The 54,149-nt window shown below is 43.2% G+C and carries 46 protein-coding genes, 1 tRNA gene and 3 pseudogenes; 43 read left to right on the forward strand and 7 right to left on the reverse strand.

The genetic code is table 11. The features are described from left to right. Window positions 1-228: 228 nt before the first annotated feature. Together glpK and DW904_RS16030 are read left to right on the forward strand one after the other, a co-directional pair. Entirely contained in the window at window positions 229-1,731 is a 1,503-nt protein-coding gene (glpK, locus tag DW904_RS16025) for a glycerol kinase GlpK (RefSeq protein WP_118582619.1), read from the forward strand. A 142-nt stretch (window positions 1,732-1,873) separates the two neighbouring features. Continuing rightward, window positions 1,874-2,311, forward strand: a complete 438-nt coding sequence (locus DW904_RS16030; RefSeq protein WP_202187749.1) for an aldo/keto reductase — start codon at window positions 1,874-1,876, stop codon at window positions 2,309-2,311. 41 nt (window positions 2,312-2,352) lie between these two features. Here the strand turns inward: DW904_RS16030 and DW904_RS25815 are convergent, their stop codons facing one another. After that, window positions 2,353-2,496, reverse strand: a complete 144-nt coding sequence (locus DW904_RS25815; RefSeq protein WP_347562173.1) for a DUF6783 domain-containing protein — start codon at window positions 2,494-2,496, stop codon at window positions 2,353-2,355. Between DW904_RS25815 and DW904_RS25820 the strand changes: the two are divergent. Then, window positions 2,446-2,559: pseudogene (locus DW904_RS25820) on the forward strand (DUF6783 domain-containing protein); the annotation flags it as partial. The gene DW904_RS25815 and the pseudogene DW904_RS25820 sit on opposite strands and share 51 nt — an antisense overlap. A gap of 15 nt (window positions 2,560-2,574) precedes the next feature. On the opposite strand, the gene DW904_RS16040 reads toward DW904_RS25820, so the two are convergent. From DW904_RS16040 to DW904_RS16050, 3 genes are all read right to left on the reverse strand, one after another. Next, a complete protein-coding gene (locus DW904_RS16040; protein WP_118582624.1) occupies window positions 2,575-3,657 on the reverse strand; it encodes a helix-turn-helix domain-containing protein in 1,083 nt (360 codons plus the stop codon). A 224-nt stretch (window positions 3,658-3,881) separates the two neighbouring features. Beyond that, complete coding sequence (gene ugpC / locus DW904_RS16045) at window positions 3,882-4,994, reverse strand: sn-glycerol-3-phosphate ABC transporter ATP-binding protein UgpC (protein ID WP_118582627.1); 1,113 nt, start codon at window positions 4,992-4,994, stop codon at window positions 3,882-3,884. Between the two features lie 135 nt (window positions 4,995-5,129). Beyond that, window positions 5,130-6,029: an ARMT1-like domain-containing protein gene (locus tag DW904_RS16050; protein WP_118582630.1), complete on the reverse strand. Its 900-nt coding sequence runs from the start codon at window positions 6,027-6,029 to the stop codon at window positions 5,130-5,132. An 847-nt stretch (window positions 6,030-6,876) separates the two neighbouring features. Here DW904_RS16050 and DW904_RS16055 point away from each other — a divergent pair. The 6 genes from DW904_RS16055 to DW904_RS16080 all read left to right on the forward strand — a co-directional run bounded on the left by DW904_RS16055 (window position 6,877) and on the right by DW904_RS16080 (window position 14,241). Next, window positions 6,877-8,820, forward strand: a complete 1,944-nt coding sequence (locus DW904_RS16055) for a beta-L-arabinofuranosidase domain-containing protein (RefSeq protein WP_118582633.1) — start codon at window positions 6,877-6,879, stop codon at window positions 8,818-8,820. 182 nt (window positions 8,821-9,002) lie between these two features. Next, window positions 9,003-10,262, forward strand: a complete 1,260-nt coding sequence (locus DW904_RS16060; protein WP_243110454.1) for a sugar ABC transporter substrate-binding protein — start codon at window positions 9,003-9,005, stop codon at window positions 10,260-10,262. Window positions 10,263-10,466: 204 nt separating this feature from the next. Beyond that, complete coding sequence (locus tag DW904_RS16065; RefSeq protein WP_118582639.1) at window positions 10,467-11,384, forward strand: sugar ABC transporter permease; 918 nt, start codon at window positions 10,467-10,469, stop codon at window positions 11,382-11,384. 3 nt (window positions 11,385-11,387) lie between these two features. After that, window positions 11,388-12,245: a carbohydrate ABC transporter permease gene (locus DW904_RS16070; protein ID WP_226815327.1), complete on the forward strand. Its 858-nt coding sequence runs from the start codon at window positions 11,388-11,390 to the stop codon at window positions 12,243-12,245. A 160-nt stretch (window positions 12,246-12,405) separates the two neighbouring features. Continuing rightward, window positions 12,406-13,119: a hypothetical protein gene (locus tag DW904_RS16075; RefSeq protein ID WP_118582642.1), complete on the forward strand. Its 714-nt coding sequence runs from the start codon at window positions 12,406-12,408 to the stop codon at window positions 13,117-13,119. 81 nt (window positions 13,120-13,200) lie between these two features. Continuing rightward, the gene (locus DW904_RS16080; RefSeq protein WP_118582645.1) at window positions 13,201-14,241 is read left to right on the forward strand and encodes a LacI family DNA-binding transcriptional regulator; all 1,041 of its coding nucleotides are present in this window, start codon (window positions 13,201-13,203) and stop codon (window positions 14,239-14,241) included. Between the two features lie 101 nt (window positions 14,242-14,342). Here DW904_RS16080 and DW904_RS16085 read toward each other — a convergent pair whose 3' ends face one another. Further along, window positions 14,343-15,362 (reverse strand): ABC transporter substrate-binding protein, encoded by a 1,020-nt coding sequence (locus tag DW904_RS16085; RefSeq protein ID WP_118582648.1) that lies wholly within the window; start codon window positions 15,360-15,362, stop codon window positions 14,343-14,345. Window positions 15,363-15,694: 332 nt separating this feature from the next. Here DW904_RS16085 and DW904_RS16090 point away from each other — a divergent pair, with 332 nt between their 5' ends. From DW904_RS16090 to DW904_RS16100, 3 genes are all read left to right on the forward strand, one after another. Then, window positions 15,695-16,735, forward strand: coding sequence for a helix-turn-helix transcriptional regulator (locus DW904_RS16090; RefSeq protein ID WP_243110452.1), 1,041 nt, complete (start codon window positions 15,695-15,697; stop codon window positions 16,733-16,735). Between the two features lie 215 nt (window positions 16,736-16,950). Next, window positions 16,951-17,292 (forward strand): molecular chaperone Hsp90, encoded by a 342-nt coding sequence (locus tag DW904_RS16095; protein ID WP_118582651.1) that lies wholly within the window; start codon window positions 16,951-16,953, stop codon window positions 17,290-17,292. Window positions 17,293-17,471: 179 nt separating this feature from the next. Continuing rightward, complete coding sequence (locus tag DW904_RS16100; protein ID WP_118582654.1) at window positions 17,472-18,071, forward strand: HDIG domain-containing metalloprotein; 600 nt, start codon at window positions 17,472-17,474, stop codon at window positions 18,069-18,071. A 38-nt stretch (window positions 18,072-18,109) separates the two neighbouring features. On the opposite strand, the gene DW904_RS16105 is transcribed toward DW904_RS16100, so the two are convergent. Then, window positions 18,110-18,283: a chorismate--pyruvate lyase gene (locus DW904_RS16105; RefSeq protein ID WP_118582657.1), complete on the reverse strand. Its 174-nt coding sequence runs from the start codon at window positions 18,281-18,283 to the stop codon at window positions 18,110-18,112. A gap of 147 nt (window positions 18,284-18,430) precedes the next feature. Between DW904_RS16105 and DW904_RS16110 the strand changes: the two genes are divergently transcribed. The 8 genes from DW904_RS16110 to DW904_RS16140 all read left to right on the forward strand — a co-directional run bounded on the left by DW904_RS16110 (window position 18,431) and on the right by DW904_RS16140 (window position 27,604). Continuing rightward, the gene (locus tag DW904_RS16110; RefSeq protein WP_347562172.1) at window positions 18,431-19,123 is read left to right on the forward strand and encodes a hypothetical protein; all 693 of its coding nucleotides are present in this window, start codon (window positions 18,431-18,433) and stop codon (window positions 19,121-19,123) included. Then, window positions 19,120-19,320 (forward strand): hypothetical protein, encoded by a 201-nt coding sequence (locus tag DW904_RS25825; protein ID WP_347562174.1) that lies wholly within the window; start codon window positions 19,120-19,122, stop codon window positions 19,318-19,320. Before DW904_RS16110 ends, DW904_RS25825 begins: the two co-directional genes overlap by 4 nt. 83 nt (window positions 19,321-19,403) lie before the next feature. Continuing rightward, on the forward strand, window positions 19,404-20,762 hold the full coding sequence (locus tag DW904_RS16115; protein WP_118582740.1) for a M20 family metallopeptidase: 1,359 nt from the start codon (window positions 19,404-19,406) through the stop codon (window positions 20,760-20,762). Between the two features lie 431 nt (window positions 20,763-21,193). Further along, window positions 21,194-21,919 (forward strand): nitroreductase family protein, encoded by a 726-nt coding sequence (locus DW904_RS16120; protein ID WP_118582660.1) that lies wholly within the window; start codon window positions 21,194-21,196, stop codon window positions 21,917-21,919. A gap of 50 nt (window positions 21,920-21,969) precedes the next feature. Beyond that, the gene (locus DW904_RS16125) at window positions 21,970-22,683 is read left to right on the forward strand and encodes a LytTR family DNA-binding domain-containing protein (protein WP_118582663.1); all 714 of its coding nucleotides are present in this window, start codon (window positions 21,970-21,972) and stop codon (window positions 22,681-22,683) included. 257 nt (window positions 22,684-22,940) lie between these two features. Beyond that, window positions 22,941-23,960, forward strand: coding sequence for an ATP-binding protein (locus tag DW904_RS16130; protein WP_173773116.1), 1,020 nt, complete (start codon window positions 22,941-22,943; stop codon window positions 23,958-23,960). A 144-nt stretch (window positions 23,961-24,104) separates the two neighbouring features. Then, window positions 24,105-27,161, forward strand: coding sequence for a glycoside hydrolase family 3 protein (locus DW904_RS16135; protein WP_118582669.1), 3,057 nt, complete (start codon window positions 24,105-24,107; stop codon window positions 27,159-27,161). Then, a complete protein-coding gene (locus tag DW904_RS16140; protein WP_118582672.1) occupies window positions 27,161-27,604 on the forward strand; it encodes a hypothetical protein in 444 nt (147 codons plus the stop codon). The genes DW904_RS16135 and DW904_RS16140 overlap by 1 nt, the downstream gene beginning before the upstream one ends. A gap of 74 nt (window positions 27,605-27,678) precedes the next feature. Here DW904_RS16140 and DW904_RS16145 read toward each other — a convergent pair whose 3' ends face one another. Next, window positions 27,679-29,049, reverse strand: coding sequence for an MATE family efflux transporter (locus DW904_RS16145; RefSeq protein WP_118582675.1), 1,371 nt, complete (start codon window positions 29,047-29,049; stop codon window positions 27,679-27,681). A 536-nt stretch (window positions 29,050-29,585) separates the two neighbouring features. Between DW904_RS16145 and DW904_RS16150 the strand changes: the two genes are divergently transcribed. From DW904_RS16150 to truA, 23 genes and pseudogenes are all read left to right on the forward strand, one after another. After that, the gene (locus DW904_RS16150) at window positions 29,586-30,770 is read left to right on the forward strand and encodes a DnaJ C-terminal domain-containing protein (protein ID WP_118582743.1); all 1,185 of its coding nucleotides are present in this window, start codon (window positions 29,586-29,588) and stop codon (window positions 30,768-30,770) included. Window positions 30,771-31,206: 436 nt separating this feature from the next. Beyond that, window positions 31,207-32,741, forward strand: a pseudogene (gene malQ, locus DW904_RS16155) (4-alpha-glucanotransferase). 138 nt (window positions 32,742-32,879) lie between these two features. Further along, a pseudogene (locus DW904_RS16160) lies at window positions 32,880-33,337 on the forward strand (CYTH domain-containing protein). A gap of 66 nt (window positions 33,338-33,403) precedes the next feature. Next, window positions 33,404-33,472 (forward strand) — tRNA-Gly (locus tag DW904_RS16165). Window positions 33,473-33,842: 370 nt separating this feature from the next. After that, window positions 33,843-34,913 (forward strand): LacI family DNA-binding transcriptional regulator, encoded by a 1,071-nt coding sequence (locus DW904_RS16170; RefSeq protein ID WP_118582678.1) that lies wholly within the window; start codon window positions 33,843-33,845, stop codon window positions 34,911-34,913. Window positions 34,914-34,928: 15 nt separating this feature from the next. After that, complete coding sequence (locus DW904_RS16175) at window positions 34,929-36,194, forward strand: sugar ABC transporter substrate-binding protein (RefSeq protein WP_118582681.1); 1,266 nt, start codon at window positions 34,929-34,931, stop codon at window positions 36,192-36,194. Window positions 36,195-36,267: 73 nt separating this feature from the next. Continuing rightward, window positions 36,268-37,203 carry a sugar ABC transporter permease gene (locus DW904_RS16180; protein ID WP_243110453.1) on the forward strand — a complete coding sequence of 312 codons (936 nt, stop codon included), beginning with the start codon at window positions 36,268-36,270 and terminating at the stop codon, window positions 37,201-37,203. 14 nt (window positions 37,204-37,217) lie between these two features. Then, window positions 37,218-38,057, forward strand: a complete 840-nt coding sequence (locus DW904_RS16185) for a carbohydrate ABC transporter permease (protein WP_118582684.1) — start codon at window positions 37,218-37,220, stop codon at window positions 38,055-38,057. A 104-nt stretch (window positions 38,058-38,161) separates the two neighbouring features. Continuing rightward, window positions 38,162-39,529 carry a mandelate racemase/muconate lactonizing enzyme family protein gene (locus DW904_RS16190; RefSeq protein WP_118582687.1) on the forward strand — a complete coding sequence of 456 codons (1,368 nt, stop codon included), beginning with the start codon at window positions 38,162-38,164 and terminating at the stop codon, window positions 39,527-39,529. Between the two features lie 121 nt (window positions 39,530-39,650). Further along, window positions 39,651-40,532 carry an RraA family protein gene (locus DW904_RS16195; protein WP_118582690.1) on the forward strand — a complete coding sequence of 294 codons (882 nt, stop codon included), beginning with the start codon at window positions 39,651-39,653 and terminating at the stop codon, window positions 40,530-40,532. A 5-nt stretch (window positions 40,533-40,537) separates the two neighbouring features. Further along, window positions 40,538-41,176 carry a bifunctional 4-hydroxy-2-oxoglutarate aldolase/2-dehydro-3-deoxy-phosphogluconate aldolase gene (gene eda / locus DW904_RS16200; RefSeq protein WP_118582693.1) on the forward strand — a complete coding sequence of 213 codons (639 nt, stop codon included), beginning with the start codon at window positions 40,538-40,540 and terminating at the stop codon, window positions 41,174-41,176. Further along, on the forward strand, window positions 41,173-42,120 hold the full coding sequence (locus tag DW904_RS16205; RefSeq protein ID WP_118582696.1) for a sugar kinase: 948 nt from the start codon (window positions 41,173-41,175) through the stop codon (window positions 42,118-42,120). Before eda ends, DW904_RS16205 begins: the two co-directional genes overlap by 4 nt. 165 nt (window positions 42,121-42,285) lie before the next feature. After that, a complete protein-coding gene (gene proC, locus DW904_RS16210) occupies window positions 42,286-43,080 on the forward strand; it encodes a pyrroline-5-carboxylate reductase (RefSeq protein ID WP_118582699.1) in 795 nt (264 codons plus the stop codon). A 90-nt stretch (window positions 43,081-43,170) separates the two neighbouring features. Further along, window positions 43,171-43,722, forward strand: coding sequence for a DJ-1 family glyoxalase III (locus DW904_RS16215; RefSeq protein WP_118582702.1), 552 nt, complete (start codon window positions 43,171-43,173; stop codon window positions 43,720-43,722). 202 nt (window positions 43,723-43,924) lie between these two features. Next, complete coding sequence (gene tig / locus DW904_RS16220) at window positions 43,925-45,232, forward strand: trigger factor (protein WP_118582705.1); 1,308 nt, start codon at window positions 43,925-43,927, stop codon at window positions 45,230-45,232. 118 nt (window positions 45,233-45,350) lie between these two features. Beyond that, complete coding sequence (clpP, locus tag DW904_RS16225) at window positions 45,351-45,932, forward strand: ATP-dependent Clp endopeptidase proteolytic subunit ClpP (RefSeq protein ID WP_118582708.1); 582 nt, start codon at window positions 45,351-45,353, stop codon at window positions 45,930-45,932. Between the two features lie 328 nt (window positions 45,933-46,260). After that, on the forward strand, window positions 46,261-47,583 hold the full coding sequence (clpX, locus tag DW904_RS16230; protein ID WP_118582711.1) for an ATP-dependent Clp protease ATP-binding subunit ClpX: 1,323 nt from the start codon (window positions 46,261-46,263) through the stop codon (window positions 47,581-47,583). 19 nt (window positions 47,584-47,602) lie between these two features. After that, the gene (lon, locus tag DW904_RS16235; RefSeq protein ID WP_118582714.1) at window positions 47,603-49,915 is read left to right on the forward strand and encodes an endopeptidase La; all 2,313 of its coding nucleotides are present in this window, start codon (window positions 47,603-47,605) and stop codon (window positions 49,913-49,915) included. Between the two features lie 17 nt (window positions 49,916-49,932). Then, complete coding sequence (yihA, locus tag DW904_RS16240) at window positions 49,933-50,550, forward strand: ribosome biogenesis GTP-binding protein YihA/YsxC (RefSeq protein ID WP_118582717.1); 618 nt, start codon at window positions 49,933-49,935, stop codon at window positions 50,548-50,550. A gap of 18 nt (window positions 50,551-50,568) precedes the next feature. Next, window positions 50,569-51,414, forward strand: a complete 846-nt coding sequence (locus DW904_RS16245; RefSeq protein ID WP_118582720.1) for an energy-coupling factor transporter ATPase — start codon at window positions 50,569-50,571, stop codon at window positions 51,412-51,414. Then, window positions 51,405-52,292 carry an energy-coupling factor transporter ATPase gene (locus DW904_RS16250; protein WP_118582723.1) on the forward strand — a complete coding sequence of 296 codons (888 nt, stop codon included), beginning with the start codon at window positions 51,405-51,407 and terminating at the stop codon, window positions 52,290-52,292. The genes DW904_RS16245 and DW904_RS16250 overlap by 10 nt, the downstream gene beginning before the upstream one ends. Further along, window positions 52,289-53,092, forward strand: coding sequence for an energy-coupling factor transporter transmembrane component T (locus DW904_RS16255; RefSeq protein WP_118582725.1), 804 nt, complete (start codon window positions 52,289-52,291; stop codon window positions 53,090-53,092). The genes DW904_RS16250 and DW904_RS16255 overlap by 4 nt, the downstream gene beginning before the upstream one ends. A 102-nt stretch (window positions 53,093-53,194) precedes the next feature. Next, window positions 53,195-53,938, forward strand: coding sequence for a tRNA pseudouridine(38-40) synthase TruA (truA, locus tag DW904_RS16260; protein ID WP_330382759.1), 744 nt, complete (start codon window positions 53,195-53,197; stop codon window positions 53,936-53,938). Window positions 53,939-54,149: the final 211 nt, after the last annotated feature.

Here is a 54,149-nt window from a genome sequence, read left to right on the forward strand (position 1 = left end):
AATCCAGCGCTTACGAAGACTTATGCGTGAGGGCTCTCCCGAACGCATTAGTCGCAGTTAGCGATTAGTTCGCTGGAGCGTTGCGCCGGCGAGTGAGTAATACACATTGTCCAAATGCGTCCCTACTGAAGAACTTTTCAACACATTAAATAGCAAGTTAAGGTATTTTCTTGTATGTGAAAATAGGCTATAATATAAATAATTCAAGCAAAGTAAACGAGGTGTACTATGGGAAAATATATAATGGCATTGGACCAGGGAACTACCAGTTCCAGATGTATTTTATTTGATAAAAAGGGAAATATGTGCAGCGTAGCACAGAAAGAGTACAAACAGTATTACCCGAAGCCAGGCTGGGTGGAACATGATCCGAAGGAAATCTGGTCCTCCCAGATTTCAGTGGCTACAGAAGCCATGAGTAAGATCAGTGTAGATGCAGAGGATATTCACGCTATCGGAATCACGAATCAGCGAGAGACTACGATTGTGTGGGATAAGAAGACAGGAGAGCCGGTTTATCCGGCAATTGTATGGCAGTGTCGCAGAACAGCTGATATGATTGAGAAGATGGAAAAAGACGGCATGTCAGAGTTGGTTCGAAAGAAAACCGGTCTGATTCCGGACGCCTATTTTTCCGGAACAAAACTGAAATGGATCCTGGATCATGTAGAAGGTGCCAGAGAGCGTGCGAAGAATGGGGAACTTCTCTTTGGAACAGTAGATACCTGGCTGATCTGGAAATTGACAAAAGGGAAAGTTCATGTGACGGATTACACCAACGCTTCCAGAACCATGCTTTTTGACATCCATGAGAGAAAATGGGATAAAGAGATTCTGGAATACCTGGATATCCCAGAGTGCATGCTGCCGGAAGTGAAGCCAAGCAGTTGTATTTATGGTTATACCAATGAGAACCTGATCGGGGGCAGAATCCCAATTGCCGGGGCGGCAGGAGACCAGCAGGCAGCTCTTTTCGGACAGTGTTGCTTTGAGTCAGGTGATGTAAAGAATACATATGGTACCGGCTGCTTTATGCTTATGCATACAGGAGATAAGGCAGTAGAGTCAAAGAACGGACTTCTTACCACCATTGCAGTGAAAGCAGACGGAACACCGGGATATGCCCTGGAGGGAAGTGTTTTCGTGGCAGGTGCTGCTATTCAGTGGCTGAGAGACGAAGTGGGAATTCTGGAGAGTTCCCCGGATTCTGAGAAATATTGTCTTTCTGTGCCGGATACAAACGGTGTTTACGTAGTACCGGCTTTCACAGGTCTCGGGGCACCATATTGGGATCAGTATGCAAGAGGTGCTATCCTTGGGCTTACCAGAGGTGCAGGAAAAGCTCATCTGGTGCGTGCCACGGTAGAGTCCCTGGCCTATCAGGTACACGACGTTCTGGAAGCCATGGAGAAGGATTCTGGCATTGATCTCAGCGCCCTCCGCGTAGACGGTGGCGCCAGCGCCAATAACTTCCTCATGCAGTTCCAGGCTGACCTTCTCGACACTCAGGTAGTCCGCCCTAGCTGCATCGAAACCACCGCCCTTGGCGCCTCTTATCTTGCAGGGCTCGCCACCGGTTTCTGGAAAGACGCCTCCGAAGTAAAAAGCAACTGGCAGATCGGCCGTCAGTTCACCCCACAGATGACAGAAGAGGAGCGTAAGAAGAAGCTGAAAGGGTGGGAGAAGGCTGTGAAATGCACTTTCGAGTGGGCGAAGGATGAGGAAGAATAATAGGTTTTACACTTTACAATAAACGCTTGACTTAAAGTCCACTTTAACATGTATAATAAAGAAAATAGATCTGGCCATAGAGCGATTTCAGGTTTCCGCATATCCCCTTGCTCTATGGCCAGTCTTTCAAGAATATTTCATCATGGATAAAATCAAAAAGAATTTCGGTTTTGGCTGTATGCGTTTTTCTATGAAGGATGGCGAAGTTGACAAGGAACAGATGCGTAAAATGGTAGATGCTTTTCTGGAGCAGGGCTTCAATTATTTCGATACTGCTCACGGATATCTGGATGGAAAAAGTGAGCTCGCCCTTCGCGATTGCCTGTACAGCCTGTCGTTACTGTACTGCGGATGCCCGAAACAGATTTCCATTCCAGACCTTTTTGCCTGCATGAATGTCAAGAAGGTATTTAACGACTGCAATGCAAATTACTACTACAGCAATGTCCACACTGTACATAACGGCAAAGCCTCCGATTGTATCAAGTGCGGAAAATGCGAAAAAGCCCGCTCACAGCATCTCCCGATCAGAGATTTGCTGGAAGATGTGGCGAAGGAATTTGAGAGTGCACAGAAATAATATTTTGGCGGATCTATTTAGTTAGATCCGCCAGATTTATCTTAATTTACACGAGCGATGCTTCTGGAGCCTGTTTGAAAGATCATTCCCGCAATCTGCACACCCCACTTTGCGGTATATTTCACCCGAATTCGGTTGCCGTAGCCCGCTACGGCGCCCTCATCCTGGCGAAATCTCCCACAAATTGTGACGCACATCTTGCAGAGCATGTTTTGTCTCATTGTCAAGTTAAAAGTGATATTGCTTAAAAGGGCGGAAGCAGTTTATTCTGCCTTTTTATATTTAATATAATTCACCACCATCATGGCCAGTTTAAACGTCAGCGCATCCTCAAAAGTACGGATATCCAGCCCGAATTTCTTCTGCAGCTTCTCAAAGCGGTACACCAGTGTATTTCGGTGTACGTAAAGCTGTCTGGAGGTTTCGGAAAGATTCAGGTTATTTTCAAAGAAGGTGCGGATGGTAGTGAGTGTTTCATCATCAATAGAATCCAGAGTCTCTTCTTTGAAAAACTCATCGATAAACATCTCGCAGATCTCTACCGGCAGTTGATAAATAAGACGTCCGATTCCCAGGCGGTTATATCCGAAAACATTTTTGCCAGTATAGAAAATCTTGCCCACTTCCAGGGCAGTTCTCGCTTCCTTATAAGCATCCGGGAGCTGCTTCAGGTCATCTGCAATATTGCTGTAGGAAACCCAGGCGGAAGTCATGGCCTCTGTATTCAGCATGTCCACCAGCATATGGGCAATATCATCCAGATCGGAATAATCCTCAGAAGGCTGGAGCTCACGGAGAATAATAATTCCGGAATCGTCGATAGCAGTAATAAAATCTCTTGTCTTAGCTGCAAAAATATTACGGATGGTAGCTAGGGCATTTTCGTCCTTGCTCTGTTTGGTCTCCACCAGGAAAACAGCACGCCGTACAGTGGTTGTAATATGAAGCTTTTTCGCACGGTTAAAAGCGTCTACCTCAGAATAGGAGCCAAGGAGAAGATTCTGCATAAATACGTTTTTGTCGCTCTTTTCCATGTAAGCGGTAAGCAGGCTCTCAATCTGGCAGACAGCCAGTTCCCCGATGGTGGAAGCGGCCTCTGAATTTCCCCATACAATCAGGATATACTGAAGCTGGTGACTCTCTGTCACTTTATACAGCCGGCAGTTCATATTGGAAATACACAGCGCCTCATCTTCCTTAAATTCTTCCAGCTTCTCTTCAGATGGAAGGGCTCTGTCGCAGGTGCTGATATAAATAGTGTTATCTAAATTTACAAGGCAGAAATCCAGATGACTGATATTCTTCCAGTCTTCCAGACATTTCTGGAGAATCTGAAGTAATTTCATAGGTGTGCTCCTTTAGTAGAAAAGTAATAAAGTTTGCTCAAGGTGTGCGTACACACGAAGCGCGTCCGGCGTCTGTGGCTTGGACTTGCTAAGTGTCCGGGTGTGCATTCGCACTAAATTCGCACTGCACCTGTGGGCTTACGCTCATTAAGTGCTCATAGTATACCACAAAAAAGCCTCAGGGGAAAACCCCTGAGGCCTAACTAAATTCATCCTTCTAAATATTAGTTGCAGATAGTAAGCTCTGTCTCTTTATCGAAGAAGTGAGATTTCTCCATATCGAATGCGAATTTGATTGTATCGCCTGTCTTGGAGTTTGTACGAGGATCAACTCGTGCTGTAACCTGAGTTCCGTTTACATCGAAGTACAGGAATACTTCAGCACCAAGAAGCTCATAAACTTTAACTGTAGATGTCATTGGAACGCTTGGAGAAGCTTCGATGAACATCTGGGAATCATGAATATCCTCTGGACGGATACCAAGAACAACTGTCTTGCCAACATAACCGCCGTCTTTCAGCACTTTCGCTTTCGCTGCCGGGATAACGATGTCATACTCACCAACTTTAGCAATAAGGTCGCCGCCTTTTTCAGCAATCTGAGCGTCAAGGAAGTTCATCTGCGGGGATCCCATGAATCCTGCAACGAACAGGTTGCCTGGCTGCTCATAAAGGTGCTGTGGTGTATCAACCTGCTGAACAACACCATCTTTCATAACAACGATTCTGGTACCAAGGGTCATAGCCTCTGTCTGGTCATGTGTTACATAGATGATTGTTGCGCCCAGTCTCTGATGGATCTTGGAAATCTCAATACGCATCTGAACACGAAGCTTAGCATCCAGGTTGGAAAGAGGCTCATCCATAAGGAATACCTTAGGATTACGAACGATAGCACGTCCCATAGCAACACGCTGTCTCTGTCCACCGGAAAGAGCCTTCGGTTTACGATCAAGAAGTTTCTCAAGGTCAAGGATTCTGGCTGCTTCTCTAACAGCTTTGTCAATCTGATCTTTCGGAACTTTACGAAGTTTCAGACCAAATGCCATGTTATCATATACTGTCATATGAGGATACAGAGCGTAGTTCTGGAAAACCATTGCGATATCACGGTCTTTCGGCTCTACATCGTTCATAACCTTGTCACCGATCTTTAATGTACCACCACTGATCTCCTCAAGACCTGCGATCATACGAAGTGTTGTAGATTTTCCACATCCGGATGGTCCAACGAAGATGATGAACTCTTTGTCTTCGATTTCAAGGTTGAAATCTTTAACTGCCTGGAAACCATTCGGGTAAGTTTTGTTAATGTGCTGTAATGATAAGCTTGCCATGATTTTTCCTCCAAATTTCTCAATTAATTATTATAATCAAAATTGTTTCGATGCTTTTTTCATCTGATGTTAGTATAGCGAAAACCACCCAAAAGGGCTAGGGCAGAATCGTACAAACTTTTAAACAGTTTCTTGTCAATCTGACGAAAAAGCAGTAGCCTTTGGCGCCCGCTTCTCATTTATGAACATTCCTTGTAGTAATTTTGCATGAAAAAGCTGTTGAAACCAGTCACATTTGCATAAAAACAGGTAGTAGATGTTCAGTCCGCAGCCATGCATAGTCTCGTAATTTCCCTGACCTTTGGCAATGATCACGTCAGCATTATATAGAAGTTCTCTGGCGTGGGTACTGATCCCGTGAAGCCAGGTACCGCCTACGTCGTTTCCGTTTCCAAGTACAGGCACAACATCAGTAAGACCGCAAAATTCAGCGTCCTCCATGGTTGCGTCATTTCCAGCGGGCAGTCCGCGTACTAATGCTGTGATCCGTATATTTGGAAATATCTTTTTCAGAATCTGGATGGCAATTTTGTCCAGAACGATCTCACCGCAGTTATCGGTAATATATACAACATTCTCTGCCTTTTTCATATCCTGGCAGAATTGACGATATTCCTGTTCGTCAAGATCATCCTTGTTTTCACTTTTAATAAGAGAAAGTGCAGTTTCCTTGCTGACTTCCGGAAGCGCCGCAAAGTCGATATAGTTGCCGGTGCGGGCATAAATAAGTGCGGCTTTTAAGGGATCTTCTGAATAACGGATAGTGGAACGAAGCTCAGCTTCCAAATCCAGCATAAGCTGGTCATATTCTTTGTTGATCCGGGTGAAATCTTCCATAGGAACGCCCCAGAAGGAACAGTAGAATTTCTTCAGTTCTGTGGAGATGCTTGGAACGCAGTCGTCATCCTTTGGATGTTCAAAACGCTGGCGGATTGCTTCCATATATTGTTTTTTTCTGTCTTCGTCGTTAAAATGACGAATTTTTGCTTCCTGTTTGCGTATCTGACAGGCCATACATTTTGAATTTAATTTCATTCGTACCTCCTGAAAATAAGTTGCTGGCTAATTTTTCAATAACATTATTGAAAGATGCCAGGGCAAAAGATATTTTGACATTCACATCATTGAAAGAAACTATAATTAATGAAATGAGTGTCAAAAGGTCTTTTGGCACTCATTTGATACCCGGATTGCTACGCAGCTGCGCTGCTCCCGCAATCCTTCAAATATTCGAAATCCGCTGATTTACTGCGTAAATCGCTGCTTTCTCATCCAAGTTCAAAAGCCTTATTGTGCAAGCACGAACAGCTTTTTGACCTGTTGACACTGGTATCATAATTACTTACATTATAGCAGAAATTGTCTGACAGAACCAGAGAATGTTTGAAAAATAAAGTCACTGTTCACTGGTAACGTTCCGCGAGGCGTTTTTTGTGAACAAAGTTCACAGAAAACCCGAGAATTAAGTTTGCGCAGCAAACGCTACTTCTTGTGCTTGTCACAAGAAGGTTCGTCTTTCTGTGCTTCGCAAAGCGCGTTACTGCGAACGGAGCGAACAGTAACAAAATAAACTTGTACGTTATTTGAAAGGTTGTATGTCATAAAATGTATTATAGAGAGAAAATAATATAGAAAAACGTTTAATTAGACGAAAAATATAGTGATAATCCATAAAAATCAAGTATATAATCTATAAAAAAAGCTGAAAAAAATAAATAGTATTTACAAAATCCATTTGACGTGCTACTATCAGTTTAAAGATAAGTAAAACGATTAACGAGAAACCAGTAAACTAAAAGAAAAACATGGAATTAATCCGGTTTTTTATTTTTTACAAAGAAGATTAAACGATTAATTAAAATCGGCAAAGGCAGGTGCAAATATGAAAAAACACTTGAAACAGTTGGATCTGAAGAGAATCCGGATCACAGACAGTCTGTTTGGGGAATATGTGAATAAAGTAAGCGAGAAGATCATTCCCCATCAGTGGAAAATTCTCAATGACCAGCTGGAAGATTCAGAGCCTACCTATTGTATCCATAATTTCCGTATTGCCGCAGGTGAAGAAAAGGGAGAGAGAAAAGGAGTTGTTTTCCAGGACACAGATCTTTACAAATGGCTGGAAGCGGTTGCCTACACCATAGCAGGTGGCCGTGGGGAGCATCTGGAAGAGCTGGCAGATCAGGTTATTGATCTGATAGGGAAAGCACAGGAACCAGATGGATATCTGAATACTTATTTTTCCGTAAATGCCCCTGCGAAGAAGTGGACCAATCTGGTGGAGGGCCACGAATTGTACACAGCCGGACATATGATCGAAGCTGCTGTTGCTTATTACCAGGCTACAGGTAAGGAGAAAATCCTTAATATTGCAAAGAAAAATGCAGATCTCATATGCAGGGTGTTTGGTACAGGAAAAGGCCAGAAACGAGGTTATCCGGGACATCAGGAAATTGAACTGGCCCTGGTGAAGCTTTACCGGGAGACCGGAAAGAAGATTTATCTTCAGCAGGCCAGGTATTTTATCCAGGAGAGGGGCAGGAATCCTAATTATTTGCAGGCAGAAATTGCGGGAAGAGGACATCCGGAATTTTTTCCGGAGTTCGAGAGGTACGATCTGGAATATTCCCAGGCTCACAAGCCTCCTGTAGAGCAGGATGAGGCAGTTGGACATGCAGTAAGGGAAATGTATATGTGCTCCGCAATGGCTGATCTGGCCGGAGAAGATGCCGATTCAGGGCTTATGGAAGCTTGCAGCAGAATTTGGGAGAACATGACGACACGGCGGATGTACATTACAGGAGGAATCGGAAGCAGCGGCTTCCGCGAGCGGTTTACTACAGATTACGATCTTCCAAACAGTACCAACTATTCTGAAACCTGCGCATCTATCGGTGTGATGATGTTCGGGCAGAGAATGGCAGCCATCACAGGAGATGCTTCTTATTATGACTATGTAGAGAAAGCGTTGTATAACACTGTGATTGCAGGAATCAATATTGCAGGAGACCGGTACTTTTATGTAAACCCACTTGAGGTGGTTCCGGAATTTTGCACAGAGCACACTTACATGGAGCATGTGAAACCGGTAAGGCAGAAATGGTTTGGAGTTGCCTGTTGCCCGCCAAATGTGGGAAGAACCCTTGCTTCTTTGGGACAGTACATATACGCAGAAGATGAGGAAGGGGTTTATATTAACCAGTTTATCTCCTCTACAGCAGATACAGAAATCAAAGAGAGCCGTATGAAGATAAAAATGGATTCCACGCTTTTGCAGGATGGAAAGGTTCAGCTCCAGGTGCAGTCGTCCGGACCAGGAATCCTGAACATCCGCATTCCCTGGTACAGTGAGAAATGGGAATGTGTGCAGAATGGAATTTCCATAAAAACGCAGCCTGACAAAGGCTATCAGAGGCTTTGCATTTCACCGGGAGACACACGGATCAGTATTGATTTCCATGTGGTTCCCAGATGGATGGGAGCCAATGACCAGGTGAGGGCAGATGCAGGAAAAACAGCCCTGATGAAAGGTCCGCTGGTGTATTGCCTGGAGGAAAAAGAAAACGGCAGATTCCTTTCAGAGATTTTTGTAGAAGAGAACACTTCGATAGAAGAAAACGCTCCCGCAGAAGAACTGGTAGGAAATGTTCCAACTCTTTCCTATAAAGGAATACGTGTAAGAAACAAAGGTGCAGACGGCGAAAATCAGTTGTACGGAAGTGTAGAGCTGGAAAAAGAAGAAGTTTCTCTGCGGGCCGTTCCGTATTGTATGTGGAACAACCGGGGACAGGGGGAAATGCTTGTATGGCACAAGCTGCGGATATGACAGTATTACAGATTAACTTTAAAACAGTAAATGTTTACAGCGGCCAGGCAAAGCCGTTATAATAAGATTAAGAAAAGGAGAAGTAGTATGAAGAAAAAACAGTTATTGGGGATTTTACTTGCAGGTACAATGATGGTTGGAGCAGCAGTTCCGGTTTTGCAGCAGATGGTGACAGAGTAAAGATCACATATGCACAGTGGGGAAATGAAACTGAGACAGCAGCTACACAGGCAGTTGCTGATAAGTTCAACAGCGAACAGGACAAGATCGAAGTAGAAGTAGTGAAGATCGATCACGATACCTACGTTACCAAGCTGAATGCCATGGCTACAGCTGGTGAGCTTCCGGATACCGGTATTATGAGTGAGGCCGGCGTGCTGAAATTTGCAGAGAACGGACTTCTTGCAGACATCAGCTCTATGTATGGTGAAGGCGATGCCAAACCTCTGGATTGTCTGACATTCCGTTACGACGGCACACCAGTTGCATATTCTGCAGCAAACGAAGTTCTGAACCTTTGGTACAACAACGATCTTCTGAAAGAGGTTTGTGAGAAGCAGGGAATCGATCCTTCAGAGGTGACTCCTCCGGCAGATGCTGAGGATGCATGGGATTGGGATACTTTTGTCCAGACAGCACAGAAGCTGACTCTGGATATCAATGGAAAGAATGCTTTGGATCCTGATTTTGATCCGGACAATGTAGATATTTACGGATGTACCATTAACACACTGCCATGGCAGCTGGAAGTATGGGCAAAATCCAATGGCGGCGGATATTACAGCGAAGATGGCTCTGAATGCACCATTGACTCTCCGGAAACGGTAGAAGCACTTCAGAGAATCGCAGATCTGTCAGACGTTTACCACTGCGCACCTCCTGTAACAAGTGCTGCTAATGCTCTGGAATCCTCCCTTGGAAGCAAAAAGGTGGTTATGGCAACAGACGGTGCATGGAACGTCGGCACCTTCCTTGGACCAAGCGCTGATTTTGATTACGGTGTAGGTGTTCTGCCTTACATGAAAGAAAAAGTTACTATCTGTACTGGTGGACCAAACGTGGTATTCTCCACAACAGAGCACCCGGAAGAAGCTATGGAATGGCTGAAATGGTATTATCAGGAAGAGAATTCCTGGTCCCTGATCGAGGCTGGAACATGGATGCCGATCCTGGATTCCTGGTACACAGATCCTGAGAAAACAGATAAATGGATCAGCAACCCGAACTATCCGGATAAAGACATGTACAAGAGCGCAGTTGTGGATTATGCTATGAACAACGCACAATCTACCTCCTGGTATTATGTAAACGGAACTGAAGAGTTCAACGCCACACTTGATTCTGTATTCTCCAGCGTATGGGCTGGTGAGGAGACCATGGAAGAAGCGATTAACGAGAACCTGGAAGAGCTTCAGGATATCTTTGCTGAGAACAATGGCTGATCGGAGCTGTTCATACAGGCTCTAGAGCTGGTTATTTTATAGCAAAATAGTGAACGAAACAGTTACTGATAATAGGTAACATGAAGCAGCAGTGAAAATCTGCTGAAAAATAGGAAAAGCAACTGGACTGACCGGTTACTGTCCAAGGATATTATTTCATATTACTGACAGATACCGGTCAGCTCCCTTTTAAGAGGTGCGGGCATGAAAGCAAATAAGAAAAACAAAATAAAAGTGACATCAAGGGCCGGTAGAAAAGAAGAAAGGACCGCTTATCTCTGTCTGATACCGGCATTCCTTGGAGTAAGTCTGATCAGTTATCTGCCGACACTGGCAGTATTTGTTTTAAGCGTATTTAAGTGGAATGGTCTTTCCTCACCGGAGTTTGTAGGTCTGGAGAACTTCCAGCGTATTTTTACAAAAGATATTTATTTCGCAGATTCTATAAAAGCGACAATTTTGTACGCTCTTCTGGCTGTGGTAGGCGCTATTATCTATTCTCTTCTGGTAGCCCTGCTTTTGAATATGAAAATATGGGGACGGACATTATTCCGTTCTGTTTTCTTCATTCCATACCTTTTGCCTGCAATCGGTGTTTACAAAGGATGGCAATGGTTATATGAAGGTAACTTCGGACTTTTTAACTTTGTCCTTCGAATGGTGGGACTGAAACCTCAGAGATTCCTGGACAGTCCGAGTCAGGTAGTACCTTCCCTGGTAGTAATTGCAATCTGGACAAGCGGCAACCTGATCGTGGTTTTCCTTGCAGGACTTCAGAATGTACCGCGGGTTTACATGGAAGCAGCGGAAATTGATGGTGCAAATGCATGGCAGCGCTTCTGGAACGTTACCATTCCAAGCATTTCCCCGATTATTTTTTACAACGTGCTGACTGCCCTGATCACACACCTGCAGGTTATCAACCCGGCGCTGGCTCTTACAGATGGCGGCCCAGGAAAAAAGTCCATGTTTATGTCCTATGTTATTTATCTTTATGCATTTAAGAAAAACAAACTGGGATATGCAGCTGCTTATTCTGTGATCTTCTTTATCCTGGTTGGAATTTTTACGGCAGTACTCTTTAAGACGCAGAAAGAACAGATTTTCGGAGAGGGGGAATGAGAAATGGCTGGAAAAATGGCAAGCAGAAAGAAAAAAGAAAAAGCCTTTAATGTTCTGGCGTTTTTCATTGTACTGATTCTGGCTGCATTGGTACTTCTTCCCATCTGGTGGATTTTCCGTTCTTCCCTGATGAGCACGGCAGCATTGAATGAATATCCGCCTTCCTTTATTCCTCATGAGTGGCTCTGGTCAAACTATTCCAAAGCGCTGGAGACTTTTGAGTACTGGACTTATTTTAAGAACACATTCACCATTATCATTCCGGCAGTTACCTTTGGTACCATCACTGCGATTTTTTGCGGATATGCCTTTGCAAGACTTCGTTTCCGCGGGAAAAAGCTGATCTTCAACATCTGTGTTGGCACGATTCTTCTTCCGGGAATGGTAACCTTGATTCCTCTGTATATTTTCTGGACAAAGGGAATGGGACTGGGTGATACATATTGGCCGTTGATCTTGCCGTTCTTAACAGGTGGTGGCTTTTTCAACATTTTCCTGATCCGGCAGTTTCTGATGACGATTCCAAAGGAACTTGATGAGGCGGCTTCCATTGACGGTGCTGGAAGAATGAGAATCCTATGGACAATTCTTGTTCCTTCAATTAAACCGGCGGTAGTTGTAGTTGGAATGATGCTGTTCATCCAGATATGGAACGACCTGCTTCAGCAGATCATTTACATTAACAGCATGAGCAAATTTACCTTTGCCATTGCGCTGACCAACTTTACCGGCTCATTCGGAACTAACTGGCCGGTGGCACTGGCAGCCACGTTTATGACAATCCTTCCTGGTATTGTGATTTATATCTTCGGGCAGAAGAGCTTTGTGGAAGGAATTGTGCTGACTGGTATGAAAAATTAAATTATAACAATATTAACATTTTCAGGCAGGGCGGTGGTCCTGCCTGTACGAAATTTAAAATGAGGATGTAAAAAGCCTCTTTTTCAAACACGCTCTAAGACAATGCTTTGTGGGGTGTATGAAGAGGCTGTAATCAGGCAGTAATTTTGAGGAAAAGCATATGAGACTGACAAAAAGATTCATGGACTGGTATCAGGGAAATAATGATAAGGAGAAAGAGACGCCAAAGGGCGGTGTGAAGAGAGTTGGTTATGTACTCTGGAATTACGCCGGCAGACTGGTTGGGGCAAATGTGCTGTTCCTTTTGTGCTGTATTCCAATCGTGACGATTCCGGCAGCTCTGTCAGCACTGAACCGTTATCTTTCGGCGATTTACCGGGTAGGATATGGTTTTTCCCTGGAGGATTACTGGAAAGAATTTAAGTCTGATATTCTGAAAAATCTTCCGGCGGGAGTGCTCACCGGCGCTCTGGGATTCTATTCCTGTTATCTGCTCAGTCTTGCTGGAAATTTCGGCAAGGGAACTACCCATGATGTGCTGATTGGGTGTGGGATTGGTGTAATGATCTTTGCCATACTTATTGGTGGATATTATTTTGTAATGTCCGCTATGTTAGACCTTGGCGTGGGGGTATTGCTGAAAAATACATTTCTCATTATGGTATTGGAATGGAAGCTGAGTATGGTGATCGTAATCACTGTGGTAATTGCCGGCGGAATTTTGCTGGCACTGGCACCATATTCTCTGTTTCTGCTGCTTACGATCGGCGTTTCTTTTCCGCAGATGGTGATATATGCCTGTGTGGACAGGGCCGTGGAGCGAAGGGTGCTGCAGCCCTTTGAAAAATTACAAAGTAGAAGAGCAGGGGAGTAGAGATGGCGATTGTGGCTGTGAATAAAATATGATAAGATTGTGATAGAAAGAATTAATAAAAAAACCGGAGGGAGAAGTTCCATGCCGACCATAAAAGAAATTGCAAAAGCCTGTAACGTATCAGTTGCGACTGTTTCCAATATTATAAATCATAAAGGCAGCGTTGGTGATGCCACCAGGGAGCGTGTAGAGAAGGTGATTCGCGAGATGAATTATACGCCTAATTATGTTGCCAAAAATCTGAAAACCAAAAACACCAGAAGTATCGGTGTTATTGCAGAAGATATGACAGTTTTTGCTCTTCCTGATATTATCGACGGCATTACGGAATACTGTGAGGAAGCTGATTACCAGATTCTTCTTGTAAATCTCCGTCTTTATAAGAAATTCCAGGATAATTATTACCGTGATAACCGTCACAAAGAAATTGTACGTCAGGAGTTCCAGAAGCTTCTGGCAAAGCAGGTCGAAGGAATTATTTATGTGGCTGCCCATGAGCGCCTGATCGATATTATCCCAGAGGATCTGCCCATTCCAACGGTAGTTGCTTATGGCTTTACTGGCAGTGGGAAAATCCCATCTGTAGTGGTGAAGGATATCAAAGGTGCCCATGATCTGGTCAGTTATATTGTTTCCAGAGGACACAGGAAAATTGGTGTTATCGCAGGTAAGAAGGAGAGTATTCATACCCAGTCCCGTCTGGAGGGCTACCAGAAGGCTTTGTTCGAAGGAGGGATTCTCTATGATCCGGATATGGTCACTTATGGTGACTGGGATCGGCAGAGTGGTTATGAGAACACAGATATCCTTTTGGAAAAGGGTGCAACAGCTATTTTCTGTATGAATGATTTCATGGCTGGTGGAACCTATGACCGTTTGGAAGAGCTTGGGCTTCATGCTGGGAAAGATGTGGCTGTGGCTGGCTATGATAACCGTGAAATGGCATGCTATGAAAAGCCGCCGCTTACTACCATGGCTCTTCCTCTTCATGATATTGGCTATAAAGCCTGTCAGATCATTATTGGGATTCTGACAAAAGAAGAAGTGGAGTTGGATAATGGAAATTGCTTTGTGGAGTGTATTCCTTGTATTCGGGAGTCGGTGAATGCGGTGGAGGCATAGAGAACGGTATTTGCTATTTAATGTGCTGAAAAGTTCTTCAGGAGGGACGCATTGTCCAAATGCGTCCGGAATAACGACCAGCACATTAAATAGCAACTTTTTTAAGAAATCGCAGCTTCAGCGAATGCAGTTGTAACCAGGTTTTCACAATCTGCCCTGTCAGATAATTCTCCTGCACTCTCCAGAATATCCTGCAAAAGTTCAAAACTATCTTTTTCGAATATCAGATTCTCTTTCCAGGTATCTTGCTCATAATAACGCTTGACAATTGCGGTAAGAGTATCCATATCTGTTTCCGGGAATTGTGGGGAAATCACCTGCGCAATTTCCTCAAGGGAATGGCTTTGTACATAGTCCATGCCTTTTTGAAGGGCGTTTGTGAAGCTCTGGATAATCTGTGGGTTTTCGTTAAGAAAGCTGGTCTTTGCACTGTAGGAAGTATAGGGGACATAGCCGGAATCCACGCCCAGAGAAGCCACTACATAACCTTTTCCTTCTCTTTCCAGGGCAGTTGCAGAAGGCTCAAATTCAACAGTAAAATCTGCTGACATGTCGCCAGTAAATGCAGCTGCAGTGGAACCAAAATCAATACTCTGGTCGATTTCCAGATCCGACGCCGGATCAATATTATGATTCTTTAAAATGTACTCAAATACCATTTCCGGCATGCCACCCTTACGACCACCAAGAACTCTCTTATCTCTCAGCTCATCCCATGTGAAATCCGGCATTTCTTCTCTTGCCACAAGGAAGTTTCCAGCCCTCTGGGTGAGCTGTGCGAAATTCACAACCGGATCAGTGGCTCCTTCCTGATAGGCATAGATAGATGCCTCGGCCCCCATAAATCCAATATCAGCTTCTCCGGAAATGACAGCAGTCATAGTCTTATCCGCACCAAATCCTGTGACAAGTGTCAGATCCAGCCCTTCCTCTGCGAAATACCCTTCTTCAATCGCCACATATTGCGGTGCATAGAAAATTGAATGCGCCACTTCGTTTAAGGTAACCTTTGTAAGCTCCTCTTTTGATTCTCCATCCTTTGCAGCAAAGACTGTGGCTGGCAGTGCAGTTACTGCAAGAATCACAGCTGCTGCCAGTGAGATCCATTTTTTATTCTTCATACAGAGACTCCTTTTTGACTTCTGCTGTTAGGATATGCAAAATATGGGAAAGATGTTCGTAATAAGTATATTGCAAAGCTTAAAAAGAGGGTCGAGAAAAGTTATTTACCTGCCTTTTCTGATAAAATTTGTAATTGGATTTTTAACTTTCCTAACAGTTAAAAAATATGAAATGTATTTAACAACAATTCAATTGTGCTTATCTGTCAATTCTGCTATGCTTTAATCACAAAAGCTTTTGGAATTTTAACCGAATAAGTTGCGAAGCAGCATTCGGTTATGAGCAAGTAGCGAAGCGGACCTGGAATATCCGCTTGACTCAGGAGAAAAATATGATGAATATTGGAAATGTGATTAAAAAATATAGAAAAGAATTAGGTTACACGCAGGAAGAAATGGCAAAACGTCTGGGAGTAACCACTCCGGCGGTGAATAAGTGGGAAAATGGGAACTCCAATCCTGATATTGAATTGTTAGCTCCTATTGCAAGATTACTGCATATTTCCCTTGATACCCTGTTGTCTTTTCGCGAAAATCTGACTGACCTTGAAATCGAAGAGATGATCCACAAAATGGACAAAATGTTTTCTGAGGAAGGCTTTGAGAAGACTTATCAGTGGGCTGTAAATACCATAAAAGAATATCCAAACTGCAATCTGCTGATCTGGCAGATTGCGGTAATGCTTGATTCGCGCCGGATCATTGGCATGTGCGAGAATCCGGACAGGTACGATGAGCAGATCAATTCCTGGTACGAAATGGCGCTGAGTGATAAAGATGAAAAAATTCAGCACTATGCAGCTGATTCCCTGTTCGGCTTCTATTTGCGAAAAAAGAATTATGAAATGGCAGAAAAATATTTAAACTATTTTTCCGATTATGATCCCATGAAAAAGGTGAAGCAGGGACAATTATATATGAAGCAGGGGAAAAAAGAAGAGGCATTTGAGATGCTGGAAAAGGCTGTTTTTTCAGAGTATACCACCTTGAATTTGGCTTTTGGAATCATGATTACTAAGGCTCTTGAGGAAAAAGACCATGGATACGCAAGGTTTCTGGCAGAGAAAATGTGTACATTAGCTTCAGGATTTGATATGGGAAAATATAATGAATGTGCAGCAATGTTGAATGTTGTGACCGCAGAGAACAATGTGGAGGGCACTTTCCAGGTTGCAAAGCAATTGCTGAACAATGTGGATACCATATGTGATTTTCAGGAATCCCAATTATACAAACATATGAAATTCCAGGAAGTTGAAAATCCATATACGGAAGAAATGAAAAAAGAATTGCTGGAAGGCTTCAGAAACGCAGAAGAGTTTGCTTATATGAAAGAATACGAACCCTGGAAAAAATTGTTATCAGGGAATTAAAATTATGATATTCAAAAGCCTTATCGTGCAAGCACGATAAGGCTTTTTGACCTTTTGACACTGGTATCAAAATTATTACTTTCCTCAAAATGGTTGTATATAAATAAAGAACGATGTATAGTATTTGCAAGGTTTTTCTTTTATTCCAAATCATGAATATGCTCATGTGGTAAACAGAGTATAGAAAGAACACACTTCAGAAAGGGAGTTTTATTATGGAAAAAACAATTCGTGAATTAACCGGGGATTTATTAGCAGCACCATCCGCTTGTAAAGAGATCAAAGACGCAGCACAAAATTATCTGGATGCTGTTGGAACGGAAAAAGAAGCAGATGCAGCCAAAGCATACGTTGCAGAGATGGAAGCGGATATTATGCCTATCGAGGGATTGATTTCCTTTGCTGAGTCTGATATGGGAGCTAAGGTTTTTGGTGCAGATGGTGTGAAAAATGTTTTGCTTCACGCAAAAGAGCGCAAAGCCGCAGGCGAAAAATACTGTGATTGTCCGGCATGTGCTGCATGCGAGGCACTGCTTGCGAAGAAAGAGGAGATTTAACCGAATAAACTGCGGCGCAGTTATTCGGTGTAGAGCTACGTAGCGAAGCGGACCTGGAATATCCGCTTGACAATAAAGAAAAATCGGGAGCAGGACCTTACAGCATGTTCGTGAGTGAGGGTAATTGGAGAAAAATCCGGAAATCAAGTTCAGATACAGACATTTGAGGAGTGACAACAATGGAAACAATCACAAGAGACGAGGCTTTTTCATTATTAAAAAAATACAACAAGGATCCATTTCATATCCAGCATGCATTGACTGTGGAAGCTGTCATGAAATGGTATGCAAACGAACTGGGATATGGAGAGGATGCTGAATACTGGGGAATCGTAGGGCTTCTTCACGACATTGATTTCGAGCTTTATCCGGAAGAGCATTGCCTGAAAGCACCGGAAATGCTTCGCGAGGCAGGGGTAGGCGAAGATGTGATACACAGTGTGGTATCTCACGGATATGGAATAACCGTAGGCTGCGGTGTAACGATTGATGTAGCACCGGAACAGGAGATGGAAAAAGTGCTTTTTGCAGCAGACGAACTTACCGGATTGATCTGGGCAGCAGCTTTAATGCGTCCGTCTAAGAGCACTAAGGATATGGAACTGAAATCCCTGAAGAAAAAGTACAAAAGCAAAGGTTTCGCAGCAGGCTGCTCCCGGGAAGTAATTGAGCGCGGTGCGCAGCAGCTTGGTTGGGAACTGGAAAAACTTCTGACCATGACACTGCAGGCAATGGCAGCCAGTGAAGATACGATTAATGCGGAGCTGGAAAATGCCTGAATGTTGTTTTACAATCGAATGAATTACTATGCAGTATATCAGTCAACTATGGTATACTGCATCATTTCATAATGTAATCTGCATCCTTCTGTAATGTCAAATGGCAGAAGCGCTCTTGCTACCAGCTTCAGTTCTTCCTCGGGAAGATCTGTCCTGCGCAGATGGGCGTAGTCGCCGTCAATAGATTCTACAATATAATCACAAATTAACATAGAAATTATCCCTCCGGTTTGTATTATTTATATGCTTATAGAATACCACAGAGAAAAACGTTTTTCAAACACCAATTCAGGTGCTATAATAGAATTCACAGATGAAAAAATTATCAGTGAATAGTAACAGGAAATGAGGTATCAAAAATGTCAGCATTAACAATCAGCCCGGAGGATGAAAAAAGAGTAAAAGGAATGGGCTTTCTGAATAACAGAGGAACCGATCTGTTTTCTGCAAGAGTTCTCACGACAAATGGAAAAGTAACTGCAGCACAGCATCGCTGTATGGCAGATGCAGCAGAAAAATTCGGAAACGGTGAGCTTTTGTATACCACCAGACTCTCTGTGGAAATCCCAGGAATTCCTTATGACAAGATTGAAGAATTTCAGAAATTTATAGCGAAAGAAGGCCTGGTAACAGGTGGAACAGGGGCAAAGGTACGTCCTGTAGTGTCCTGCAAAGGAACCACCTGTCAGTATGGACTTCTGGATTCCTACGCAGTATCAGAAGAAATTTACAGACGTTTTTATGAAGGTTACAGGGAGGTTGCACTTCCGCATAAATTTAAGATTGCAGTGGGTGGCTGTCCGAATAACTGTGTGAAACCAGACCTGAATGATGTAGGAATTATTGGACAGAGAATTCCAAATGTCAATGCAGATGTATGTAAAGGCTGCAAGAAATGTGCCATTGAGGCTGCCTGTCCAAACAAAGTGGCAAAGGTGGTTGATGGGAAGATTCAGATTGACAAAAACATATGTAAAACTGCGGCCGCTGTGTTGGAAAATGTCCGTTCCATACCATTGAGGACGGCGCTTACGGCTATAAGATATACATAGGTGGACGCTGGGGTAAAAAAGTATCTCAGGGAAAAGCCCTTGGCCGGATTTTTACATCCAAAGAAGAAGCCCTGGATGTAATTGAAAAGGCCATTCTTTTCTTCCGTGACAATGGAATAAAGGGAGAACGTTTTGCGGAGACTATTGAGAGAATTGGCTTTGAAAATGTGGAGAAGCAGCTGTTGGAGCAGCTGTGAAAAGACGTTACCCGGGAGAGTCATTACAATTGGTGGAAATGCTCTGCACAGATAAAATAGAATTTGGAGGAAATATAACATCTATGAATACAAGAGAACAGATCCATGCATTATCTGAGGAAATGCTTGAAAATCTTGGAAAGCTGGTTGCCGTTGATTCCCAGCTTGGCACCCCGTCAGAGGGGAAACCTTTCGGAGAAGGACCGGCAGAGGCACTTGAGATCGGGCTTGAAATTGCCAGAGAGCTTGGTTTTAAAACCGTAAATCTTGATAATTACTGTGGTTACGCCGAAATGGGAGAAGGCGAAGAAATCGTAGGTATTGCAGGTCATCTTGATATTGTACCTGTAGGTGGTGACTGGACCTACGATCCATTTAAGCTGACACGAGATGGCGACCATGTATACGGACGTGGAACTACAGATGACAAAGGACCTGTAATTGAAGCTCTCTATGCGATGAAACTTCTAAAGGATTCCGGTGTGAAACTGAACAAAAGAGTCCGTCTGATCATGGGATGCAATGAGGAGACCGGTTCCAAATGTATGGCACATTATAATGAGGTAGAGGAAGAGTTATCCTGCGGCTTTACACCTGATGCAAATTTCCCATGTATTCATGGTGAAAAAGGCTATATGTCCATGATGGCATATTCCAAAAATACCAGAATTATCTCCATGAATGGTGGCTTTGTTTCCAACGCAGTATGCGATAACTGTACCACTGTGATTCCGGCAGAAGCTGGTCTTAAGGAGAAACTGGAGCAGATGCTTTCCGAAACAAAACTGCAGGAATATAAAGTTACGGAAACCGAAAACCAGATCACCATTTATGCAAAAGGCGTACCGGCTCATGCCAGCACCCCGACACTTGGTATCAACGCAGCAGGTGTTACCATGGAATGTCTTGCAAAGGCAGGCTTTGAAGACGATTTTGTTAAATTTTATAATCAGCACATTGGAACTGCCTGTGATGGCTCCGGTGTTGGCCTTAAAATTGCCGATGAATTTGGTGAGCTGACCTTCTGCAATGGAATCGTAAAAACAGAGAATGGTGTGATTTCCTGCACCATCGACATCCGTGTACCTGTAACCTTCAAAAAGGATGATATTCTGAATCGTATAGAGGGTAATCTGGAAGATGAAAATGGCCGTATTGAGGTGGGGGAAATCGGTAATCCGTTGTTCTTCCCAAGAGAATCTCCGCTGGTAAATGCCCTGTACAAGGCTTATGTGGATGTGACTGGCGACACGGAGAACAAACCAATGGTAATTGGCGGTGGTACCTATGCCAAATCTCTGAAAAATATTATTGCATTTGGTCCGGAAAAGCTGGGTGTGGATTATCGTATTCACGGTGCAGATGAGTTCATTCTTGTTTCCGAGATGGAAGAGGCTGTGGAAGTGTATATGGAAGCAATTAAGAATTTGTTAGCAATTTAACCAAACCCAACAAGTTTAAATATAAAAATAAAAGAAGAAGTCCTCGAATGTTTCTGGCATCCGAGGGCTTTTTTACGTGATCAGGAAATTACTTTGTAATACTTCTTAAAAAAATGTCAATATCTGTATCAGAAATGACAATACCCGAATCGTTTTTTTATTGAAGAATGGCTATACGGCTGTCTGTATTGCCAGTCCACTGGCTTAGTTCGGTGCGTGTGCATTTCTGATCCCTTGCTATTACAGGATGATGAAAGACAGCGCACAGACTGCTTAAATTGTGGACTCCATATTGACTTGAAAAAACAGATATTTCTCGGTATTATTATTGGGAATATCTGTTTTTTTGTAAGAAAAATCGAAGAAAGATAATTTTTATACGGTTATGTCATTCGATGATAGCTGTTTAGAGGAAAAGGGAGAAATTTAAAATGAATGAAATTATAAAAAGTTTATATAATAGAAAATCCATGCGCGTATACGAAGAAAAGTCCATTCCGCAGGAGATGAAGAAGGTCATCCTTGAAGCCGCAGCCCAGGCGCCTACAGCAGGTTGTCAGCAACTTTATACTATTTTGGACATTACAGATGAAGAATTGAAAAAGGCTTTATCTGAGACCTGCGACTACCAGCCATTTATTGCGAAAGCACCTATGGTACTGGTATTCTGTGCTGACTGCAAGAAGTGGTATGATGCATATCTGGAAGCTGGCTGTGAGCCAAGAAAACCAGGTATAGGAGACCTTATGCTTGCGGTGACAGACACGGCAATTGCCGCACAAAATGCAGTTGTGGCAGCGGAGAGCTTTGGTATCGGTTCCTGCTACATTGGTGATATTATGGAAAATTATGAGAAACAAAGAAGACTTCTGAACCTGCCTGATTATGTTTTTCCAGCTGTTATGCTGGTATTTGGCTGGCCCACCCAGCAGCAAAAGAATCGCTCTAAACCCCAGAGATGTGCACAGGAACATATTGTCCATGAGAATACCTACCGCAGTATGGACGACACTGAACTTCGCGAAATGTTGAGTCACCAATACAAAAATTCCACCTTCGAAGACTGGTGCAAAGCCTTCTGCAAAAGAAAATATAATTCCGATTTTTCAAAAGAAATGACACGGTCGGTGGGGGAATATCTGAAGCAGTTTGAGTGAATATTGCAGTTTTTAGAATTACTTATATCAGGGAAAAGGAGAACAATAGGATGTTCAGAATTGGAATAGCAGAGGATGATCCCTCATTCCAGAAGACAATTTCCGAATATATTGAGCGTTACAAAAAAGAAACAAATATAGATATCCAGGCGTCTTTTTTTCAAGATGGAAATGAATTGGTATTTAAATACGAACCCATATATGATGTTCTTTTACTGGACATTGAAATGCCAAAAATGAATGGTATGGATGCTGCCAGAGAAATCCGAAAAAGGGATCAAAGAGTGCTGATTATATTTATAACCAACATGGCGCAATATGCAATCAATGGTTACGAAGTGGGTGCCTTGGACTTTGTCCTGAAGCCTATAAAATATTTTTCTTTTTCTATGAAACTGGAAAAAGCCCTGAAGTCTGTGAAAGGCCAGGAGTCTGTTAATATTCTGTTGGAATACAAAGACGGGATGAAAAAAGTGTCCTCCGATGAGATTGTTTATGTGGAGATTCGTGATCACTGGCTGCATATTTTTACGGTAGATGAAGAATATCAGCTTCTTTCTACCCTGAAAGAATTTGCGGCAAAATTGGCAGACTATCATTTTATCTGCTGCAGCAGTTCCTTTTGCATTAACATGAAATACGTCACAGATTTTCAAAAGGATATTATAACCTTGAATGATAAAACAGAATTAAAAGTCAGCCGATCGAAGAAAAAAGAGGTAAAACAGGCATTACTTGATTATTACAAAGGAGGGCTGCGCTGATGGTATCAGAAATTTTATCCCAAATTCCCATATACATAGGACATGCATTTTTTTCAATCAACGTGTTCCCAATCATACTGTTATTTTCAATTGGCATTCAGAAAAGAAAACACTTTGCATGGCGAATTGTCCTTGGCTTTCTGATATCCGTATGTTGTTCTGCGCCCTTTTCTCATGGGCTTTTTACATACATCATGCAGTTTACCTTGTTTGTATTCAGCAGTTATTTTGCATACGAAATTTCCTGGAAAGAGGCTTTGTATAGCGTTACATGTGCCTATGCAGTACAGCATATCAGCTATTGTGTATATCTGATTTTGTTTCGACCAGTTCATGGAATACCGGTTTATGCACCGGCATATATTGTGTGTGCAGTGTGCATTGCACTTTTGCTGTACTGGTTTATCGGAAGAAAATTACCTGAAAATGGACATTATGATGTGGATATTCGTTTCTCTATGATGTCGTTTTTCCTTATTATCATGCTCGCTCTGGGGCTTAGTATTGCAGCAGATACCATGTTTAATGCAGAAGAAAATAATCTCTATTACCTATGTAAAGCATACGATCTGATTTGTTGTCTGTTTGTATTATGGGAACAGATGGATTACAAAAATAAATTGAATAAACAGAGAGAGCAGGATCTGGAAAAACAGGTTCGGCTGAAACAAAAGGAATTGTTCCGGCTGAGACAGGATGATGTGGAGCGGATCAATCTGATCTGCCATGATCTAAAAAAACAGCTGGAGCCACTGAAGCTTTTCTCAGATGAAGAACAGCAAAAAGCATACTATGAACAGGTGTGTAAAACTATCCAGTCTTATGATTCTCAAGTGGAAACCGGAAGTAAAGTTCTGGATACTTTGCTGTCCCAGAAAAGACTGGTATGCATGAAAAATAACATAGAATTAACCTGTGTGGCAGACGGGAAGAAAATGGATTTTATATCTGCTGTGGATTTATATACTATTCTTGGAAATGTAATTGACAACGCAATTGAGAGTGTACTTATGGTTTCTGACGAAGAGAAAAAAGTGATTTCCACATCTATTTGGACCAAGGGAAATCTGCTCCTTATTCAGATACAGAATTATATGGAAAACGAGAAAATAAACTTTTCAGAAGGGCTTCCTGTGACTACAAAAAATGCACATGATGGTCACGGATATGGGTTAAAAAGTGTGAGAAAATGTGTGGAAAAATATAATGGAAGTATGGATATTACAGCGGAAAATCACATGTTCAGCCTGACGATTATTATACCTGTCGCAAAATAAAGTGCAAATTACGAAATCTGGAATGCCTGTTACGAAATCTTAAAATATCCTTTTTGAGTATGTGTTAAGCTCCTGACCATGATGAACGCGCGGTCATGAAAAGCAAAAAACAATATTTATTGTTGATCAAATGGGAGGAAACATATGAAAATCAAGAAGGAAATCACCCGTGGTCTGGGTGCTGTTTCAGCTTGTCTGCTTACAGTTGTGTCCATAGGAACTCCTGTGGCAGAGGCCTATGAGGGCAGACTAAACACAGTGCTTGGCATTGAAACTACAAAGACAGTTTCGGATGAAGGCTTAGATGTTGATACAGATTATTATAAAAGCGATTATGGAACTGATATTTATGATGGAGATAAGCTGCAGCAGCTGGAGGATGATGCGGCAGCACAGGCAGTTGCAGAACAGGAAGAAGGTTCTGTTCTTTTGAAAAATGACAACAATGCACTTCCACTGGCGGCTGGAAGCAGCATTACACTTTTTGGACAAAATTCTATTGAGAGTACGGAAAGTGTAGCTGGAAGTACAGGTTTTGGCGGTCCGCAATCCTACTCAGGACCTTTTTACAGTTATCATTCTACGGCTAATTCTACCCAGGAACTGGTAACTTATCTTGGAGCAATGGAGTCCGTTTATGATGTTAATCAGACAATGGTAAAGGCTTATCAGGAGAGCGGTTATATGCGTGTAAAATCTGTTGACGATCCGCAGATTGGAGAAGCACCAGCAGATTTTTACACAGAAAATCTGAAAAATAGCTGGCAGGATCAGTATAATGATGCAGCTGTTGTTATGCTTACAAGACAGGCAAGTGAGGATTGTGACCTTCTTCTTGAAGATTCAGAGGGAATCAGTCAGCTGGCTCTTCATCAGGACGAAAAAGATCTTTTGAATATGCTGAAAGAACAGAAAGAGCAGGGCGTATTTAAGAAAATTATTCTTCTTGTAAATTCTAACTGGGCTATGGAGCTTGGAGACCTGGATGATTATGATGTGGATGCATGCCTGTGGATTGGTTCCCCTGGTATTGTTGGATTTACAGGTGTTGTAAATCTGCTTCAAGGAGAGGCGAACCCATCTGGAAAACTGGTTGATACCTATGCGAAAAATTCCCTGTCAGCTCCGGCTATCACCTATGCACAGATGAAAAATACGCCAGAGTGGGCGAATCTGGATGAGGTTCTGGAATATTGTTCAGACAGCGATCAGTATGTTTCCAACTATCTGATCTATGCAGAGGATATTTATGTAGGATATAAATATTATGAAACCCGTTATGAGGATACCGTACTTGGAAACGGAAATGCAGACAGTATAGTTGGTTCCTCAACTGGAAAAGCATGGAATTATAATGACGAAATCGCTTATCCATTTGGCTATGGACTTTCCTACACAACCTTTTCCCAGACCCTTGATGGTGTAGAGTATGACGAAACAACAGATACTTACAACGTAAAAGTTACCGTGACAAATACTGGTGATGTAGCTGGAAAATCTGTTGCAGAAGTCTATGCACAGACCCCATATGGGGATTATGAAAAAGAGAACAATGTGGAGAAATCTGCAGTCCAGGTTGTGGGCTTTGATAAGACAGATATCCTGGCGCCAGGTGCTTCTGAGACACTGGAAATTCCAGTAGAAAGATATCTCCTTGCAAGCTACGATTACACCAATGCCAAAGGCTATATTTTAAGCGAAGGCGATTATTACTTTGCCATCGGCGATGATGCACACGATGCCCTGAACAATATTCTTGCTGCAAAAGGTGCCAAGGGAATGACAGATGTATTGGGCGAGAAGGCTAAAGGAGATGCAGAGAAAGCATACTCCTGGAACAATGTAAAACTGGATACAGAGTCCTATAAAATGTCCCGCTATTCTGATATGGAAGTAACAAACCAGTTCGACGATGCCAACTTAAATAACCTTGGAACAGACACTGTAACTTATCTTTCTAGAAGTGACTGGGAGGGAACATATCCAGCAGAGCAGGTTTCTGTAACTGCAACTGAGGATATGATGAAAACTTTAAATGGTGATCTTTATACAGAACCAGAAGATGCACCATCTGTAGATGATTTTACCCAGGGAGTAGATGCTGGCATTAACTTTGTTGCAATGAAAGATGTAGATTACGATGACGATGCCACATGGGATAAATTCCTTGACCAGCTCACGGTAGAAGAAATGGCTTCTATTCTCCCTGACCAGAACGGTTCTGTACTAGTTGAGAGTATTGCAATGCCGTCTACCTACCGTGGGGATGATATGGACTGTTTGGAGCAGGTAACTTTCAAACTTACTGGAAAATCCGGTATTGTATGGCCTTCCACCGTTGTTATGACCTGCACCTGGAATAAAGATGATGTTGCGAAACGAAGCAGCATGACTGCAAATGAAGCTTATTTTATGGGCGCAACAGAAATCTGGTCTGGCGGCCCGAACTGCCATCGTACACAGTTTAACGGACGAGCTTCTGCTTACTATTCTGAAGATGGAAACATGGGATATCTGGTAGGAACTGTTGTTGCTGAAAACGTTCAGAAATATGGAATTATCCTTGGCTATAAACACATGGTTGTAAACGACCAGGAAGCACATCGTGAGAGTGCGGCAACCTTTACCAATGAACAGGCTCTTCGTGAGCAGTATCTGCGAGCTTTTGAGGGAGCTTATACAAAAGGCGGCGCAATGGGTTGTATGACAGCATTTAACAGAATCGGCTGCACTTACTGCGGAAGCTCCTCAGCACTTCTTACAACTGTTATGAGAGGAGAATGGGCTTACAAAGGACATGTTACTTCTGATGCGGTTGTAAATATGGATTACAAGAAACATTATACTTCTAACATTACAGCAGGACTTGACTACTGGTGCTGGGATATGGCAGGATTCGGAGCTTCCGATGATTCTTCTGTAGTGCTCAGTAAAGACATGGTTACGGAAGCCATCGAAAATGGTGACGGTTACATGCTTCAGACTCTGCGTAATGCAACCAAGCACAATGTTTATGCACAGGTTCATTCTATCCTGATTAATGGACTGGATGAAACCTCTCATGTAGTACATATTACTCCATGGTGGAAAACAGCTTTGAAAGCGGCAACAATTGGATTTGGAACAATTACTATACTGTTTATTGTACTTTACTATCTGGAAATGCTGGTTTGGAGTAAAAAGAGAGGAGAAAATGCATAATGAATATCAAAGATAAGATATTAGGAAAAAGAATCAGCGGCATTTTTAATGCATTAAATATTCTGCTCGGCCTGTTCTGCATTATTTATTACAGTATCAACGCAAACCGTGTAAATGAGTTTAATAAAGCTGTTGATTTTTATCTTGTACTGGCCATTATGTGCTGTGGGATTTACGTATTTGCAGATTATGTGATTGCGGATATTTTCAATCTGATTGCAGTTGTGTTTATTACACTTTCCATTGGAAAAATGATCGTAAACAGTATCAACACTTTTGCAGATGCCTTGAACGGAATTTCCATGTTCGGTTCTTCTGGTGTGATCGGTTATATTATTGTGACAGCGGTGGTTATGGTTATCATGCTGGTGCTGGAAATCGTATCCTGTTTCCTGAGCAGAGAGAAAAAGAATGCAATCAAGGTGGTTGTTTCTGAAAAATAATTTCAGAAGTGTAAAACTTTATTATAGAAAAATCCGACAGAACAGGTATGAAAATACCATCTGTCGGATCTTTTTTATCTATTTGTAGTTCTTAACAGACTGTGTTCGCAAATATACTGGAACACAAAATAAAAAATAATTCCCTTTGAAAAGGTGGAAAGTGTTAGTGCCCACCAGATTCCATTCAGTCCCAGTGCAGTGTTTGACAGAACCAGTGCAAGAGGAATTCGTATAACAGTCAGGCCAACGCTGATCAGACTGCAAAGCTGTGTACGTCCAAGACCAGACAGGGCGCCCACAGTCATCATTTCCACGCTGAGAAAAATTTCGGAAAATCCGATGATCCGCAGGTAATCAACGGAAAGCCGGATAACCTCCTCCTCGTGGAAAAAGAGCACAGAAATCTGTCGTGGAAAAAATACAAAGGCAATGGTGATCAGTGCAGCCCAGCATATCAGAAGCCGAATGGAAATATGGTATCCTGATTTGATTCGGTCTTTTTTTCCTGCTCCGTAGTTCTGCCCCATGAAAGCGTTCAGGGCGGAGCCAAAACCATCAGCTGTGTTCCAGGAAAGGGACTCAATCTGTCCGCCTACACGCTGTACGGCAATAGCACCGTCCCCGAATCCGGAAACCATTCGGGTGAGTATCATGGAGATGATACAGTAAAGGCTTCCTTGAAGCGCAGTGGGGGTTCCAATGCGAAAGACTCCTTTTAAACAGGCAATATCCGGTCGTGAAAGCAGACGGATTTTGTGTAGTACATTGGCTTCACCGTGGTCACGGAGAATTTCTGTAACAAGGATCAGCAGAACTATAATCTGTGCAGTAACAGTTGCAACTGCTGCTCCTACAACTTCTAATCTGGGAAATGGTCCTACACCAAGAACAAGAAGCGGATCAAGGATCATATTCAGTATCAGACCAAAGAAGTTTGCCTTCAATGGTGTTTTGGAATCGCCCTGGGCTGTGAAAAGACCTGTCAGCACCTGGGAAAGGAAGGAAAACAGGATCAGCCCGCAGGTAATCCGCATATAAATTCTGGCACTGTTGTAAGTCGCTGCATCATTTAATGCAAAAAAATGCAGCAGCGGATTAGTAAATAACATACTGATCAAGGTAACAAAAAGAGAGAAGAGTATGGTAAGCTGCAGAGCCGCCTGTGCAAAGCCTGCGGCAGTCTTCTGGTCACCTCTTCCAAGGGAATGCGCCATGTTTACCTGTCCTCCCATTCTTGCCAGGGAAGAAAGTCCCTGGGAGAGCCAGACGTACATACCTCCCACGCCCACACCCGCCACTGCTTTAGAGCCCAGCATTCCTATCCATGCCATATCTGTAATGTTGTAGGCGGTAGACAGGAAGGAAGAAGCCATGATTGGCAGTGCCAGCTCAGACAAAGTCCGTAAAATAGGACCGGAGGTGAGATTTAATTGTTTCTTTTTCATTTTAGATCTCCTGAAAATAGTAAAGTATCATTATTATACCATAGAAAACGTATTTTAAGAAGATGAAATATGACTTGAAAAGTTACTGTTCACTCCGTGACCAGTAACTCGCTTCGCGATGCACAGAAATCATGCATTCGCATGATTTCGCGCCGCAATTCTCGGGTTTTTTGTGAACTTTGTTCACAAAAAACACCTCGCGGAATGTTACCAGTGAACAGTAACCTTGAAAATACTCTAAAGCCTGTTTGAAAAAGCCTAATGTGAAAAAAATATGAAATTATGTTCCATACCTTGACTTTTAAAAGAATGAATGTTATATTACAAATAGAACAAAAATAAAAGTTATTTCCCGTGGATGTTCGGGAGATGGACAACAGAATTCCCCGGAAGAGATTCCGGGGAATTTGTAGATACTGAATAGTTACAATAAATTGACATTACTGTATTCAGAAAATATATTACAAAGTATATGGATGAAAGCTGTGGGCAGTAATGAATTTATTTCGCAATATGAGGAGTCAGAGGTGACCAGTATGGGAGCAAAGAGAGATTATTATGAAGTGCTGGGAATCAGTCGCAGCGCGGATAAAGATGCTATAAAGAAAGCTTATCGTAAGATGGCAAAGAAATACCATCCGGATTCAAACGCGGGAAATCCGGATGCTGAAGAAAAGTTTAAGGAAGTCACAGAAGCATATAATGTGCTCAGTGACCCTGAGAAGAAAAAACTCTATGATCAGTTCGGTCATGCAGCATTTGAAGAAGGTGCTGGCGGTGCCGGATATGGTGAAGGTGGCTTTAATAGAAACGGCGGCTTTGACGGCTCTGGATTCAGTGGCTTTGGCGGTTTTGGAAATAGTCATAGCGGTGCTTACAGAAGTCCGGATGGCAGCTATCAGGAATTTCATTTCGAAGGTGGTGACATGGACGATATTCTGAAGAATCTGTTTGGAGGAGGCTTCGGAGGAGGAAGCAATTCTGGAAAGGCTGGTTCCGCACACGGATTTGGAGGAAGCGGTTTTGGTCACTCTGGTTTTGAAAACGGCTCTTTTAGAAGCGGATTTAATGGTAGTTTCGGCAGTGGCGGTTTTGATGGTACCGGTTATGGAGATGGCTTTGGAAACAGCTGCAATAGCGGCTTTAGTGGCAGTCACCAGCAGAAAGGCCAGGACCTGAACGCAGAAATTTCCATCAGCTTCAACGAGGCAGCATTTGGTTGCGACAAGCTGATTAATCTTTCTGGTGCAGACGGCAGTGGCAAACAGACTCTGAAAGTTCACATTCCTGCCGGAATTGACAACGGCAAGAGTATCCGTCTGAGAGGCAAAGGAAATCCAGGTTACGGAGGTGCTCCCGCAGGGGATCTTCTTCTGAAGGTTCATGTAGGCGAGCGCCCTGGCTTTGAGCGAAAAGGCACCGACGTTTACACCACCGTAAATGTGCCGTTCATCACAGCTGCTCTAGGCGGTGAGGCAAAAGTCCAGACCCTGAATGGCCAGGTAATGTGCCGCATCCCGGAAGGCACACAGTCCGGCAGCAAGATCCGTCTGAAAGGAAAAGGTATCCAGGTAATGGGAAAAGCTGGAGTCTACGGTGATCTGTACGTAACCGTCCAGGTTCAGGTACCGAGAAATTTAAGCGAGGAATCCAAACGGAAACTTCGTGAATTTGATACCAGTACCAGAATGGCTGGTACAAGAGGAAGCCGAACAGCGTAAAATTGCCTGCTATTAAATAACTATTTATTAAATAAGCGAAAGGTACAATATAGCTTACATGTATAAAATTTGGTTTGCTAAATCTAAGCTGAATGCATGTAAGCAGTTTGTTTCTATGTCTTGATCATAATCCGAAATCGGACTAAATCTATTAAAAAAGGTCCGATTTCGGATTTTTTGTGCTGCTTTACAGATCGGGAAAGCAAAAAGGAGAGAAAACGCATATGGCAGAAGCTCTGGGATTGACCGGTTCTGTGTCCTGTCTGGTGAAGAATAAAAAGAAATATCATTATTATTAGAAAAAACACTATATTTCTTGAAAAAATGATATTGATTTAAGTACATGAATTGTGGCATGATATAAACATGTATGTTAAACTGTAATAAGTGTAACAATATATGCTAAAGTATGATGCTTTTGAACAGGGAGGAAAAAATGGGAAATCAGAGAGAATGTGGCGTGCTGCTTCCAATCAGTAGTCTGCCTTCAAAATACGGAATTGGATGTTTTTCAAAAAGTGCCTATGAGTTTGTGGATCAGTTGAAGGCAGCCGGACAGGGCTGTTGGCAGATTCTGCCCCTTGGACCAACCAGCTACGGTGATTCACCTTATCAGTCTTTTTCCACCTTTGCAGGAAATCCTTATTTTATCAGTCTGGAAGACTGATCGAAGAGGGAGTGCTTACGGAAAAAGAGTGTGATGCTGTGGATTTCGGTTCCAGGGAAGATGATGTGGATTATGAGAAAATTTACAAAGGACGATACAAACTTCTTCGTAAAGCCTATGAGAGAAGCGATATTTCCAAAAATCCTGACTTTGTAAGATTCCAGCAGGAGCAGGCGCATTGGCTTGGCGATTATGCACTTTTTATGGCGGTGAAGGATCGTTTTGAGGGAATTCCGTGGACAGAATGGGCGGAGGACATCCGTCTTCGCTGGAATAATGCACTGGATTATTACAGAAAAGAACTGTATTTTGAAATTGAATTCCAGGAGTATATGCAGTTCAAATTTTATGAACAGTGGGCGAAACTGAAAGCGTATGCAAACAGAAGAGGAATTCGTATTATCGGAGATATTCCGATCTATGTTGCCATGGACAGCGCAGATACCTGGGCAAATCCAGGACTTTTCAAACTGGATGAAAATAACGAGCCTACACAGGTAGCCGGATGTCCGCCAGATGGATTTTCTGCAACAGGACAGCTTTGGGGAAATCCGCTGTACAGATGGGATGTGCATAAAAATACCGGATTCGAGTGGTGGATCAAACGTCTGGCACATTGCTTTAATATGTATGATGTTGTCCGCATTGATCATTTCCGTGGATTTGATGAATATTATGCGATTCCATATGGTGATAAGGATGCAAAACGCGGCTGGTGGGAAAAAGGACCTGGAATGGATCTTTTCCGTACCGTTTCCTATCGGTTGGGACACAAGGACATTATTGCTGAGGACCTTGGTTTCATGACTGATTCTGTGAAGCGTCTTGTGGAGGAGAGTGGTTATCCAAACATGAAGGTAATCGAGTTTGCCTTTGATGAGCGGGATACTGGAAATGCCAGTGATTATCTGCCTCATAACTACACAAATAACTGTGTGGTTTATACCGGAACCCACGACAATGAGACACTGCTTGGCTGGTATGGGGATATCACTCCTGAGGAGCGTCATATGGTTCGGGAATATCTGTGGAACTTCCACGATGATGAGAAAGGCATCTGCCGGAATATGATCCGTCTGGTTATGGGAAGTGTAGCCGGAAGATGTATTATTCCGATTCAGGATTATCTGCAGCTTGATAATTCAGCCCGCATTAATCAGCCATCCACTCTGGGAACAAACTGGAAGTGGCGCCTGAAAGAAGGACAGTTCAGCAAAGAATTGCAGAAGGAAATGCTGACTCTGGCGACCAGATTCGGAAGGAAAAACTGGACCCCGGATCCGTTGGAAGAGAAAATGGAATAAATTTAATATTTAATCAGTTGTTGCATAAAAAAAGGTAGAAGAGTAAAATTGAGGGCAAGGGTGTTTGCCCTCAATTTTGTATATACGGAGAGCTGAAAAGTTCGTGCTTTTCATAAAAAACATGAGGAGGAAACTAAGTTGGAAATTGAGAGAAAGTTTCTCATTAAGAGAGAAAACCTTCCGGAAAACCTGGAGCAGTATCCAAGCAAGGTAATTGAGCAGGGCTATCTGTGCACAGAGCCGGTAGTGCGGATCCGCAAATCTAATGACAATTACTATCTGACTTATAAATCAAAGGGACTGCTGGCAAGAGAGGAATACAATCTGCCGCTGACAAAAGAAGCTTATGAGCACTTAAAACCCAAAGCAGACGGAATCGTGATCTCCAAGATCCGCTATGTGATCCCCGAGAAAGACGGCCTGTCCATCGAACTGGACGTGTTCAAAGCCCCCTACGAGGTCTTCTCCTGGCAGAAGTGGAATTCCCAAACGAAGAAGCCGCTCACGCTTACCAGCCGCCAAAGTGGTTCGGGGAGGATGTGACGTATTCCACAGAGTATCACAACAGTACCTTGAGTAAAGGAGTGGGAGTGTAAAATCTCCCATAAATTGCAGTACACATCTTATATCTTGGAGATGCTGGTACTATAATAAACTCGTTCGCAGATATAGTTCATTGGTAGAACATCAGCTTCCCAAGCTGAGGGGCGGGGCGATTTCCGTTATTTGCTTATAAGTGACTGACCGCAGAGATGCGGTTTTTTTGTGAAAAAAAGCGCATCCTAGAACTTGAAAAATAAAGTTCACAAAATTTTCAAATTTAAAATATGTATTTTGTACAAAAAAATAAAAAATGAGAAAGTCTATTGACAAATCCGATAATCGAAAATATAATAAATTCAGATTTCACAAGTAAACCGCTTTACTAAACCGTTCCACTAAACCGATTTACCAAAATCTGATATTGAGAAAAAAAGATTAGTTAATTTTTTTTATTTGTTTAGTAAACCGCTTCACTAATTGGACAAAATAGGATATACTGGCATTAAGTTAGAAACAAAAAGTTTGGTTTCTGACAGTAAGAGTTGAGGTGAGGGATTTATGGCAGATAAAAAAGTAACAATAGCAGAGGTGGCAAAGAGGGCTGGAGTATCGAAGACAACAATTTCAAATTATTTGAATAAGCGATATGACAGGATGAAAGAGGAAACGAAAGATAAGATCCAGGAGGCAATCGATGCTTTGGGGTACATCCCAAGTATCAGTGCGCGCAGGTTGTCGGCCAAGGAGAAAAGTAAAACAGTAGGTTTGATTATTCCAGGAAATCTGGCAAATGTGTTTGACACAATGTATTTTCCACAGGTATTTGATTCTGTTGGAAAAGCGGCTGAAAAGCAAGGCTATTCGGTTTTAATTTATGCACAGAACAGCAAAAAGCTGGGAGATGAGCAGATGGAATATCTTCTGGGTTTGGGAAAATCACTGGTGGATGGCTTCCTGATATTTTCCCTAACACCTAAGGATCGATATTTCAAGGAATTCGAGAAGAATAAGATTCCATATGTATGTGTGGGAAAAATCAAAGGTTACGATGATTACAATTATGTGGCAACGGATCATGCTCAGGCAGTAAAAGAAGCCGTGGATTATCTGGTTCAGCTGGGACATGAGAAAATCGCCATGTTGACAGAGGATAAGGTTAGTGTAGTAGAGGAAAGCCGTTTCCCAGCCTATAAAGAGGCTATGGAACAGCATGGGATCCCTTACAGAGAGGACTATTACTACAGCTTTTCTTGCGGTGAGATTGCAGAAAATGCAGAAAGGGTATTTAACGAGATGCTTCAGAAAAAAGAACGTCCCAGTGCATTTATCATTCCGGCAAATCTTACCAGATATCTGAAAAGGGCGGTGAGAGCCAACAATTTGTATATCCCTGATGATCTTTCCCTGATCACGCTGGAATACTATGAAAACTATTATTCAGAGTATGTGACATTCCAGAACATGAAGTACACCCGGGTTCCTTCTGTAGCAGATAAGGTTTCTGAAGTTGCATTACAAAAACTGATTGGTCTGATTGAACAGCCGGAAGAAAAATTTGAATCCTGTCTGGAGCCGATAGAGCTTAAGATAGGAAAAACAACAAGGGTAAAAGCAAAAACCGTAAACTGAAAGGAGAAAAACACTATGAAAACTAAGAAGGCGTTAGCAGCAGTATTGGGAATGACAATGTTAAGCGGATCTTTTGTCGTATCAGCACCGGCAGAGGTAAAGGCTGCTGACAAAAAACTGGTATTTTGGGACAAATCTGAGTATGTAGCAGCATACAACGAAATGATGAAAGCAAAACTGGATGAATTCGCCGAAGCAAATGGTGTGGAAGTAGAATATGTAATCGTTCCTTCAGGAGATATCAAGCAGAAGCTTGCAGCAGCTATTGAGTCCGGTAATCAGCCTGACCTGATCATGGGCGATAACACATTAGTTGCAGAATATATTAACAGCGATCAGCTGGCAGAAGTAGATGATGTTCTGGAAAATATCGACTTCAAAGAAAATGCACTTAGATATGCAACCTTTAACGACAAGAATTACCTTGTTCCACTTTCCTTTACAGCACCGGGTATGTACATCAGAAAAGATAAATGGGAAGAAAAAGGCCTGGATATGCCGACTACATGGGAAGAGCTGAAAGAGGATGCTGAAAAGATCAATGATCCGGAAAACGGCTTCTATGCATTAGGACTTCCTCTTGGAGCAAGCGGAGGCGGAGATGCAGAGTCCTTCGTAAGAACCGTAATCCTTGACTTTGGCGGAAGACTTGTTGATGAGAACGGAAAGGTTGTGGTAAACAGCCCTGAGACTCTTGCAGCAATGGAATATATCGCATCCTTATATGAAGAAGGACTTTGCCCACCAGATGCAACTACATGGGATGACAGTGCAAACAACTCTGCATGGATGGCTGGTACAGTAGGTATGGTATGTAATTCCGGTTCCATTATTTCTTCTATGGAGCAGGAGAATCCAGACCTTCTGGCAAACACTCAGATAATCCAGTATCCAGCAGTATCTGCTGATGACACTTCCTATACATTAGGTGGAGCAAATGTATTTGGTATCTTTGAGACCGGAGCAAACACAGATGTAGCAAAAGAGTTCGTTTCCTATTATTTCAGCGATACAGATTACTATAATCAGATGGTTGAGGCTATGGGTGCTATGTGGCAGCCTGTTGTCAATGGATATGATGATACAGATTTCTGGAATGCAGAAGATCACATTGGCTGGTTAAAGAACTCTGAAAACTTAGTACTTACCACTTATCCGGCACCTACAACCGGTGAAGCAGCAACAAGCTTTACAAACCAGGCTTGTGTAAAGGCTATGCAGCAGATCGTTGTTAACGGCGTAGATCCTCAGGAAGCACTTGACTCTCTGGAGCAGTCCTGATCGAGCTTTATGGTGAATGATTTCTGGAAACATCAATCCATTTTAAATGATTAAAATGCAGGAGCTGTTCCAGATGGAACAGCTTCTGCTGGAAAGGAAGAGGAAATTGTCAATGGCTAATGTGAAAAGAAAATATGAATCACAGGCAAAGAAAGACAGAAGACTGGGACTGATATTGATGATTCCGATCATCCTTGTAGTATTTGGAATAATGGGTTATCCGTTCTGCCGTGCGCTCTATCTGTCATTTACCAATAAGGTGGTAGGAAAACCAGAGGAATTTGTTGGATTAGAAAACTATATCAAATTGTTCCATGATCCTATTTACTGGAAATCTCTGAAGAACACGCTCGTTTATACAGTGGGCTGTATTGCTGCAAAGCTTGCACTGGGGCTTTTATGGGCGGTACTGCTTAATAGAAGTTTCAAGGGAAAGTCCTTTTTCCGTACAGTACTTTTGATTCCGTGGGCGATTCCCGGAATGGTAGCTGCGACAACCTGGCGCTGGATGTACGACAGTACTTATGGAATTATCAACAGTCTTCTGATCTCTTTGGGAATTACGAAGATTGGAATTCCGTGGCTTAGCGACCCTAATCTTACACTGCTTACAACGATGATCGTAAATATATGGAGAGGAATTCCTTTCTTTATGTTCAGTATCCTGGGAGCTTTACAGACACTGGAAAAACAGCAGTATGAAGCTGCCTATGTAGATGGCGCAGGAGCATTTAAACAGTTCTGGTATATCACACTTCCGTCTATTTCAAGTGTAATTGGAATTACCACATTGTTATCTACAATCTGGACATTTAATGACTTTGAAAATGTATATCTGATCACAGGAGGCGGCCCGTTATATGCTTCCAGTACAATCGCAACCTATACCTATGATATGGCCTTTATTCAGAATAACTTTGCAAGAGCTGTATCTGTAGCGATTTCTGTTATTCCGTTATTGTTGATCCTGATATTTATCTATACAAAAGCAAATAAAGAGGAAGAATAGGAGGGAAGATTATCATGGTAATGAAAAAACATAAAAGAATTGCTGCTTCGGCAGCGACATACATACTCCTGATAATTGCACTTGTGTGGACTATTTTTCCGGTATACTGGATGATCAAATCTTCCATAACAGTAAACAGTGAAATGTATGTGGCACGTCCGTCACTGATCGCAAAACATTACACCTTTGAAAACTATGTAGACCTTTTTACCAAAACAGAATTTCCCCGGGCCCTTTTAAATAGTCTTATGATCGCTTTTTTGACAACCGTCTGTTGTCTGTTGATCAGTATTCTTGGCTCTTACGCTATGACAAGACTGAAATATCCGGGAAGAAGATTTTTCAAAACAAGCATTATCTTTTCTTATTTAATACCTACTGCAGTGCTTTTCGTACCGATGTATGTATTTGTAAGTAAACTTGGATTCTATGACAACAAATGGGCATTGCTGATCATTTATCCAACCACTGTTGTGCCGTACTGCTGTTATATGCTGATGAGTTATTTTAAGGCCATTCCTTATGCACTTGAGGAAGCAGCTCTGATTGATGGCTGTACCAGAATGAAATCCTTAAGATATATCATCACACCAATCGCACTTCCCGGTATCGCAGTTGTTGCAACCTTTGCATTTACAATGTCCTGGAACGAATATTTATACGCCATGATCATGACTACAAGTCCCGCACAGCAGACTGCTGTAGTTGCCATTTCCAGCTTCAAATACGCGGATTCGGCAATCTGGGGAAGAATCATGGCAGCATCAGTACTCACATCTCTGCCGGTTACGATCATTTATATTGTAGCACAGGCACAGCTGATCTCAGGCAAATCAGATGGAAGCGTGAAATAATTCGCCGCAGGGGCATTCATGGATCCGGCCATGCAGGCATGGCCAGTCTGCAGATGCCTCCGGGAATTTCATAGCAAAAATAATCAAGAAGAGAGGGAAAACAAATGGACAAAGTTTATGAGGAAATTTTACAGAATGTGAATACCAATTCAAGACCTTCCGATTTGAGAATCACAGATCTGCGTGTTGCAGATATTGTAGGCGCACCAATGCACTGCACTTTGGTAAAAATTTATACCAATCAAGGTATTGTTGGTTACGGCGAAGTTCGTGACGGAGCAGACCGAAAATTTATTTTAGCATTAAAGAGCAGACTGATCGGGGAAAATCCCTGCAATATTGATAAATTATTCAGAAGAATCAAACAGTTTGGAGGCCATGCAAGACAGGGCGGCGGTGTCTGCGGTGTAGAAATCGCACTTTGGGACCTTGCAGGAAAGGCTTATGGTGTTCCAGTTTATCAGATGCTTGGAGGAAAATTTAGAGACAAGATCCGTATTTACTGTGACACAGATGTAGAAGGAAAGCATACCGGAATCGATATGGGAAAGGCATTAAAGGCAAGAATGGAAAAAGGCTTTACTTTCCTGAAAATGGATCTTGGTATTGATCTTTTATACGATGAACCAGGCGCACTGTGCGCACCTCTTGGATTTGTTCAGGAACTGAAAGCAGCAACTGCATATGATGCAATTCCAAGAAATTTAGATGAGAAAGAAACATATCTTCGCAACCGTCACTATGATGTGAACAATATTCCACATCCATTTACAGGCATTCAGGTAACAGAGCATGGCTTTGATATCCTGGAGCAGTATGTAAAAGATGTAAGGAGCATTATCGGATATGATATTCCACTTGCAATTGACCATTTTGGACATATTGGCGTGGAATCCTGTATCAAGCTGGCAAGAAGAATTGAAAAATATAATATTGCATGGATGGAGGATCTGATTCCGTGGCAGCTGACAGACCAGTATGTACGCCTGAGAAATTCCTGCACAGTACCGATCTGTACAGGTGAGGATATTTATCTGAAAGAAAACTTCAGACCTCTACTGGAAAAAGGCGGCGTATCTGTGATTCATCCGGATATTCTTACTTCCGGTGGAATCCTTGAGAATAAGAAAATCGGTGACCTTGCACAGGAATATGGTGTTGCAATGGCTGTTCATATGGCTGAGAGCCCAATCGCTTGTATGGCTGCTGTTCACAGTATTGCAGCTACTGAGAACTTCCTTGCACAGGAATTCCATTCTGTAGATGTTCCGTGGTGGGATGATCTGGTAACCGGACTTCCGAAACCACTGGTACAGAACGGTTATATTACAGTTCCGGATAAACCAGGTCTAGGTATTGATGAGATCGTGGACGAGGTTGTGCTGGAACACATTCATCCGGATTATCCGGGAATCTGGCTTCCAACTGATGAGTGGAACCATGATTATTCCCATGACCGTCTGTGGAGCTGATTTTTTACCACAGCGACAGACAAAGACCCGGCGGAGAATTGCGCCGCCGGTGTTGCTATTCACAATTTGCGGGAAACCATGAATGATAGGGAATCACATAAATAAGAAAGGAACCTTAATTATGCATTTTAGTGTAAAAGAAGATATTATACAGTTAACAGAAAAATGGGATGGAGAGCGTTTCCCAGATGGACGTCCGAGAGTATCCGATGAGGATCTGGAAGAAATAAGACATCTTACCCTAGAAGAGGTATGGCAGCCTATGTTTATGAAAGGCTACCTGAATCAGTTTGAGGAAAAACTGAAAAGGCTTCATGAGGATAAGACAAAACTGGTTGGAAGAGCTGTGACCTGTTCTTTCATGCCTGCAAGACCGGATCTTGAGGAGGCAGTAAAGAAAATCGGTGCTTCTGAGGGAAGAAAAGGAACCTGTAACCAGTGGGTAATTGATACTCTGGTAGAAGGAGATGTAGTCGTAGCTGATATGTATGACAAGATCTACGAGGGAACTTTTGTAGGTGGAAATCTTTCCACAGCTATCAAAAACAGAACCAAGACCGGCGGAGCTGTTGTATGGGGCGGTATCCGTGATCTGGAGCAAATCGAAGGAATCGAAGGACTTCAGGTTTACTACCGTGGCGTAGATCCTACCCCAATTAAAGATTTTGTTATGACCAGCTTTAATTCTATGACTAAGATCGGCGGAGCTGTCTGCCTTCCTGGTGATGTTGTATTCGGATATGGAGGCGGTGTGATTTTTATCCCAAGCCATATGGTAAAGGAAGTAATTGAATTTGCAAGGAAAATGCATGTAAAAGATATTTTCGGTTTTGAAATGATCAAACTGGGTGTATACACAACTGCAGATATTGACATTGATGTATGGCCAACAGAGATGATGAACCGTCTGGTTGCTTTTATCAAAGAGGATGAAAGAGGCGAGCAGTACAGAAATCTTGATTGGAGCAAAGAGTTTGCAGCGGCAGAAGCAGAAGAGAAGTAACGCTTATGGAAGATATATTAAAAATTGCGGCTGAAAATCCCATTATTCCGGTAGTAAAGCTGGAACGGGCAGAGGATGCCACAATGCTTGCACGGGCATTGTGTAAAGGCGGAATTTGCTGTATGGAAATCACTTTCCGCACAGCGGCCGCGAAAGATGCCATCAAAAAGGTGGCAGAAGAAGTTCCGGAAATGCTGGTAGGTGCAGGAACGGTAATCAATGCAGGTCAGGTGGAAGATGCTGTTGAGGCTGGGGCGAAATTTATTGTAAGCCCGGGGCTTTCAGAAGAGGTTGTAAAAAAATGTCAGGAGCTGGATGTGATCTGTCTCCCTGGCTGCGTGACAGCCAGTGAGATCATGAAAGCCAAATCCCTTGAAATCGGTGTAGTGAAATTTTTTCCTGCCCAGACAAGTGGAGGAATCAAGGCGATTAAAGCTCTTGCAGCAACTTTTGGAGATATGAAATTTATCCCTACAGGTGGAATCAATACAGAGAATATCTGTGCCTATCTGGAAAATTCTTTCATCGCAGCATGCGGTGGAAGCTGGATGGTAAAGGAAAGTGATATAAATGCAGGAAATTTTGAAGAAATTACCAAAAAGGCACAGGAGGCTTTGACACTGGTAAGGGGGTGTGGCAGATGAGTGAAATATTCACAATGGGAGAACCCATGGTAGTGTTCATCGCAGAAAAGCCAGGCACCTTCAGTGAAGTGGAAAATTATTCCAGGGGACTTGCCGGTGCTGAGTTGAATTTTTCTATCGGAGTGACCAGACTGGGACATACTGCAAGCTATTTTACAAAACTTGGAAAAGACCCTTACGGGGCTTATATCCATGAATTTATCGAAAAGGAAAAGATTGACGGAGAAAAGGTCCTTTTTACAGAAGAATATCTTACCGGATCTTATTTGAAGACAAAAGTTCTGGAAGGAGATCCTGCTGTATATTATTTCCGGAAAAATTCTGCTGCTTCTCATATCTGTCCGGAAGACATTGAGGCGCAGGATCTGTCTGGAGTGAAGATGGTCCATATTACAGGAATCACATCGGCTTTGTCAGAAGACTGCCGCAAATCCTGTATGACTCTTGCAAAAAGAGCACATGAAATCGGGGCGATGGTAAGCTTTGACCCCAATATTAGGGAAAAACTCTGGAAGTCAAGGGAAGAGATGGTGCAGACCTTAAATGACATGGCATTTCACAGTGATGTGGTGCTGCCAGGTATTAAAGAAGGCAGAATTCTTGCCGGTACAGATGTGCCGGAGAAGATTGCAGACTTTTATCTGGAACATGGCTCTAAAACTGTAATTGTAAAGCTTGGGGAAAACGGCGCTTATTACAAGACAAAAGACGGCGCACAGGGCACAGTTCCTGGGTATAAGCCAGAAAAAATCGTGGATACAGTAGGGGCAGGAGATGCTTTTGCAGCAGGTGTGGTAACAGGCCTTCTGGAAAATCTGCCTCTTGACGAGGCTGTTGCCCGTGGAAATGCCATGGGAGCTATTATTATTTCCTCAAAGGGAGACAATGACAATCTTCCGGACCGGGAAACTCTGTTTGTATTTCAGGGAAAACAGAAAAGATAGAAAAGCATAAAAAATATAAAGCTGAGACAGCCGCTTCCGGGCATTTTTCAAACATGCCTGGGAACGGTTGTTTTTATTGCGTATCCTGTTCTTTTGTTTTATAATAGGGCAAAAGAACTTTTGAACCAGCTGTTTTGACAGAAGAAAAGACGAGGAGCGAATACTATGAAAATCGGATTTATCGGATGTGGAAATATGGGTTCTGCAATGATCGGTGGAATCCTGAAAAATGGTGTGTTTGAAAAAAATGAGATTATTGTTTCAAATCTCACAGAAGAAGGAAGCAGAAGAAGTCGGGAAAAACTTGGAGTTGTGACAACTCTGGATAATTGCGAAGTTGTGAAAAATGCAAATATTGTTATATTAGCAGTAAAGCCTCAATTCTATGAGGAGGTAATCGGTGAAATTAAAAGTTTCCTGACACCACAGCATATGATCGTAGGAATTGCGCCCGGTAAAACTCTTGCATGGCTGGAAGAAAAATGTGAGCAGCCGTTAAAGGTGGTACGTCTTATGCCGAATACCCCGGCGCAGGTAGGGGCAGGAATGACAGGTGCCTGTGTCAATGATCGGGTAACAGAAGAGGATCTGGATCAGATTCTTGCCATTACAAACAGCTTCGGTCGCACAGAGGTGGTACCTGAAAGATTGATGGACGCAGTTAGCGCAGTCAGTGGGTGCTCTCCGGCTTATGTATTTATGTTTATTGAAGCAATGGCAGATGCCGCTGTGGCACAGGGAATGCCAAGAAAACAGGCCTATCAGTTTGCTGCCCAGGCTGTACTTGGAAGTGCGAAGCTGCTTCTGGAGACAGGTATGCATCCGGGAGAACTGAAGGATATGGTATGCTCCCCGGCAGGAACGACCATTGAGGGTGTGCGTATCCTGGAAAAAAATGGTTTCCGCAGTGCTGTGTTTGAAGCATTGCAGGGAGCTGCTGATAAAGGAAAGAAAATGTGAGCTTTGCCTACAAAAAACATCTCGCGGAATATTACCAGTGAGCAGTAACTATAAGTAAATAATTGTGAAAATGAATCAGGAGGTTCCACTATGAGCAAAAAAGTATACATCTTCCTCGCCGACGGTTTTGAAGACATTGAAGGCTTAACTGTAGTTGATCTTATGCGAAGAGCAGGAATCACTATTACAACCGTTTCGATTAAAAACACCAAACAGATCACTACAGCCCATGGAATCACCATGCTGACCGATACCACCTTCTGTGAGGCGGATTTCTCCGACGCGGACATGCTGGTTCTCCCAGGCGGGCAGCCTGGAACCACTTATCTTGGAGGATTCGAGCCACTTACCGATCTGGTTAAAAGCTTCTATAATAATGGAGGTAAGATCGCAGCCATCTGCGCGGCACCTACTGTTTTTGCAGAAATCGGACTTTTACATGGAAAGAAGGCCACTGCATACCCGGCCTGCATGGACGGTCTTGGAGATGCTGTGAAGTCTGAAGAAAAGGTTGTAATTGATGGAAACATTACTACAAGCCGTGGACTTGGAACTGCAATTGACTTTGCCCTTTCCCTGATTTCCCAGCTCCTTGGTCAGGAAAAAGCAGAGCAGATTGCAGAATCCGTAGTATACAAGTAGGAAATATTCTGAAAAACCTTGATTTTCAAGGAATAACAGGGAAAATCCCCAAAAAAATAACCGGGAAAACCATAAAAAACACTGGCGTTTTTTATTGGGGTGTGCTATACTTCTACAATGACTGTAATAATAGGGGGAAACCCTGCGCATTTATAACCGCAGAAAGAATGCAGAGAGATATATATTAAGGAGGAACACGAAAATGAGTTTACAGGTGGAGAAATTAGAGAAAAACATGGCGAAGCTTACCATCGAAGTTTCCGCTGAAGATTTAGACAAAGCAATGGAGAAAGCTTACCAGAAACAGAAAAGCAGAATCAGCCTTCCAGGATTCCGTAAAGGAAAAGCTCCGAGAAAGATGATCGAGAGCATGTATGGCAAGGGTGTATTCATGGAAGACGCTGTTAATTCTCTTGTACCACAGGAGTATACAAAAGCTCTTGGCGAGTGCGATCTTGAGATCGTTTCCCAGCCGGAGATCAATGTTACACAGATGGAGCCAGGTAAAGCTCTTATCTTCACAGCTGATGTAGCTGTGAAACCAGAGGTTACTCTTGGAGATTACAAGGGTGTAGAGGTTCCGAAGTCTGAGATCACTGTAACAGACGAGGAAGTTGACGCTGAGGTTAAGAAAGAGCAGGATAAGAATGCAAGAACAGTTGCAGTTGAGGATCGTGCAGCTGCAAACGGCGATATCACAACAATCGATTTCGAGGGATTTGTTGATGGTGTTGCATTTGAAGGCGGTAAAGGAACTGACTACGCACTTACACTTGGTTCCGGTACATTTATCCCGGGATTCGAGGATCAGCTTGTTGGAGCAAACACTGGTGACCATGTAGAAGTTAAGGTTACTTTCCCAGAGGAATATCAGGCAAAAGAGCTTGCTGGCAAGGAAGCTGTATTCCAGTGTGACGTTAAGAAGATCGAGACCAAAGAGGTTCCGGAGCTTGACGATGAGTTTGCGAAAGACGTATCTGAATTTGATACTCTTGCTGAGTACAAAGAAGATGTTAAGAAGAAACTGACAGAGAAGAAAGAGAAAGAAGCAAGAACTGCAAAAGAGAACGCTGCAGTAGATAAAGCAATCGAGAATGCACAGATGGATATTCCGGAGCTTATGACAAAGACTGAGTGTCGTCAGATGATGGACGATTTCTCCAGAAGAATGCAGCAGCAGGGATTATCCATGGAGCAGTACTTCCAGTTTACAGGCCAGAGCATGGACAAGATGATGGAAGACATGAAGCCACAGGCTCTTAAGAGAATCCAGACAAGACTGGTTCTTGAGAAAGTAGCTGAGGCTGAGAACATCCAGCCATCTGAAGAAGAGATCACAGAAGAGATCCAGAAGATGGCAGATGCTTACAAGATGGAAGCTGACAAGATCAGAGAAGCTATCGGTGAGAGCGGACTTGAGCAGATGAAGAAAGATATGGCTGTTCAGAAGGCTGTTACTGTTATCGCTGATGCAGCAGTTGAAGTTGAGAAAGCAGCAGACGCTGAATAATCAGCAGGCAGATAACTGCACATCCCAAGAGGGAAAAATTATTTTGTTATGAAAGCGCTCTCCGGCGCATTATAATGCAGATCTGGGGGAGCGCATCTGATAAGAAAAGAGGGAATATATGAGTTTAGTGCCTTATGTCATTGAGCAGACAAGCAGAGGGGAGAGAAGCTACGACATCTATTCAAGGCTTCTGAAGGACAGAATCATTTTCCTGGGAGAGGAAGTAAACGATGTAAGTGCCAGTCTGGTAGTTGCTGAGTTGCTTTTTCTGGAAGCAGAGGATCCTGGAAAGGATATCCAGCTTTATATCAACAGCCCAGGTGGTTCCGTGACAGCTGGTATGGCTATCTACGATACCATGCAGTATATCAAGTGCGACGTTTCCACTATTTGTCTGGGAATGGCTGCCAGCATGGGAGCATTCCTTCTTGCTGGTGGTACAAAGGGTAAGAGATTTGCACTGCCGAATTCTACGATCATGATCCATCAGCCATCTGGCGGAGCCCAGGGACAGGCTACTGAGATCCAGATCGTGGCAGATCACATTGCCAAGACAAAGAGAACATTAAATGAAATTCTGGCTGCAAACACCGGACAGCCTCTTGAGGTAGTAGAGAAAGATACAGACCGTGACAATTACATGTCCGCAGAGGAAGCATTGGCTTATGGTCTGATCGATGGTGTTGTAACCCACAAATAGGGAAAAACTGTAACTGGATAACCGAGTGTACACTGATGAAGATGTAGTATATTTGTGTATTTCCAGTATAAACTTTCCCGCCTAAACTGAAAACAAAAGAAATCCCCCTGGAGCTTTTAGAACTCTAATAGCCGGAGTTTTCTTTTGCATGCTACTGTAAGAAAAGACTCCTGAACTAACAGGAGTCTTATCTTGTAAAATGGGATAATTTTGTAAAATAGGTATATTTTACAGAATAATTTCAAATTTTAAGAAATAAAGAAAACTTTTTTCAGAATAGCTCTGAATAAGGTTGCTTTATTTAAAAGAAAGGAAAAGTTAAAGATTCATGGCTGAGAAGATAAGAGAAGGAAAAGTAAGATGTTCCTTTTGCCAGAAAACCGAGGATCAGGTCCGCAAATTAATCGCCGGACCAGATGGTGCCTATATCTGCGATGAGTGTGTAGGTATCTGCTCGGAGATCATGGAGGAAGAATTTGGAGGATACGATCAGGAAGATATTCTTGGATCTGAGATCAATCTGATGAAACCAGAGGAAATCCATGCAATTCTGGATGACTATGTAATCGGACAGGATGAGGCCAAGAAAGCACTTTCTGTTGCTGTATACAATCATTACAAACGTGTTACTGCTTCCAGAAATCTGGATGTAGAGCTTCAGAAGAGCAACATCCTTATGCTTGGACCAACTGGTTCCGGTAAGACACTTCTTGCCCAGACACTGGCAAGACTTCTGAATGTACCGTTTGCCATTGCAGACGCCACTACCCTGACAGAGGCAGGATATGTAGGTGAAGATGTTGAGAATATTCTTCTGAAGATCATTCAGGCTGCTGATTATGATATTGACAGAGCGCAGTACGGAATTATTTATATAGATGAGATTGACAAGATCACACGTAAATCCGAGAATGTTTCCATCACTCGTGATGTTTCTGGAGAGGGTGTACAGCAGGCACTTCTGAAAATTCTGGAAGGCACTGTTGCAAGTGTTCCTCCTCAGGGTGGAAGAAAGCATCCGCATCAGGAATTCATCCAGATTGATACTACAAATATTCTGTTTATCTGTGGCGGTGCCTTTGACGGTCTGGAGAAGATCATTGAGGGAAGACAGGATACCAAGGCAATTGGCTTTGGCGCAGAAGTCGCTTCCAAAGAGGAACAGAATGTTGGTGAACTGTTCAAGCAGGTAATGCCTGAGGATCTGATCCGTTATGGACTGATTCCGGAGTTTGTAGGACGTGTGCCTGTAGTGGTAACCTTAGACGGACTTGATGAAAACGCACTTCTTCGCATCCTTCAGGAGCCGAAGAACGCACTGACCAAGCAGTACCATAAACTGTTTGAACTTGATGGAGTAGAGCTTGATTTTGAGGATGAAGCACTTCGTGTTATGGCGAGAAAGTCCATGGAACGCAAAACCGGAGCCAGAGGACTTCGTGCAATCATGGAGAGCACGCTTATGGATCTGATGTATAAGACTCCGTCTGACGATACCATTCGTAAATGCATTATTACAAAAGAAGCTGTAGAGGGAACTGGTGAACCTCAGATCGTTCATGGGGAAGCTCCTGCGCAGCCGGTGAATCCGGCAAATACAGGCAGAAGAAGCCAGCGTGCACACAAAAAGGGTACTCCGGAAACAGCCTGATGAAGGGATTTGACTACAAATGAGTGAGCCAATCAATGTACTTCCTGCCCTTGCCCTTCGCGGAACTACCATTCTTCCGGGAATGATCATTCATTTCGATGTAAGCAGGGAACGTTCCAAAAAGGCAATCGAAGCGGCAATGTTTCAGGATCAGAAGATCTTTCTGGTAACCCAGAAGGATCCCCAGATTGAAGATCCTGGATTTGTACAGCTGTTTCAGGTAGGAACTATTGCATATATTAAGCAGGTTGTGAAACTTCCTGACAACCTGCTGCGTGTTCTTGTTGAGGGAAAAAGAAGGGCAGAACTTCTTGGCCTGGAACAGGAGACACCATATTTAAGAGCAGAGACTGTTCTTGTTAATGAGGAAGAAGAGGAACTGCCTCAGGCGATGCTGGAGGCAATGTACAGAAGTATCAGGGAGCTGTTCCAAACTTATTGCGCTAAGGGTGGAAAGATTGGAAAAGAACTGGCTGCCCAGATCATGAATATAGAGAAAGCACCGGAGCTGATCGACCAGATCGTAATTAATCTGCCTCTTTCCTGGCAGAGCAAACAGAAGCTTTTGGAGGCAGCCAGACTGACAGACAGATATGAGCTTCTTGGTGCCATTTTGAGCAATGAGATCAATGTGCTGGATATCAGCCACGACCTTCAGCAGAAACTGAAAAAGCGCGTGGATAAAAACCAGCGTGAATATATTTTGAGAGAACAGCTGAAACTGATACGGGAGGAGCTTGGCGAGGACAATACTGCTGATGAGGCTGAGGAGTTCCGCAGAAAAGCCAAAGAGCTTACTGCTTCCCAGGAAGTAAAGGATCGTATTTTCAAAGAAATCGGCCGCTTTAAAATCACCAGCACCAATGCAGCTGAGAGCAGCATTCTGCGGGGATATATTGAGACACTTCTTTCCCTTCCGTGGGATAAGTGCTCTGAAGATTCTGAAGATCTGAAAGCAGCCTGGAAGATTCTTGAAGAAGGTCATTATGGTCTGAAGGATGTAAAAGAGCGTATTATGGAATTCCTGTCTGTACGTAAGCTGACACATAAAGGAAAATCTCCTATACTTTGCCTTGTGGGACCTCCTGGAACCGGTAAGACTTCTATTGCCAAATCTGTTGCAGAAGCCACTGGCAAGCGTTATGTCCGTATCTGTCTTGGTGGTGTGAAGGATGAAGCTGAGATCCGCGGACATAGAAAGACTTATGTGGGTGCTATGCCGGGAAGGATTACGGTTGCCCTTCAGCAGGCAAAGGTTGCCAATCCGCTTATGCTTCTGGACGAAATTGACAAGACGAGCAGTGATTACAAGGGAGATACTTCTTCTGCGCTTCTTGAGGTGTTGGATCCGGAGCAGAACAGTCATTTCAATGACCATTATGTGGAGCTTCCCCAGGATCTTTCAGAGGTGTTGTTTATTGCAACAGCCAACGATATTCAGGGAATCCCAAGACCGCTTCTTGACCGAATGGAGGTCATTGAGATCAGCGGTTATACGGAGAATGAGAAAGAGCACATTGCAAAGGAGCATCTGATTCCCAAGCAAATGGAAGCCAATGGAATTGAGAAAGGCAAACTTTCCATTCAGGGCGGCGCTCTTCGAAAAATCATCAATAATTATACGAAGGAAGCCGGTGTCCGCAATCTGGAACGTCTCATCGGTCAGATCTGTCGTAAGACAGCACGTCTGATCATGGAAGATGGCAAAGAGAAGGTAACGGTCACTGGCAAGAACCTTGAGAGCTTTCTGGGGCAGGAGAAATACAATTACCTGATGGCGAATAAAAAGGATGAGGTTGGTATCGCAAGAGGTCTTGCCTGGACACAGGTTGGCGGTGATACCCTTCAGATCGAAGTAAATATTATGCCGGGTAAAGGGGAATTTGTGCTTACCGGACAGCTTGGAGACGTGATGAAGGAGTCTGCAACAGCGGGCATCAGCTACATCCGCTCTGTAGCAGCCAGATATGGAATCAATCAGGAATTTTTCCAGGAAAATGACATTCACGTACATATTCCGGAAGGGGCAGTGCCAAAGGACGGTCCGTCAGCCGGAATTACCATGGCAACTGCAATGCTTTCTGCCATTATTGACAAGCCGGTAAGAGCGGATCTTGCCATGACTGGTGAGATCACCTTAAGAGGTCGTGTACTTCCAATCGGCGGACTGAAAGAGAAGCTTCTTGCAGCTAAGTACGCCAAGATTAAAGAAGTACTGGTTCCAAAGTCCAATAAACCGGATATCAAAGAACTGGATGAGGAGATCACAGACGGACTGAAGATCACGTTTGTGGAAAATATGAATGAAGTGCTGGAACGGGCACTTGCCTGAAATGAGAGGTAGGAAAAATGGTAATTAAAAATGTTTCACTGGATATCGTTTGTGGTATCACCAGCAAACTGCCAGACACAGGAAGACCTGAAATTGCTTTTGCAGGGAAATCCAATGTGGGAAAATCCTCCCTCATTAACGGTCTGCTGAACCGAAAAGCGCTGGCAAGAACAAGTTCCCAGCCGGGAAAAACACAGACTATCAATTTTTATAATGTAAATGATTTTATGTACCTTGTGGATCTTCCAGGTTATGGATATGCCAAGGTTCCGGAGACCGAGAAGGCGAAGTGGGGAAAGATGATCGAGCGTTATCTTCATACCTCACAGACCCTGAAAGCAGTATTTCTCCTGATCGACATCCGGCACGATCCATCTGCAAACGATAAGCTGATGTATGACTGGATCGTAAATAACGGATACAATCCGATCATTATTGCAACTAAGCTGGATAAGCTGAAAAGAAGTCAGGTACAGAAGAATATTAAGGCTATCAAGGACGGACTGAAGCTGCGCCCGGGCAGTAAGATCATTCCTTTTTCCGCTGAGACAAAGCAGGGAAAAGATGAAATTTGGGCGTTAATGGACGAGTTGACCGGTGCAGTTCCGGCAGCTACGGACGAGCTGAAGGCCTGACAGACGAGGAAAAAGAATATGGGAATTATCAAGGCATTCAAGCTGGGATTTGACTATCTCAAGTATGATGAGGACGGCAATGTGGAAGCAACGCAGCGTGCTGTCAATGATGTAAACCTGGACATTGAAGCCGGCGATTTTGTGGCCGTTCTGGGGCACAATGGTTCCGGAAAATCCACATTGGCGAAGCAGATAAATGCATTGCTTATCCCTTCAGAGGGAACCATGTGGGTGGATGATATGGACACAGCCAAGGAGCCGGAGCTGTGGAAAATCCGCCAGAAAGCGGGAATGGTTTTTCAGAATCCGGACAACCAGATCATTGGTACGGTTGTGGAAGAGGATGTAGGCTTTGGTCCTGAGAATATGGGAGTACCTACAGACGAAATCTGGAAGCGTGTGGATGACAGTCTGAAAAAGACAGGAATGACCGCTTACCGTTATCAGTCTCCGAACAAGCTTTCCGGAGGCCAGAAACAAAGAGTTGCCATCGCAGGTGTTGTGGCGATGCGTCCAAGCTGTATTGTACTGGACGAGCCAACTGCAATGCTTGACCCGAATGGCAGGAAAGAAGTATTGAAAGCCGTTTCCGAGCTCAATAAAAAAGAAAATGTAACCGTTGTCCTCATTACCCATTATATGGAAGAAGTGATCCATGCCAACAAGGTTTATGTGATGGATGGTGGAAATGTGGTAATGCAGGGAACTCCAAGAGAAATTTTTTCCCAGGTAGAGACACTGAAGAAATACCGGCTGGATGTACCCCAGGTGACATTGCTCGCCCATGAGCTTCACAAGGCTGGCGTGGACATTCCGGAAGGAATACTGACGAAAGAGGAATTGGTGGGTGCATTATGTCGATAGAGCTTAAGAACGTGACCTATACTTACAGTCAGGGTACTGCTTATGAAAGCCACGCCCTGAAAGATATAAATCTTGTAATTCCGGATGGACAGTTCATTGGTGTGATTGGTCATACTGGAAGTGGAAAATCAACCTTGATCCAGCATTTTAATGCTTTGATCCAGCCTACAAGCGGTCAGATCCTTTATAATGGAGAAGACGTGTGGGCGGAGAATTATAACCGCCGGGCTCTTCGAAGTGAGGTGGGGCTGGTATTCCAGTACCCGGAGCACCAGCTGTTTGAGAATACAGTTCTGGCAGATGTTTGCTTTGGCCCTATGAATCAGGGACTTTCCAGGGAGCAGGCTGAGGAAGAGGCAAAAAAGGCCCTTGCCCATGTAGGTGTGAAGGAAGAGAATTTTACCAAGTCTCCTTTCGAGCTTTCAGGAGGCCAGAAGAAACGGGTTGCCATTGCAGGTGTTCTGGCAATGAACCCGAAAATCCTGATCCTGGATGAGCCTACTGCAGGGCTCGACCCACAGGGAAGAGATGACATTCTGGATCAGATTGCGGCTCTTCATAAGATGAGAGGAATTACCATTATCCTGGTTTCTCATAGCATGGAGGACATTGCCAAATATGTGGAACGCCTGATCGTTATGAATCATGGGGAAATGGTATTTGACGATACACCGAAGAATGTATTTTCCCATTATAAGGAACTGGAAGGAATGGGACTTGCGGCACCGCAGATCACCTATATCATGCATGCGCTTTCCGAAAATGGCCTGAATGTGGATACCACAGCTACCACTGTGGAGGAAGCCAGGGATACGATTCTGGAAGCTTTAAAGAAGCAGAAGCCTTCACTTCTTAAGAAGGGAGGCAGAAGCGAATGATCAGAGATATTACGATCGGACAGTATTATCCGGCAGATTCCGTGATTCACAAGCTGGATCCAAGAACCAAACTGGTAGGAACCATTGGATTTATTGTATCTGTATTTTTGTTCCACACCTTCGCAGGATATGCAGTGGCTACTATATTTCTTGCAGGAATGATCCTGTTGTCCAAGGTTCCGGTGAAGTTTATTTTTAAAGGTCTGAAGACTATTTTCATGCTGCTTCTGATCACCATATTTTTTAATATGATTCTTACCCCTGGTGAGGTGGTATGGAAGCTGGGATTTATTAAGGTAACAAAGGAAGGTCTGGTGCTGGCAGGTACTATGGCGATCCGACTGGTTTATCTGGTGATTGGTTCTTCCATTATGACACTGACGACTACGCCTAACCAGCTGACTGATGGCCTGGAGCGTCTGCTCCGCCCGTTGAATAAGCTCCATGTACCAGTACATGATATTGCTATGATGATGTCGATCGCCCTACGTTTTATCCCTATTCTTCTGGAAGAAACGGATAAGATCATGAAAGCGCAGATTGCCCGCGGAGCTGATTTCGAGAATGGGAATCTGATCCAGAAGGCGAAGAACATGGTTCCCCTTCTGGTGCCACTGTTTATTTCCGCATTCCGACGGGCAAATGATCTGGCCATGGCCATGGAAGCAAGATGCTATCATGGCGGCGATAACCGTACCCAGATGAAACCGCTTTGTTATAAAAAAAGAGATCATATGGCATATGTGATTTTGGCAGCGTATCTGGCTGTTGCAATTGGATTTAGGGCAGCTGGAATTTAAATCGACTGAACATCCATTTAAAAAGTTATAGTTCCCTCATCTGTATTCAGAGTCTTAAAATAGACTACGGATGCAGATGAGGGAATTTTCACAAGGAGAAAGATGATGAAACGAATTGGACTTGTTGTAGCATATGATGGAACGAATTATTGTGGCTGGCAGACACAGCCCAATGGAATTACAGTACAGGGAGTGTTGAATGATACACTTTCTGAGCTTCTGGGAGAAAAGATTGAAACGATTGGTGCCAGTCGTACAGATGCAGGCGTACACGCCCTTGGAAACGTAGCGGTATTTGACACCAACACCCGCATCCCGGGAGAGAAGATTTCTTATGCTCTGAACCAGCGTCTGCCGGAGGATATCCGGATTCAGATGTCTGAAGAAGTGGAACCGGACTTCCATCCAAGATACTGTGACAGTGAGAAAACATATGAATATCGCATTCTGAACCGCAAATTTCCGGTACCAACTGAGCGGCTTTATTCCTATTTCTATCATTACAAATTAGATGTGGACAAAATGAGAGAGGCAACATCCTACCTGATCGGAAGGCATGATTTTGCCAGTTTCTGCGGCTCCGGAGCCCAGGTGAAAACAACTATCCGTACGGTTACCGGAATTGAAGTTTTCCGTGATGGTGACATAGTTACGATTCGCGTTTCGGGAACTGGTTTCCTCTATAATATGGTCCGCATTATTTCCGGCACCTTGATTGAAATCGGAAATGGACAGTATCCACCGGAGCGCATGCAGAAAATCCTGGATGCCAAAGACCGTTCCGCTGCTGGTCCTACCGCACCGGCGCAGGGACTCACCCTGATGGGGATACAGTTCTTTGATTAATGAGTAACGTTGCTATTTAATGTGTTGAAAAGTTCTTCAGGAGGGACGCATTTGGACAATGTGTATTACTCACTCGCCGGCGCAACGCTCCAGCGAACTAATCGCTAACTGCGACTAATGCGTTCGGGAGAGCCCTCACGCATAAGTCTACGTAAGCGCTGGATTTCGCTTACGCTAAGAACGCGCCTGAAATGGCTCGCTGGAGTAATAC

This window comes from Ruminococcus sp. AM42-11, from assembly GCF_003480145.1.
GTDB classification, from domain to species: domain Bacteria; phylum Bacillota; class Clostridia; order Lachnospirales; family Lachnospiraceae; genus Blautia_A; species Blautia_A faecis.

Coding starts and splice junctions, on each gene's coding strand:
- glpK (WP_118582619.1), top strand. CDS start 229: ATGGGAAAATATATAATGGCATTGGACCAGGGAACTACCAGTTCCAGA.
- DW904_RS16030 (WP_202187749.1), top strand. CDS start 1,874: ATGGATAAAATCAAAAAGAATTTCGGTTTTGGCTGTATGCGTTTTTCT.
- DW904_RS16040 (WP_118582624.1), bottom strand. CDS start 3,657: ATGAAATTACTTCAGATTCTCCAGAAATGTCTGGAAGACTGGAAGAAT.
- ugpC (WP_118582627.1), bottom strand. CDS start 4,994: ATGGCAAGCTTATCATTACAGCACATTAACAAAACTTACCCGAATGGT.
- DW904_RS16050 (WP_118582630.1), bottom strand. CDS start 6,029: ATGAAATTAAATTCAAAATGTATGGCCTGTCAGATACGCAAACAGGAA.
- DW904_RS16055 (WP_118582633.1), top strand. CDS start 6,877: ATGAAAAAACACTTGAAACAGTTGGATCTGAAGAGAATCCGGATCACA.
- DW904_RS16065 (WP_118582639.1), top strand. CDS start 10,467: ATGAAAGCAAATAAGAAAAACAAAATAAAAGTGACATCAAGGGCCGGT.
- DW904_RS16070 (WP_226815327.1), top strand. CDS start 11,388: ATGGCTGGAAAAATGGCAAGCAGAAAGAAAAAAGAAAAAGCCTTTAAT.
- DW904_RS16075 (WP_118582642.1), top strand. CDS start 12,406: ATGAGACTGACAAAAAGATTCATGGACTGGTATCAGGGAAATAATGAT.
- DW904_RS16080 (WP_118582645.1), top strand. CDS start 13,201: ATGCCGACCATAAAAGAAATTGCAAAAGCCTGTAACGTATCAGTTGCG.
- DW904_RS16085 (WP_118582648.1), bottom strand. CDS start 15,362: ATGAAGAATAAAAAATGGATCTCACTGGCAGCAGCTGTGATTCTTGCA.
- DW904_RS16090 (WP_243110452.1), top strand. CDS start 15,695: ATGATGAATATTGGAAATGTGATTAAAAAATATAGAAAAGAATTAGGT.
- DW904_RS16095 (WP_118582651.1), top strand. CDS start 16,951: ATGGAAAAAACAATTCGTGAATTAACCGGGGATTTATTAGCAGCACCA.
- DW904_RS16100 (WP_118582654.1), top strand. CDS start 17,472: ATGGAAACAATCACAAGAGACGAGGCTTTTTCATTATTAAAAAAATAC.
- DW904_RS16105 (WP_118582657.1), bottom strand. CDS start 18,283: ATGTTAATTTGTGATTATATTGTAGAATCTATTGACGGCGACTACGCC.
- DW904_RS16110 (WP_347562172.1), top strand. CDS start 18,431: ATGTCAGCATTAACAATCAGCCCGGAGGATGAAAAAAGAGTAAAAGGA.
- DW904_RS16115 (WP_118582740.1), top strand. CDS start 19,404: ATGAATACAAGAGAACAGATCCATGCATTATCTGAGGAAATGCTTGAA.
- DW904_RS16120 (WP_118582660.1), top strand. CDS start 21,194: ATGAATGAAATTATAAAAAGTTTATATAATAGAAAATCCATGCGCGTA.
- DW904_RS16125 (WP_118582663.1), top strand. CDS start 21,970: ATGTTCAGAATTGGAATAGCAGAGGATGATCCCTCATTCCAGAAGACA.
- DW904_RS16135 (WP_118582669.1), top strand. CDS start 24,105: ATGAAAATCAAGAAGGAAATCACCCGTGGTCTGGGTGCTGTTTCAGCT.
- DW904_RS16140 (WP_118582672.1), top strand. CDS start 27,161: ATGAATATCAAAGATAAGATATTAGGAAAAAGAATCAGCGGCATTTTT.
- DW904_RS16145 (WP_118582675.1), bottom strand. CDS start 29,049: ATGAAAAAGAAACAATTAAATCTCACCTCCGGTCCTATTTTACGGACT.
- DW904_RS16150 (WP_118582743.1), top strand. CDS start 29,586: ATGGGAGCAAAGAGAGATTATTATGAAGTGCTGGGAATCAGTCGCAGC.
- DW904_RS16170 (WP_118582678.1), top strand. CDS start 33,843: ATGGCAGATAAAAAAGTAACAATAGCAGAGGTGGCAAAGAGGGCTGGA.
- DW904_RS16175 (WP_118582681.1), top strand. CDS start 34,929: ATGAAAACTAAGAAGGCGTTAGCAGCAGTATTGGGAATGACAATGTTA.
- DW904_RS16180 (WP_243110453.1), top strand. CDS start 36,268: ATGGAACAGCTTCTGCTGGAAAGGAAGAGGAAATTGTCAATGGCTAAT.
- DW904_RS16185 (WP_118582684.1), top strand. CDS start 37,218: ATGGTAATGAAAAAACATAAAAGAATTGCTGCTTCGGCAGCGACATAC.
- DW904_RS16190 (WP_118582687.1), top strand. CDS start 38,162: ATGGACAAAGTTTATGAGGAAATTTTACAGAATGTGAATACCAATTCA.
- DW904_RS16195 (WP_118582690.1), top strand. CDS start 39,651: ATGCATTTTAGTGTAAAAGAAGATATTATACAGTTAACAGAAAAATGG.
- eda (WP_118582693.1), top strand. CDS start 40,538: ATGGAAGATATATTAAAAATTGCGGCTGAAAATCCCATTATTCCGGTA.
- DW904_RS16205 (WP_118582696.1), top strand. CDS start 41,173: ATGAGTGAAATATTCACAATGGGAGAACCCATGGTAGTGTTCATCGCA.
- proC (WP_118582699.1), top strand. CDS start 42,286: ATGAAAATCGGATTTATCGGATGTGGAAATATGGGTTCTGCAATGATC.
- DW904_RS16215 (WP_118582702.1), top strand. CDS start 43,171: ATGAGCAAAAAAGTATACATCTTCCTCGCCGACGGTTTTGAAGACATT.
- tig (WP_118582705.1), top strand. CDS start 43,925: ATGAGTTTACAGGTGGAGAAATTAGAGAAAAACATGGCGAAGCTTACC.
- clpP (WP_118582708.1), top strand. CDS start 45,351: ATGAGTTTAGTGCCTTATGTCATTGAGCAGACAAGCAGAGGGGAGAGA.
- clpX (WP_118582711.1), top strand. CDS start 46,261: ATGGCTGAGAAGATAAGAGAAGGAAAAGTAAGATGTTCCTTTTGCCAG.
- lon (WP_118582714.1), top strand. CDS start 47,603: ATGAGTGAGCCAATCAATGTACTTCCTGCCCTTGCCCTTCGCGGAACT.
- yihA (WP_118582717.1), top strand. CDS start 49,933: ATGGTAATTAAAAATGTTTCACTGGATATCGTTTGTGGTATCACCAGC.
- DW904_RS16245 (WP_118582720.1), top strand. CDS start 50,569: ATGGGAATTATCAAGGCATTCAAGCTGGGATTTGACTATCTCAAGTAT.
- DW904_RS16250 (WP_118582723.1), top strand. CDS start 51,405: ATGTCGATAGAGCTTAAGAACGTGACCTATACTTACAGTCAGGGTACT.
- DW904_RS16255 (WP_118582725.1), top strand. CDS start 52,289: ATGATCAGAGATATTACGATCGGACAGTATTATCCGGCAGATTCCGTG.
- truA (WP_330382759.1), top strand. CDS start 53,195: ATGATGAAACGAATTGGACTTGTTGTAGCATATGATGGAACGAATTAT.